This is a genomic window from Stenotrophomonas sp. YJH_SMC_43, assembly GCF_059372535.1.
Window position 1 is genome coordinate 1016981 of the sequence record NZ_JCAFVQ010000003.1, and the last position, 42850, is coordinate 1059830.

Consider the following 42850-nt stretch of genomic DNA (forward strand, 5'->3'; position numbering starts at 1 on the left):
CTGTCGACGTAGGCATGCGGGTTTTCCAGCGAATAGCGCACGCCGGCCTGCGCGGCCAGATGGATCACCGCGGTCGGCTTCACTTCGTCGAACAGTGCCGCCAAGCCCTGCTGGTCGGTCAGGTCCAGGGTGCGCAGGTCCAGCGCCGGGCACAGCGCTGCGACGCGGTCGCGCTTGATCTGCGGGTCGTAGTAGTCGTTGAAGTTGTCCAGGCCGACCACCGGCTGGCCCGCCTCCAGCAGCGCGCGGGCGGTGTAGGCACCGATGAAGCCGGCAGCGCCGGTGAGCAGGATGGTCATGGCAGTTGCCTGGAAATCAATGAGTACAGGTGCAGAGGATACGCTGCGGGCTCAGAACAGCCCGAAACGCTTCTTGGCCACATTGGCGCGGCCGGGTTCGATCACGTCCTGGATCTTCTTCGCATCGAAGCGGTCGAGCAGCGCCTCGGCGCCCTTCTTCAGCTTCAGATCCATCTCTTCCGGATACAGCGGAACCAGGGCCATGAAGCTGATGGTCTTGCCGTCGTCCAGTTCCAGCGTGGCGAAGTCCTCCGGGGTCGTCACCGGCGGCAGCACGATGGCACCGTCGAAGCCCACGCCCGGCGCGTAGGGCTCGCTGGGATGGCCGTTGGGAATGGTGTGGCCGAAGCCCAGCCAGGTGTCGTACTCGTGCGGCAGCCGCGCCATGCCCTTCAGCAGGCGCACCGGCCAGTAATTGCGTTCGTCCTCGAAGGCATCCTGCGAGATCGGCCAGTCAGCCGGCAGGGTCACCATCAGTTCCATGTAGCGGGGCACGTCCGCGTCCACCTCGGCGGGCACGGTCATCGGCAGGTCGCTCATGCCGGAGGTGACCAGTCGCAGGTACGGACACTGGTCAGTGGCCGGTACCACGTGCACGTCGATGTGCACCAGGTCGGAGATGATCTCGTGGAAGACACCGGACACCGGACCCAGATGGCGCTCGATGTGCGCGCCGATCGCCTCGACGTGTTCTTCGCCCTGTGGCGGGGTGAAGTCCTTCTGGCGGCTGTGCACCATGATCGGGCTGCCGCCCGGGCTGACGTCGTCGAATGTGTTGCTCATGTCCTGCTCCCTGGATGAGGCCACGGACCGGAGAGCGATGCATCCCCCGGCGCGCGCGGCGGTGCGTTCCCTGTCACCTGCAGGACGCGGCAGGAACAGGCCGCATCCCCTGGCGCTGCGCCGGGCTCAGCCCTGGCGCGTACGCAGCTTTTCCAGCACGCCGTCCAGGGTATCCAGGTCGGTGTAGTGGATGATCAGCTTGCCCTTGCCACCCCGGCCGTGGCTGATCGCCACCTTGGCGCCCAGCGTTTCGGACAGTTCGGTTTCCAGCGAGGCGATGTCGGCCTGCTGCACCTTCGGCGTGGCGACCGGGCGGTTGCTCGGCACCTTGCCGGCGGCGAAGGCCTGCGCACGGCGCTCGACCTCGCGCACCGACCAGCCTTCATCGGCCGCTTCCTGCGCCAGCTTGCCGGCCAGCTCGGGGGCCAGGGTCAGCAGCGCGCGGGCGTGGCCCATTTCCAGGCGGCGGGTTTCCAGCAGCAGGCGGATCGCCACCGGCAGCTCCAGCAGGCGCAACAGGTTGGACACCGCCGCGCGCGAGCGGCCGACGGCCTCGGCGGCCTCGGCATGGGTCAGGGTGAATTCGCTGATCAGGCGCTGCAGCGCCTCGGCTTCTTCCAGCGGGTTGAGGTCTTCGCGCTGGATGTTCTCGATCAGCGCCATCGCGATGACGGTGCGGTCTTCCAGCTCGCGCACCACCACCGGCACTTCGTCCAGGCCGGCCAGCTGCGATGCGCGCCAGCGGCGCTCACCGGCGACGATTTCGTAGTTGCCGGCGGGCAGCTGGCGCACCAGGATCGGCTGGATCACGCCCTGCGACTTGATCGAGTCGGCCAGCTCGGACAGCTTGCCCTCGTCCATCTCGCGGCGCGGCTGGTACTTGCCCGGCTGCAACTGGCCCACGGCCAGCTTGCGCAGCACTTCACCCGGCAGCGGCTCGATCACCGCGGTGGTGGCCTGCACCTGACTGACCGCGCCTTTCGGGCCCAGCAGCGCATCCAGGCCACGGCCGAGGCCTCGCTTCTTGGCTGCCGGCTTGCTGCTGGTCATCAGACGGTCTCCACGGCCTTGGTGGCCTTGTTGCGTTCGTTGTTGCGGCGGATGATCTCGCCGGCCAGGCCCAGGTAGGCCACGCCACCGCGCGAGGCGCGGTCGTAGCCGACGATGCTCTGGCCATGGCTGGGCGCCTCGGCCAGGCGCACGTTGCGCGGCACGATGGTGCGGAACACGCGGTCGCCGAAGTGCTCGGTGAGCTCGGCCGAGACCGCGTTGGCCAGGTTGTTGCGCACGTCGAACATGGTGCGCAGCACGCCTTCGATCTCCAGCGCCGGGTTAAGGTTGGCACGCAGCGCATCGATGGTTTCCACCAGCGCGCTCAGGCCTTCCAGCGCGTAGTACTCACACTGCATCGGCACGATCACCGAATCGGCGGCGGCCAGCGCGTTGAGCGTCAGCAGCGACAGCGCCGGCGGGCAGTCGATCAGGATGTAGTCGTACTCGTCGCGGATTGGTGCCAGCGCGCGCTTCAGCCGCTGCTCGCGCTCGCTCTGCGCCATCAGCTGGATCTCGGCGGCGGTCAGGTCGATGTTGCCGGGCAGCAGGTCGTAGCCTTCGGCGGTCTGCACGCGCACGTCGGCGGCGCTGGACTCGCCCAGCAGCAGATCGTAGGTGGAAGCGGCCAGCTCACGCTTGTCCACGCCACTGCCCATGGTCGCGTTGCCCTGCGAATCCAGGTCGACCAACAGCACGCGCTTGGGTGCGTTGGCCAGGGAAGCGGCCAGGTTGACGGCGGTCGTGGTCTTGCCGACGCCACCCTTCTGGTTGGCGATGGCGATGATGCGGGCCATGCGGGTGTGCCTCGTCGACGTGTGCTGGGACCGGTCATTATGCGTACAACCGGCCCCTTGCGGAAATCGTGAATCGCCAACCCGTTGTTCCACAAAGGGCTGGCGGCGGGAATCAGGGACCTGTAACAGTGACCAGGTGGCGTTCGCCGGCCAGGCCGGGCACGCTCAGCGGGGTCACCTCACGCACCTGCCAGCCAGCCGGCAGGTCCGCGATCTCGTCATGCGGGTAGACGCCCTTCATGGCCAGCAGTACGCCGCCGGGGCGCAGCAGGTGGCCACCAACGCGGACGATGCCGGCCAGGGTGTCCATCGCGCGCGCGGTCAGCTGGTCGTAGCGGCCGGCCTCGTCCAGCGCCTCGGCGCGCGATTCGGCCACGCGGGCATTGTCCAGGCCGAGCTGGCGCACGGCCTCGCGCATGAAGCGCGCCTTCTTGCCGTTGCTCTCGACCAGGGTGACCTGCAGGCCCGGGCAGGCGATCGCCAGCGGGATGCCGGGCAGCCCGGGGCCGGTGCCGAGATCAGCCAGGCTGCCATCGGCCACGAACGGCTGCATTGCCAGCGAGTCGAGCAGGTGGCGCGTGACCATCTCCTGCGGGTCGCGGATGGCGGTGAGGTTGTAGGTGCCGTTCCAGCGGTGCAGCAGGGCCAGGTAGCGCAGCAGCGGCGGCGCCAGCGCGGCGTCCAGGCCCATGCTGGCCAGGCCCTGTTCCAGCGTGGCAGCCACGCTGGCGGGAAGTGGGTGTTCGCTCATGCCGGCATTATCGCCGGTTTTGCGCGCTGATTCCCCGCTTCAGTGCGGATACCAGGCCAACGCCGCACGGAACTGGCCGCTGGCCTGCCATTCGTGCAGGTGCCAGCGCGCGGCCTCGCCCAGTTCCGGGTCGCACCAGCGCAGGTGCAGGGCACCATCGGCCCCCGGCGCCAGCTGCAGGCGGTGCAGGCCGAACGAGATGCCCTGGCCGTGCGCCTTCAGGATGGCTTCCTTGGCGCACCACACGCGGAAGAACCAGTGCTCGCGGCCGGCCTGGTCCAGGCTTTCCAGCCAGGCCACCTCCTCGGGGTGGAAGAAGCGCTGCACGATCTCCAGCAGGCGGGCCCGCGGCCGCAGCAGTTCCAGGTCCACACCCAGCCGCACGCCTTCGCCCAGCGCCACCAGCAGCACCTCGCCACTGTGGCTCCAGCCGGTGCCGTAGTGGGCCAGCGCGCCGCTCAGTTCCGGCCGGCCCTTGTCATCGCGGACCAGCGGCAGCGTCTCCGGGTCGGCACCCAATGCCTGTGCCAGCACCTGCCGCGCCTGCGGTTCACCGCGCTGGCCCGGCACGTGCGGACGCCGCCAGACCGTCACCGGACCGAAGCGCCACGGGCCATCGAGGGTGGCTGGCAGGCTCATCCGCACGCGCCCGTCACGCAATTCCACGACGGGTTCACAGCCCTGCGCGTCAACTGGTCACAGTTCCCCACCGGAGGTTCGATCATGGGCATCATCATCTGGCTGATCGTCGGCGGCATCGTAGGCTGGCTGGCCAGCATCATCATGAAGCGCGATGCCCAGCAGGGCATCATCCTCAACATCGTGGTCGGCATCGTCGGCGCGCTGATTTCCGGCTGGCTGTTCGGCGGTGGCATCAACGAAGCGATCACCATCCGCACCTTCCTGTTCTCGCTGATCGGTGCGGTGATCCTGCTGGCGATCGTCAACCTGTTCACCCGCAAGAGCATACGGTGATCTGGGGGGTAGCGCCGGGCCATGCCCGGCGTCACCCTGCCGCCGCTGCGCTCGCCGGGCATGGCCCGGCGCTACCTCAACTCAACCCAACTGTACCCACGCCGGCGCATGGTCGCTCGGACGTTCCCAGGTGCGCGGCTCGCGGTCGATGCCCGAAGCCACCGCACCGCTCTTCAGCGCATCGGAGACCAGGGTCAGGTCGATGCGCAGGCCCAGGTTGCGACGGAAACCAGCGGCGCGGTAATCCCACCAGCTGAAGGTACCCGCCTCGTCGTTGTGCAGGCGGAAGCCGTCGTGCAGGCCCAGCTGCAGCAGCTTGTTCAATGCGCCGCGCTCGGCGGTGGAGGTCAGGATGTGGTTGTCGTTCCACACCTCCGGGTCGTGCACGTCGCGCGCGTCCGGGGCGATGTTGAAGTCGCCCATCACGATCAGCTTCGGGTGGCGCTGCAGCTCTTCGGCCATCCAGGCATGCACCGCCTCAAGCCAGCGCAGCTTGTACTCGTATTTGTCGGTGCCGATGTCCTGGCCGTTGACCACGTACAGGTTGATCACCCGCAGGTCACCGAAGGTGCCGGCGATGACGCGCTTCTGCTCGTCCTCGAAGCCGGGAATGCCGATCTGCACGTCCTGTGCAGGCTCACGCGACAGCAGCGCCACGCCGTTGTAGGTCTTCTGGCCGGCGAACACGCTGCGGTAGCCGGCGGCGATCAGCGCAGAGTCGGGGAACTTGTGGTCCTCCAGCTTGGTTTCCTGGATACCGACGATGTCCGGGCCGAAATCCTTGAGCCACTGCTCCAGGTGCGGCAGGCGGACATTGAGCGAATTGACGTTCCACGAGGCGATCTTCATGCGGGCATTCTAACCGGGTGGCCGGGATGGGGGTCGGCCCGGATTCCCGTGTAGAGCCGAGCCCACGCTCGGCTGCATTGATCAGGCACCCAGCCAGGAGCAGCCGAGCGTGGGCTCGGCTCTACAGAAGAATCGGGCGCTGATTCCGTAGAGCAACGCCATGCGTGGCTTCACCGCAGCAACAGCCTCAACAACCCCGCAATCTTCGAGTACGGCGGGCGCAGCCGGTCACTGGCCGCCCAGCGCGCCTGCCACAGCACGGGCAGGCGCTTGCTCATCGCATCGAACCCCGCCCGCCCGTGGTAGGCACCCATGCCGCTTGCCCCGACCCCGCCAAACGGCAGGCCATCGGCGGCGAAGTGCAGCAGGGTGTCGTTGACCGTCACCCCGCCCGCCACCACCTGGCCGAGGATGCGCTCCACCGTGGCCGTGTCATGGCTGAAGGGGTACAGCGCCAGCGGCCGGTCACGGGACAGCACGTCGGCCAGCGCAGCATCCAGGTCCGGGTAGGCCCGCACGGGCAGGATTGGGCCGAATATCTCCTCGCGCATCAGGTCCAGGTCGTCGGGCGGGTCCAGCACCACGGTCGGCACCAGCAGGCGCTCGCGGTCGGCGCGCGCCTCATCCACCTGCGCCAGCGGGATGACCGGCACGCCGCGTTCGCGCGCCTGCGCCAGATAACCCTGCAGGCGCCGGTACTGGCCTTCATTGATGATGCGCGTGTAGTCGTCCGCATCACTGAAATCGCCATAGCGCTCGCGCACCTGCTGCTGCAGCGCCTGCACGAACTCGCGCTGGCGCGCGGTGTCGATCAGCACATAGTCCGGCGCAATGCAGGTCTGCCCGGCGTTGAACCACTTGCCGGTGGCCAGCCGCGCGGCGGCCTTGTCCAGCGGGAAATCGCGACAGACGATGGCCGGCGACTTGCCACCCAGCTCCAGCGTGACCGGCACCAGATGCTCGGCGGCCGCCGCCATCACCTTGCGGCCCACGGCGGTCGAGCCGGTGAACAGCAGATGGTCCAACGGCAGCGACGACACCGCCGCGGCCACGTCCGCCCGGCCCTGCACCACCGCCACCCGATCGGGCGGGAACACACTGGCCAGCAGATCGGCCAGGAACGCGCTGGTACGCGGCGTATGTTCCGAAGGCTTGAGCAGCACATGGTTGCCTGCGGCGATGGCGGTAGCCAACGGCACCAGTGCCAGCGTGACCGGGTAGTTCCAGGGCGAGATCACCCCGACCACACCCAACGGCGTCGGTCGCAGCTGCGCGCGCGCCGGCCACAGTCGCCAACCGGCACCGACCCGCTGCGGCTTCGACCAGCGTCGCAGGTGGCGGCGCAGGTGGTCAATGGCCGACAGCACGCTCATGCCATCGGCCAGTTTCGATTCAACGTGGGCGCGATGGCCGAAGTCTTCTGCGATGGCCGCAGCCATATCGTCCAGGCGTGCCTTCAGCGCTTCGCGGAGGCGGCGCAGGTCGGCCTCGCGCTGGTCCAGCGTGGGGCGCTGCGACTGCCAGGCGCTGCGCAGGGTGTGCAGGAGGGCGGGGAGCTCGGCCGGCGGAATGGTGGTCATGCCGCGACTATACGGCGTGCGGCACGTCTCGATGGGCACGAGATGGCGTGTGGCTTCGGATGCTTGTCAACCGCGATGATGGCATTGAACGCTGTCTGTTCGCATCTGCGGAATTTTGTGCCGCGCGTTGCGCGGTCGCCGAGCATGGCTCGGCGCTACAGGGAAACGAAAAGGCCGTGGTCTGCACCACGGCCCCTGAAACCCGGTGGGTGCCGACCGTTGGTCGGCACGCCGGTTATTGGGTGATATCCACGTCCTTGGTTTCGCGCAGGAACAGGCCACCGATCACCACCGACATCAGCGCGATGATGATGGGGTACCACAGGCCGTAGTACAGGTTGCCGGTACCGGCCACCAGCGCGAAGGAGATCGCCGGCAGGAAGCCACCGAACCAGCCGTTGCCGATGTGGTACGGCAGCGACATCGAGGTGTAGCGGATGCGGGTCGGGAACAGTTCCACCAGGTAGGCAGCGATCGGGCCGTAGACCATGGTCACGTACAGCACCAGCAGCCACAGCATGAACACCGTGCCGGCAATGTTGATGCGTGCACCATCGGCCTTGGCCGGGTAGCCGGCGGCGGTCAGGGCGGTCTTCAGTTCCGCACCGAACGCATCGGCCTTGGCCTTGCCGTCTTCCTTGGTCAGGCCGGCGGCCTCATACGAGGTGACACTGGCGCTGCCCACGTTCACCATCGCCAGCGAGCCGGCGGCGGCGGGCTGCACGTCGTACGGCACACCGGCCTTGGTCAGCGCGGCGGTGGCCACGTCGCAGGAGCTGGTGAACTTGCGCAGGCCCACCGGATCGAATTGGAACGAGCAGGTAGCCGGATCGGCCACGACCAGGGCCGGCGAGCTGCTGCGGGCTTCTTCGATGGCCGGGTTGGCGAAGTGGGTCAGGCCCTTGAAGATCGGGATGTAGGTGACGGCGGCCAGCAGGCAGCCGGCCAGGATGATCTTCTTGCGGCCGATACGGTCGGACAGCCAGCCGAAGAAGATGAAGAACGGTACGCCCAACGCCAGCGCGGCCGCGATCAGCAGGTAGGAGGTGGTGGCATCGACCTTCAGCATGCTGCTGAGGAAGAACAGCGCGTAGAACTGGCCGCCATACCAGACCACCGCCTGACCCGCCGCCGCACCGAGCAGGACCAGCAGCATCAGCTTCAGGTTGCCGCCCTTCAGGCTGTCACGGAACGGGGTCTTGGAACCCTTGCCCTCGGACTTCATCTGCTGGAACAGCGGCGACTCGCTCAGCTGCAGGCGGATCCACACTGAGACACCCAGCAGCAGGATCGAGACCAGGAACGGAATGCGCCAGCCCCAGGCTTCGAAGGCTTCATTGCCCAGGAAGTAACGGCAGGCCAGGATGATCAGCAGCGACATGAACAGGCCGAGCGTGGCCGTGCACTGGATGAAGCTGGTGTACAGGCCACGTTTGTCGTCCGGCGCGTGCTCGGCCACGTAGGTGGCGGCACCGCCGTACTCGCCGCCCATCGCCAGGCCCTGGGCCAGGCGCAGGATGATCAGGATCACCGGCGCGGCGAAACCGATCGAGGCGTAGTTGGGCAGCACGCCGACCAAGAAGGTCGAGATGCCCATGATCAGGATGGTGACCAGGAAGGTGTACTTGCGGCCGATGCGGTCGCCGAGGCTGCCGAAGAAGGCCGCGCCGAACGGACGCACGAAGAAGCCGGCGGCAAACGCCAACAGGGCGAAGATCATGCCTGTGGTTTCATTGACGCCACTGAAGAACTGCTTGGCGATGATGGCCGCGAGCGAGCCGTACAGGAAGAAGTCGTACCACTCGAACACCGTGCCGAGGCTCGAGGCGAAGATGACCTTCTTGTGACCCTTGGTCAGGGTGCCCGCTTTGTGTGCGGTACTGGGTGTGCTGGACATGGGGTGTTTTCCCTCGGTAGATGCCGACCTTGGTCGGTACTCAATTCGGTAGGTACCGGCCGCGGGCCGGCACGCAATCTCTATAGGTGCCGACCTTGGTCGGCACTCCTCTAGAAGCTGTACTTGGTGGTGAACTGCAATCGGGTGATGTCACCCTTGTTGCCGTTCTCCACTTCGCGACGGCCGTACATCAGCTCCGCACCGATATCGACCTTGGGCAGCGGCGAATAGAAGATGTTGCCGCGGATGCTCTGCACGCTCTTGGTTACCAGCGGGCCGAGGATGCTGTCGTTGTCGTAGTCGCTGCGCGCGTAGATCAGGTTGGTGCGCAACTTCGGCGAGAACGCATGCCGCCAGCCCACGTAGCCGGCAAGCACGCCGGTCGGGTTGAGTTCGTCGCGGGCCACGTCATAGGCACTGTCGGCGGTAATGCCCAGGCCGATGTAGCGGGCGATGCCTTCGCCGCCGGTCAGCTGGTAGTGCAGCGAATCGCTGTCACCCATCACCCATTTGCCGCCCAGGGTCAGGCCGCCAGCCACCTTGTCGGCCTTGGCGCCGGTGGCCTGGTTGTCGACCTTCAGCTGACGGACGATGCCGCCGACACCGAAGGTGCCCCAATCACCCTTCCAGCCATAGCGCATGGTCAGATCGGGCAGGCTGCCACGGTCGGAGTTGGCGCTGGCGTTGGTCCATGCCCCGGTGACCGGGTTGCGGGTACCGGTGAGGGTGGTGGTTTCCGGGTTTTCCAGCGCGACGCTGAAGCCACCCTGGGTGTAACGCACCTGGGCCTGGCGCACGAAGATCACGCCATCGGTGGGGCCGACGAAGTCGACCGCCTCGGGCAGTGCGGCCGCGTCCATGAAGTTGGACCAGGTCTGGCCGGCCATCCAGTTGTTCCAGTACATGTAGGCGTGGCGCAGGGTCACACCGTAGGTATTGGTGGCGGTCTGGTTGCCCAGTGAATTGCCGAAGAAGTCCATCTCGAAGAACGCACCGGCCTTGTTGCCCGATTCGCTCACGTTGTCGATGCCCAGGTTGAAGCGCGAGAACTTGGCGTGGGCATTGAAGTCGGTGCCCGAACGCTTGCCGCTGCCGCCAGCGCCTTCCACCGGGGTCTGGCCCGGCAGGTACAGCGAGCGGCCGGTGGCGTCGTCGGCCAGCTGGCCATCGCTGGTCTGGGTGGCCAGGAAGTCGGCCTTGATGAAGCCGCCGATCTTGACCGTGGTGCCCGGCGCCGCGCCCGGGGTGATGGTGGTGACCTGGATGGGCTGCTTGCCGGCCGGCACCTGTGCGACCGGCTTCTGCTCGGCCTGCACCGTGCGGACTTCGGTTACGGCCTGCTGGGTCTGGCTGATCTGGGTCTGTTGTTGTTGCTGCGAAGACAGCAGCAGCTGGACCTGGCGTTCCAGTTCGGCAACGCGTGCTTCCAGTGCCTTCTCTTTGGCGGTCTCTGCGAACGCCATGCCCGGTGCGACCAGGGCGACCAACAGGCAGGCCGCCAAAGGTGTGCGCACGGCTTTCAACGTACGGTGGCTCATGTTGCCCTCTCTCCCAAGTGGCAAGGTGATGCCGCGCGTGGGGCACGGTCGAGCCGAGACTGCGGGGCGATTATGTATAGCGGCTATTCGCCATTGGTCGAACCCGGCCCTGCTGGGCGCTCACTTTCGACCATGGTCTAACCAGAGTGGTGACGCGACCGGGGGTGGATGGGGCAAACTGAGGGGGATCGGTCGCTGCGATGCTGCGACCGCACACACAAAGTCAACGTGCAAGTGAGGGTGCCATGGCTGATATCTACCCCGTCGATCCGCAGTTCGCCGCCAAGGCACGCATCGACAAGACGTCGTACGAACAGCAGTACCAGGCTTCGGTGACCGACCCGGATGGTTTCTGGGGCAAGGCGGCAGAGCGCCTGCAGTGGATGCGCAAGCCGACGAAGATCAGGAACGTCAGCTACGACCTGTCCGACTTCCACATCAAGTGGTTCGAAGATGGCGAACTCAATGCCAGCGTGAACTGCCTGGATCGCCAGCTGGAAACGCGCGGCGACAAGACCGCCCTGCTGTTCGAGCCGGACGGCCCGGATGCACCGGCCCAGCACGTCACGTATCGCGAGCTGTACGAGCGCACCTGCCGCCTCGGCAACGCGCTGCGCAACCTCGGCGTCAAGAAGGGCGACCGGGTCACCATCTACCTGCCAATGATTGTCGACGCCGCGGTGGCCATGCTGGCCTGCGCCCGCATCGGTGCGATCCACTCGGTGGTATTCGGTGGCTTCGCGCCGAACTCGATTGCCGACCGCGTCAGTGACTGCCAGAGCAAGCTGATCATCACCGCCGACGAGGGCTTGCGCGGTGGCCGCAGGATTCCGCTGAAGGCCAACGTCGATGCCGCGCTGAAGCTGCCGGGCACGAACACGGTTGAAACCGTACTGGTGGTGCGCCACACCGGCGGCGCGGTGGACATGCAGGCCCCGCGCGACCGCTGGTTCCACGATGTGGTGGACAGCCAGCCGGCCACCTGCGAACCGGAACGCATGAACGCGGAAGACCCGCTGTTCATCCTCTACACCTCCGGTTCCACCGGCAAGCCGAAGGGCGTGCTGCACACCACCGGCGGTTACCTGCTGTACGCGGCCTACACCCATGAAGCGGTGTTCGACCTGCGCGAGGACGACATCTACTGGTGCACCGCCGACGTCGGCTGGGTCACCGGCCACAGCTACATCGTGTACGGTCCGCTGGCCAACGGCGCGACCTCGCTGATGTTCGAAGGCGTGCCGAACTACCCGGATACCTCACGCTTCTGGAACGTCATCGACAAGCACAAGGTGAGCATCTTCTACACCGCCCCGACCGCCATCCGTGCACTGATGCGCGAAGGCGAGGAACCGGTGAAGAAGACCTCGCGCGCGTCGCTGCGCCTGCTCGGCAGCGTGGGCGAACCCATCAACCCGGAGGCCTGGCGCTGGTACTACGAGGTGGTCGGCGACAGCCGCTGCCCAATCGTCGATACCTGGTGGCAGACCGAGACCGGCGGCATCCTGATCTCGCCGCTGGCCGGTGCGATGGATCTGAAGCCGGGTTCGGCCACCCTGCCCTTCTTCGGCGTGCAGCCGGCGCTGGTCAATGCCGATGGCGAGATCCAGGACGGCCCGACCGAGGGCAACCTGATCATCCGCGACTCCTGGCCGGGCCAGATGCGCACGGTGTACGGCGACCACCAGCGTTTCATCGATACGTATTTCCGCACCTACCCGGGCAGCTACTTCACCGGTGACGGGTGTCGCCGCGACGAAGACGGCTATTACTGGATCACCGGCCGCGTTGACGACGTGATCAATGTGTCCGGCCACCGCATCGGCACCGCCGAAGTGGAAAGCGCGCTGGTCTCGCACCCGAAGGTGGCCGAAGCGGCCGTGGTCGGCTTCCCGCACGACGTGAAGGGCCAGGGCATCTATGCCTACGTGACCCTGGTGGCCGAAGAAGCGCCGAGCGACGAACTGCAGAAGGAACTGGTCGCGTGGGTACGCAAGGAAATCGGCCCGATCGCCACGCCGGACCACCTGCAGTGGGCGCCGGGCCTGCCGAAGACCCGCTCGGGCAAGATCATGCGCCGCATCCTGCGCAAGATCGCCGAGAACGCGCCGGACCAGCTCGGCGACACCTCGACCCTGGCCGATCCGTCGGTGGTGGCGTCGCTGGTGGACGAGCGCAAGGTGCGCTGATGGCGTGACTGCAGGCGCAGGACGCGCCAGGGACGTGGCCGGGAGGAGGGACCCGGCGGCGTCCGACCCGTCCTGCACCTGCCATCACGTCGCTCTTTTTCCTGATCGATAAGCTCGACCCATGACCACCCTCCTGATTGCCGATGACCACCCGCTGTTCCGCGAAGCCCTGCGTGGGGCCGTGCAGCGGGTCATCCCGGGCGTACAACTGTTCGAGGCCGACAGCGTGGAAGCACTGTACGCGCTGGCCGATCAGCACAACGACGCCGACCTGGTCCTGATGGACCTCAACATGCCGGGTGCGCAGGGCTTCAACGCACTCGTGCACATGCGCTCACTGCATCCGCAGCTGCCGGTGGTGGTGGTGTCCGCGCGCGAAGAAGCCACGGTGATGCGTCGCGCGCTCGACCACGGTGCGCTCGGCTTCATTCCCAAATCGGCCGACTCGGACACCATCGGCCATGCACTCGGCACCATCCTCGATGGCGAGACCTGGGCACCGCCGGAGGCGCACAACGTGCCGCCCACCGGCAGCGAAGAACGCGAAGTCGGCCAGCGCCTGCGCGAGCTGACCCCGCAGCAGTTCCGCGTCCTGCAGATGCTCGGCGCCGGCCGCTTGAACAAGCAGATCGCCTACGACCTCAACGTCTCCGAAGCAACGATCAAGGCCCACGTCACCGCCATCCTGCGCAAGCTCGGCGTAACCAACCGCACCCAGGCCGTGCTGATGGCCGGCAAGCTGGCCATCGACGACGACGCCATCGTACTGCCGCCGGAAGAAGACTGATTGTGACCGACTATGGAGCCGAGCATGGGCTCGGCTCTACAGACGTCATGATGCCCCTGTAGAGCCGAGCCCACGCTCGGCTGCTCTTTGCCTCAATACCAATCACTCCTCAAGCGGCCATCGACTCCACACATAGGGGTATTCCCCGATGCGCGTGGCCAGCCCAGCACGCACCGGATTGGCCGCGATATACACCGCCTGCGTGTGCAGGCATTCATCGCTGCGCAGCGCGTGGTCGTAGTATCCCGGCTGCCAGATCGGCGCGTTGGCATCAGCGCGCCTGCCGATGGAACGCCCGCTCCGTGATTTGAGGATCTGCATGCAGCCGGCAAGCGTGCCGGTACGGAGTTCGAACAGCCAATGCAGATGATCCGGCATCACCACCCAGGCGAGGGAGGAGGTCCGCCCCGTTCGCTCTACGGTGCGCAGTGCTTCGATCAGCAGATCGACGTTGGCCTTGTCGTCGAACCAAGGACGGCGTGCGCGTGTCACAGCCGTGATCGCGTAGACATTGCCGGTCTGCGACCAGCGACCAAAGCGGAGTGCGGGACTGGCCACGCGAAGAGGCTATGGCACGCATGACAGCCCTTCCATCAGTGCAACACCGCAATGCTTGTCAGCCAACACCCTGAGGTTGAGCCGAGCCCATGCTCGGCTGGCGCGCGAAGCAGCCGAGCATGGGCTCGGCTCTACAGGAACAGGCGTTACCCCACGCCGTGCAGGTGTTCGTACAGGATCGTCGCGCCGATGATCACCAGGATCACGCCACCGATGATCTCGGCGCGCTTGCCGACCATGCTGCCCAGCACGCGGCCGAGCATGATGCCGACGGTGACCATGGTCAGCGTGCACAGGCCGATGACTGCGGCCATCACACCGATATGCACGTCCATGAAAGCCAGGCCGATACCCACCGCCATCGCATCGATGCTGGTGGCGAAACCGGTCAGCGCCAGCTTCCAGAAGCCGTGGTGCTGCGAAGGATCTTCGTCTTCCTCGGCGCTGTCCGGACGCAGGCCGTTGTAGATCATGTGGATGCCCAGCGCACCGAGCAGGCCGAAGGCGATCCAGTGGTCGAACGCTTCCACGTACTGCAGGGCGGCACGGCCGAGCAACCAGCCGATGATCGGTGTGATCGCCTCGATGACGCCGAAGATGATGCCGGCGCGCAGCGCATCGCGGAACACCGGCTTGCGCATGGCCGCACCCTTGCCGATCGCCGCGGCGAAGGCATCGGTGGACATGGCAAAGCCGATCAGGAGGATCGAAATGGGGGACATTGGCGGCTGCTGAGGTCGGGCTAGGACGGACGCACGGCTCGCGCTCGCGCCCAACCTGACGTTGCGCGCGCGGGCCGCTGGTCTCGCCAACCATCATGGTTGTCCACGCCACGGCGCACTGGCCGAGTGTGTTGACGTGGACGATTCCTGCGAAGGAATCCGGCTACTCCCCAAGGGGACGCGCAGCTTAGCACCGCGATTCGCGCATGGCGCATCTGCGGCGAAACGCGCAGGCAGGGCTGGTTTGTATAGCGATGGCTATATCAGCCCCGCACTGCGTGCCGGAGCCGAGCGTAGGCTCGGCTCTACAGTTGCACGTCAGGCATCGTTGTTGCCGGCATCGCGCAGCGCGCCCAGGAAGGCGCGCAGCGAGGCCGGCTTGATCGGCTTGGTCAGCACGCGGTAGCCGCGTTCGCGCGCCATCCGCTTCAACTCGTCGCGACCATCGGCGGTCAGCAGCGCGCCGGGCAACGGGTAGCCCGCAGCCTCGCGAAGTGCCACCAGCGCATCCAGGCCATCCATGCGGTCGTGCAGGTGGTAGTCCACCAGCATCACCTGCGGGCGCTCGGCGATCTTCTCCAGCGCCTGGTCGACGGTGGCGGCAGTGATCACCTGCACCTGCCAACGGCCAAGCAATGCACGCATGCCGTCGAGGATCTCCTCATCGTTGTCCACGCACAGCACGCGCAGGCCGGCCAGCGAATCGCTGCGCACCGGTGCGGCCACCGCCTGTACCGGCGTTGCCAGCTCGGCGTAGCCCGGCAACGGCGCCACACGCGGCAGGATGATCGAGAACATCGAGCCGCTGCCGACGCGGCTGCGCGCATTGAGGCGATGGTCAAGCAGGCGCGAGATGCGCTGGCAGATCGACAGGCCCAGCCCCAGACCCTGCTCGCCCCAGTCGAACGGCTGCTGGTAACGGTGGAACTCATCGAAGATCTGCCGCATGTGGTGCTCGGGAATGCCGGGACCGGTATCCCATACCTGCAGCTCCACTTCGTCGCCACGATGGCGCACCGCCAGCACGATGCGCCCCTGGCGGGTGTAGCGCAACGCGTTGGCCAGGAAATTCTGCAGCACGCGGCGCAGCAGGCGGCGATCACTGCGCACCCACGCCGGGCGCGCGAACAGGTCCAGGCGCAGGCCACGACCGGCGGCGACCGGCGTGTACTGCGCCGCCAGTTCGCGCATCAACGCACTCACGTCGAACTCGCCGATCACCGGGTGCAGGCCACCGGCATCCAGCCGCGACACGTCCAGCAGGCCATCCAGCAGTTCTTCGGCCGCGCGCAGCGACGCATCCACGCGTTCGGCCAGGTGCTTCTGCTCATCGCTCACGTGGTCGCTGTCGCGCAGCGCGGAAGCGAACAGGCGCGCGGCGTTCAACGGCTGTAGTACGTCATGGCTGATCGCTGCCAGGAACCGCGTCTTCGACTGCTGCGCGACCTCGGCCTCATGCGAGCGCTCGGCGACGCGCTGTTCCAGCGTCTCGTTGGCTTCCAGCAGTGCTTTTTCCGCATGCTTGTAGTCGGTGATGTCGTTGTAGCTGGTCACGTAACCGCCGCCGGGCAGCGCCTGCCCGCGCATCTCGATCACCTTGCCGTCGCTGCGGGTGCGCTCGAACACGTGCGGTGAACCGGCGCGCATGTAGCCGATGCGGCGGTTGATCTGCACTTCGATATCGCCCTCGCCCAGTTCGCCGCGCTCGGCGTTGTAACGGATCAGGTCGGCCACCGGGCGGCCCACGTAGAGCATCCCGTCGGGGTAGCCGAACATGTCCTGGTACCGGCGGTTCCATGCGGTCAGGCGCATGTCCGGATCGACCACGCTGACCCCGGCGCTGATGTTCTCCAGCGTGGTCGACAGGATCTCGCGGTTGAAGCGCAGCTCCTGCCCGGCTTCGTCCAGCACTGCCACCACTTCGCCCAGGTCCATGCCCGAGCCACGCAGCAGGCTGGTCAGCAACAGGCGTGCGGATGCCGCGCCGATCGACGCGGCCAGCAGGCGTTCGGTGAACTGCACCCACGGGCGGTCTGCAGGCGCGGAGGATTGCAGTTCACGGCCCAGCGACTGCGCCTGCTCGAAGAACGAACGCCGCGCATGGCGCTCGCCGACCACGCGCGAGGCCAGTGCCAGCAGATCGCCCACATGCACGTGGCCGGGCCAGCCGCCGGCCACCGACGGGCGTTCGGCATACGGGTCGAGGAACGGCGCGGCGCGCAGGCGCTCGTCGACACCGGGTCGCCAGCGTGCGGACACCAGCATCATCGTCGCCGCGTTGACCAGCAGCGACCAGAACGTGCCGTGGGTCAGCGGATCCCAGCCGGTCATGCCGAACAGCTGCTGCGGACGCAGCCACTCGATGCCGAACGGACCGTGCTGCACCCAGGCGGCATCAACCCAGCCGGCCATGGTCATCGCCGGCAGCAGCAGCGTGTACAGCCATGTCGCGAAGCCGAGCAGCATGCCCATCTCGACGCCACGCCGGCTGGCGCCACGCCAGTACAGGCCGCCGATCAGGCCCGGTGCGAACTGCGCCACTGCAGCGAACGCCATCAGGCCGTACGACGCCAGCGTGCTGTCGTTGCTGCTGGTGCGGTAGTAGCTGTAGGCCATCAGCGCCAGCAGCAGGATCGCCAGGCGGCGGATCCACAGCACGCGCGAGGCGACATCGGCCGCTTCCTGGTGGTCGCCACTGCGGCGCAGCAGCACCGGCATCACCAGGTCGTTGCTGACCATGGTGGCCAGCGCGATGGACGAGACGATGACCATCCCGGTGGCGGCAGAGAAACCGCCCACATAGGCGATCAGTGCCAGCGCGTTGCGGCCTTCGGCCAGCGGCAGCGCCAGCACCATCGAGTCATCGGCAACGCTGCCGCCGGTGCCGAACAGGGTCACGCCGGCGGTGGCGATTGGCAGCACCATGCCCGAGATCAGCACAAGATAGCCACCGAACATCCAGCGCGCGCGGCGCACATCGCGCACGTCACCACATTCGACCACGGCCACGTGGAACTGGCGCGGCAGGCAGATGATGGCCAGGAAACTCAGCAGCGTCTGCGAGATGAATCCCACCGGCGGCAGGCCGGTGAACAGCGTATGCACCGACTCGACCACCGCGTCGGTGCGGTTGCTCAGCCACAGGTAGGCGAACACGCCCACCGCCACCATCGCCAGCAGCTTGATCACCGATTCGAAGGCGATCGCCAGCATCATGCCGTGGTGGTGCTCGGTGGCATCGACCTGGCGGGTGCCGAACAGGGTGGCGAACAACGCCATCAGCAGCGCCACGTACAGCGCCGGATCGGTGAAGAAGCCGGTCGGGCCGGTGTTGCCGGTCAGTACCTGCAGGCTCATCGCCACTGCTTTGTACTGCAGGGCCAGGTACGGAATGATGCCAATCAGCGCGATGATCGCCACCAACGCCGCCAGCCGCCGCGAACGGCCGAAGCGCGAAGAGATGAAATCGGCGATGGAAACCACGTTCTGGCTGCGCGCGATCAGCGCCAGGCGCTCGATGATGCGCCAGCCGAACAGCAGCAGCAGCAGCGGGCCGATGTAGATGGGCAGGTAGCCCACGCCGTTGCGCACGGCGGTGCCGACCGCGCCGTAGAAGGTCCACGACGAGCAGTACACGGCCAGCGCCAGGCTGTAGACCACCGGCCGCAGCCACGGCCGGTCGGGGTACATCGGTCGACGGTCACCCCACCACGCCACGCCGAACAGCAGCGCGGCATAGGCAACCGAGACCAGCAGCAGGATCCAGCTGGAGACCACGCGTGCGTTTCCGTCAGGACAGGGGTCAGTAGATCACGACCGCTGGTCGTGCGGGTAGGTCATGGTGGTGGGTCACGACCATTGGTCCGTCTGGTGGGTCACGACCGTTGGTCGGTACGGGGACATCCGTGCCCACTGACAGTGGGCACCTACCGGGAATCAATGGGCACCCACCAGGAAGCGGTGGGCGCCTGCCAGGTACCGGTTTACTGGGCCGGTACGCCCATTTCCTTCAGCAGCTCGGGTGCCGGGTAGACCTTGGCCAGCAGCCAGCGCAGGTAGCGCATGTCCACGTGCACGGCGCGCTTGTAGCGCGGGTCGAACCACCAGCTGGCGCTGACCGATTCCCAGTTGCTGTCGAAGTTCAGGCCGATCAGTTCGCCCTTGGCGTTGAGCACCGGCGAGCCGGAGTTGCCGCCGGTGGTGTCCAGGTTGGTCAGGAAGTTGACAGTCTGGGTCTTCAGCGCCGGGTCGGCGGTGCTGCCGAAGTCACCCTTGGCGATCGCGGCCAGCAGCGGCTTGGGTGCGTCGAACGGATAGGCGTTGGTGTTCTTCTCGACGATGCCGGCCACGGTGGTCACCGGCGAGTAGGTCACGCCATCGCGCGGGTGCAGCGCCTCGACCTTGCCGTAGCTGATGCGCAGGGTGCGGTTGGCGTCCGGGTACACCGCACGGCCCTGCTTGGCACGCCAGGCGAACAGCGCCTGCATGTACGCCGGGCGCAGGCGCAGCTGCTCGCCTTCGCGGGTCTTGCTCTCGTTTTCGATGCGCAGCTGCGCGGCCACCAGCGGGCCGGCCACGGCGATCAGCGGATCGGCGGCAAGTGCCTTGCCCTCGCGTGCGGCAGTGAAGCGCGACAGGCGCTGCGCCTCGTCACCCAGCTGGGTGCCGGCATAGAGGGTGTCCAGCGCCTTGGCCAGCTGCTCCGGGGTACGGCCGAAGGCCGCGTCGAACTCGGCCACGCGCTGCGCGTCCGGCAGCTGCTGGTAGCGGGTCAGCAAGGTGGTCAGCAGGGCCTTCTCGACCTCCGGTGCGTAGCGGCGCTGGACCTGCTTGAGCACGCCTTCGATCATCGCCTGGTCGCGCTGCTGGTAACCGCTCTCGCGCTGCGCGTCCGGCTTCGCCGATTCGATGCGCAGGCGCTCCAGCAGCAGTGCCGAGCGCAGCAACTGGCTCTGCGCAGCCATCTGATCCAGCAGCAGGTCACGCTCGCCCACCGCCGCGCCCTGCGACAGGTTGGCCAGCAACGCCTTGATGTCGCCTTGGTACTTGCGGTCGGTCGCGGCCAGCATCGCGGTCTCGTCGGCGGCACGCTGGGCCTTGGCGTCGCTGCGCAGCAGGCCTTCCAGTTCGCCAGCGGCGCGCTTGCGGTTGTTCTTCAGCGACTGCAGCTGCGAGGCATAGCGGGTACGCGCCTGCGCGTCCTTGGCGGTGGCGGCCTCGATGGTGTCGATCATCTGCTGGAACACCGACACGCGGCGCGGCAGCACGGTATCGATCTGGCCGGCGAACTCGGCGGCGGTACGGTGGCGGTAGGTGATGCCCGGGTAACCGGCCAGCATCGCGTAGTCGCCTTCCTTCGGGCCTTCCACCGACATCTGCAGGTGTGCCGGTGCCTGGTAGGGCACGTTGTCCTTGCTGTAGGCGGCCGGCTTGCCGTCCTTGCCCACGTAGGCGCGCAGCAGGGTGAAGTCGCCGGTGTGGCGCGGCCACATGAAGTTGTCGATCTCATCGCCGTAGTTGCCGATCGCACGCGGCGGCGCATACACCAGGCGCACGTCGCTCAGTTCCAGCTGGGCGATGCGGTAGAAGTCGGTGCCGTAGTACATGTTGGCCACCGAGCAGCGCACGCTGCCGTCCTTCTCGCAATCGGCCACGATCTGCTTGCTGGCCGCATCGACGGCGTCGAAGTAGGCGCGACCGGTCTTGCCACGCGCCTGCGCCAGCACCTGGTCGGTCACCTTGTCGAAGCCGACGGTGACCAGCACGCGGAAGTCCGGGTTGGCCGGACGCTCGTCGGCACGGTCCTTGGCGATGAAGCCACCGTTGATCAGGTCGTGCTCGGGCGAGCTGTTGTACTGGATCACGCCCATCGCCACGTGGTGGTTGGTCAGCAGCAGGCCGTCGGCGGACACGAACGAACCGGTGCCGCCACCGGCACGCACCACCGCGCTCAGCGGCGGCGCAGTGACGTTGGCCAGGTCGGCCGGATTGCCCTTGAAACCGGCTGCCTGCAGCGGCTTGGCCAGTTCCGGCAGCTGGGTCGGCATCCACATGCCTTCGTCGGCGTGGGCACCTGCGGCGAGGGTCAGGCCCAGGGCCAGGGCGGTGGGAAGGGCTTTGCGTGGTGACATGAGGCAATCCGGTACGACAGAACAGCCCGGGACCATAGCCGCTGGGGCCGGATGGGGCAACGGCCGATGGTTGGGGGCACCGATGCTGGCTAGAATCAGGCACGGATACCAGGGAAGGACCGATGATCGCAGGAATCGATCTGGGCACCACGCATTCGACAGGGCCATCTGCCGCCGAGGCGCTTGCCGACCGCATCGTCCGCAACGGTCAGCAACGCGATCCGGCAGACTTCGCAGCCTGGCTGCAGCAGTCCCCGGAACTGCAGCCCCCTGCGGATGCTGGCGCGGTGAACCTGGCAACCTGGCAACGGCTGATGAAGGGCACTACGCCGTTCCCGCAAGCGAACTTCGAGCAGCTGGCCGACCGCTTCCAGTGGTATGACCGGGACAGTATCCGCGAGTGCTACGACATGGCCGCCCTCGGCCACAGCATGCACCTGTGCTGGTTGCTGGTGCCAGGCAACGAGACCGCGCTCGCCCGTTACATGCATCTCGAGAATGCGCCGGTTTCGGTGGTGCAGGCCCGCACCCGTGTCGCCCGGCTCAGTGGCCCCTGGCACCCACTGCGCGCGCACATCCAGGCGCTGTCCGCGCGCACGCGGCACGAAATGCGTGAAACGCTGCATTACCTTGTCGGCGTGCCTGTGATGGCGCACGTGGCGCTCCCACCGCCATTGCAGCGCAGGCAGGTCATGTTCTGGGCGGCCGCATGCGACGCCCTGCACCATTCCGTGCCGTCACGCAGACGCTTCACGCGGCGAACGGTCACTTTGGCACTGCTTCTGACGTGCGCCCTGCTGGCCACCATCGCAATCCTCCGCGGGGTATTTTCCAGCTCCCCCGGCAATGCAGACAGTGATCGTTCAAGCCTGCAGCCCCCACACGAGGCAAACCCATGAGCAACTGGATGGACCTGCTGGAGCGCGCCAAATCCACCGACCCGCAGCCTTTCGCGGTATACCTGCAGGGCCTGCGCAGCCAGTGGTCCCTGGACGAGCGCGCTGAAGCCAGTGCCAGGGTGCTGCAGGCGCTGCGCGCGCGGCAGGCGCCCATGAACCTGTCCGAAGCCGCGGCGCTTTACCAGGCCTTCGGCTGGGACGACGCGGGCTGCGGCCTGGCACCAGGCGAACTGCGCGAGCTGGCCGAACACGCCTGGCAGGACTGGCTGCAACTGCCCGCGCAGACCGATCTGCTGGCCCAGCAGATGGAGGCGCGTGGCGGGCGCTGGACCAGCCACGATGACGCTGCCAGCCGCCTTCAGCAGCTGCGCGAACCGCGTTCGCACCTGCGCAACCTGATGTCCGCGCTGCCGCTGCGCGTGCCGCGCCAGGCCGCAGCGTTGATGGACGTACTGGGCTGCCAGGAGGACCGTCCTCTGCCGCCCGGCATCGATGCGGGCCAAGCCCGTTTCTGGGCCGGCGCCAGCGATGTCACCCGCCTCACCGCGGCACAGTTGTCATTGCTGCGTGCACTGCTGGCAAGCGTGGCGCTGACGTTGATGGCCTTCATCGCGTTGGCCACCACCCAGATCGCCAGCACGCTGCTGCCCTACCAGTCGGAAGAGCAGCGCAGGGCGATCGTGCTGGGCACGGCAGCGCTGGCGCCACTGCTCGGCACGCTGCTGGCCATTGGCCTGCGTCATCTGTTCGTCTGGCAGAGCGCCCCTGAAGACCCGTCCGTGCCGCCTTCCCGGCTGCGTTGGCTGACCCTGCCGGTCGCCTGCGCAGCCATCGCAGCGGTCGGTACCGCCGTCTACCTGTGGGTGCCCTCGCCTTCGCTGTGGTTGGCACCGCTGTGCTGGCTGCTGGCCTGGACCGTGCTGGCCACGGCATGGATCCGCTACCAGCTGCGCCGGGGCAAGCCCGTCCGCATGGAATTGCCAGTGTCATTCCTGGTGATGCTGTCCGTGCTCAGCGTGCTGCCGGCGCTGCTGGGTGCGCTGCTGCTGTGGAGCATGGACCTGTCCGGGCACCGCCAGCGGCTGCGCCGCAGCTGAAGAAGCCGGGGGTCGGACCCTCTCAACGAAAGGGCACCGCCCCCGACCCGGTCATTTCTCCCGCCGCCAGTTGATCGACCCACGGTTTTCCACCGTGCTCGATTCCACTTCCACGTCGAAGCCGCGACGCAGCAGGTACTTCAGCGTGATCACCGAACCGGCACCGACCAGCGACACGCCGTAGCCGACGTACAGCTTGGGCGAGATGTACTTGCCGACACCGATCACCGAGCCGCCCAGCGCGCGCGACTGGCTCACACCGGCGTCGTCCAGGCCCAGCTTGGCGCCCAGCTGCGAAGCCAGCAGGCCGCTGCCGGCCGAGAGCGCCGCGGAAGCCGCGTTGACCTGCTGGGTCTGGTCGCTGCTGGCACCGGTCAGGCTGCGGCCCAGCACCAGGTAGGCCAGTGCTTCGGACTGCGACATCGCCGGCTCGGACCACACGTCCGCACGCGGCTGCTGCGCACGCCCGGTCACGTCGATGCCGGCGGTGACATCACCGATCCGGCGCTCGGCACGGATGTTGATGCGCGGGTCGGACACCGCGTTGTAGTTCCAGGTGAGGTTGCCACGGGTGATGGTCAGGTCCTGACCGTACGCCTTGTAGCGGCCACTGACTTCCAGCCCGCCATTGGCGGTCATTTCGCGGCCAGGCTTGGCCCAGACCTGCATCTTGCCGGTCAGCGCACCCTTCAGGCCGAAGCCGGTCATCTTCACCTTGTCGCCAAGGCTGACGGTCAGGTCCATGTCCAGCGGCGAGGTGCGCGACTCCTCCGGATCGGCCGGGTCCAGCACCACCACGTCTTCGGACACCGAGGTGCCACGGTCCAGGCGTTCGAGATCGATGTCGGCCTCGGGCACGTGCACGGTGCCACGCAGCTCCATCGCCGCCTTGGCCAGGGTGAAGTCGAGGTTGGGATTGGCGACGATGCGCAGCTCGCTGGTGTTGGACAGCAGCACGTTTTCGCCGTGGATCTTCAGCTGCAGCGGCTGTGCATCGCCAAACCAGGACAGGCCACCATCCACGTACAGCGTGCCCTGACCAGAGTTGGCCTGCGCGGTGATTTTGGCCGAACCGTCGGGCTGCGCCACGAAGCTGCCCTTGCCCTGGTCGAAGGTCAGGCCCAGCGCGGGGAATTCACCCTTGAAGTTGCTCAGCTGCGCGTCGCCACCCAGCGACGGCTGGCCACGCGTACCACGCAGGCTGACGTGGCCCTCGATCAGGCCGGTCGGTCGCACGATGTCCGGCGAGAACAGCTCCAGCCAGTACAGCCGCGACATATTGAGGTAGAGCTCGCCGTTCAGCGGTGCACTGGCTTCCCAGCCGGTCTGCATCCTGGCATCGACGAAGCCGTTGCCCTGGAAGCCCATGCCCAGATAGCCCTTGATGCTGGCCGGGGTCATGTCGAGCTTGAGCGAGAACTGGTCATAGCGCACCAGCTCGCCGCGGGTGGTGTCCCCCACGGTGTTGCGGTTCTCACCCAGGCGCACGCCGCCTTCCTTCGAGCGCACTTCCACATGGCCTTCCCATGCATTGCCGCGCGGGCGGATCTGCGCGTCCAGGCTGACATCGCCACGCAGGTAGATGCGACGGCCGGACTGCGGTGGCAACCACGGCTGCACCAGCGCAAGCGGCAGTGCATCACTGCGCACCACCAGGCCCTCGCGCGGCCAGTTGGCCTGTGCGCACAGCGTGCCGCTGCTGGTCGCGGCCAGGCAGGCTTCGCCCAGGGTGTAGGTGCTGCCGTTGATCGCGAACGCCGCCGGTGCACGCAGCGACCAGGCATCGCCCTTCACCGGTGCGATGCGCAGCGCGGCCAGCTCGCCACGCCACTGCGCGCCCTGCTGGCGGACGCTGCCCTGCAGCTCGATCGCGCCCATCTCGTTGCGGGTCTGCGCGGCCAGGCGCAGGTTGGAGACACTGCCCTGCGCATCCACGTTCAAGCGTTCCAGCAGCATGCCGGCATTGACCTGCTGGCCCTGGATCGCCAGCGTGCCGCTGTCGCCGCGCCACGGCAGGTGGCCCTTGATGCTCACGCTCTCGGCGCCGTAGCCGTCCCAGTTGAGGTTGTTGCCGACCAGGTCGGCGGTGATGTCCGGCGCATCGCGCGGGCCCTTCACCTGTACCTGGCCACGCAGGCCGCCATCGGCGCCCGGCAGCAGATCGCTCAGCTGCAGTGGCTCAAAGCGTGCATCGATGTCGAGGCGATCACCGACCTTGCCCGACGCGGTCACCCGGCTGCTGCCCAGCGACAGCTTCAGGTCACCCTGGCCCTGCGCGCCCTGCAGCGCGAACTTGCCCTGCGCGTCGAGGTTGCGCTGGCGCAACACGCCCTTCAACGACGGCAGATCGACCGTGGCTTCCAGCGTGCCGGCGGTACCCGGCGGTGCGTTTGCCGGCGGCGGCAGCTGGCGGCCCTTGGAGGCCAGGTTGCCGGACAGGCGGCCATTCCAGCCCGGCACGAAATAGCCGGGGTCGAAATCCTTCAGCGTGGCCTTGGCATCCCAGTCCAGCTGCGGTGCCCACGCCACCTGGCCTTCCACCTGCAGCTGGCCACCCGGCGTCTGCGCCTGCAACTGGTGGATCGACGCGGCCTGATCGTTGCCGCGCACGTCGAAGTGCAGCTGCGCCTTCTGCGCGTCGCGCTCGACCTCGGCGCGGCCGATCGCCGCCCAGGCCTTCAGGGTACCGGCCAGACCGAAGCGTGCTTCCTTCAGGGTGACCGGCACCGGTGCGCTGCCGGCGGTGTTCGGATCGGGCGCCGGTACGTAGGTCAGATCATGGGCGACCACCGAGAAGTTGAGCTTCTGCTGGTCTTCCTGGCTGAAATCGGCGGTGCCTTCCAGGCGCACCTCACCGCCAAGCCCCTTCACCAGCAGCGGTGAGACCTTCAGCACCTGGTCCTTCAGCGACACCACCGACGGTGCCAGTTCCAGTGCCTGATCGCCCTGCTTCACCTTGCCACGCAGGTTGGCGTTGCCACCCTTGCCGGCAGCGGTGAAGTCCAGTGCCAGTGGTGTGATCGCCGAACTGGCCAGTGCCGGCGACAGCAGCGCCAGATCCAGCTCGTCGCTGCGGATGCTGGCGCTCCAGCTCGGATCGGTGCGGCCATCGAACACCAGCATCGCGTGCAGCGGCTTCGGCGCGCGCCCAGCTACGGCCACTTCCATGTGCGACAGGTCGCCACGGGCGACCAGGCCGACGGTGGCGGCCGTGCGGCCACGCGGCGCCGGCAGCACGGCGGTGACGGTCACGTCGGTGTCGTAGTCCTTGGCCGGGATATAGCGGCCCTGGGCAGTGAAATTGCCCATGTCGCTGTCCACCACCAGTTTGTGCGCCTGGAACTCGCCGTTGGCGATCTCGATGCCGCCACGCACGCGGCTGATGTCGATCACCGGCTCGTTGGCCTGGCTGATGCGGAAGCCATCGATGGCGATGGCATCGGCCTGGATCGCCAACGGCATCTCGATCTGCGGCAGCGAATCCGGCCACGACGGCAGCTTGAACGGCTCGTCACTCTTGGCCAGGTTCAGCGTCGCGTTGGTCAGCTCCAGCTTGTCCAGCAGCAGCTTGCGGCCCAGCAGCGGGCGCAGGTCCGGCTCCAGGTGCGCGCGCTCGGCGTGGAAATGGATGTCGTCGTAGCGGAAGTCGACGTTGTACAGGGTCAGCGGGCCGGCCACCGGGCCGTCCACCTTGTCCCAGGTGAAGCTGGCGCCCACCGGCAGCCGCGCCACCACCTGTGCCAGCAGCACGTCACGGCCGGCTACGGTCTGCAGCAGCCAGTAGACCGCCAGCAGGGCCAGCAGCACCAGGCCCAGCACGCCCACACCCGACCAGGCCCAGAAGCGGCGGCGGCGGTAGAAGCGCACGCGCGGCGGCGTGGTCGGGTTCGGAGTGGGTGCGGGCGTACTCACAGGTCCGCTCCGATGTTGAGGTACAGCTGGAACTGCGAATCGGGGTTGTTCAAGCCATGCGCGATATCCACGCGCACCGGGCCCACCGGCGATTTCCAGCGCACGCCGAAGCCGACGCCGGTGTGCAGATCAATGGTGTTGTCGAAGGCGCTGCCGGTATCGACGAACACCGCCGCACCCCAGGGGCCACCATTGAAATAGTGCTCGTACTCGGCCGAGCCGATCACCAGGTTCTTGGCACCCAGCGCGTATTTGTCCGGTGCAGGGGTCCGCGGGCCCACCTCGCGGTAGGCATAGCCGCGGATGCTGCGGTCACCACCGGCGAAGTAGCGCAGGCTCGGCGGCATCGCCACCAGATCGCTGGTCCAAGTGGTGCCACCCTCGCCGCGCAGGATCAGGCGGTTGCTTTCGCCCACCGGGATATACCAGCGCAGCACCGCATTGGCCTGTACGAAGCTGGTGTCCGAACCCGCACCTTCCACACCGGCGCGCATCGTCGCAGTACCGCTGATGCCCTTGCGCGGGAACAGCTCGTCATCGACGTCGACGTAGTCGGCGACCAGCTGCGGGTAGACCAGCGTCGAGGTGTTGTAGACCGCGTCGGTGAATTCGGTGCCCGAGGCATAGCGCCAGCGCTCGCGCAGCGCGTTGATCGAGGCGATCGCGGTCCAGTGTTCGTTGATCTCGCCGCTGCGGCTGGCGATCAGCTTGAAGTTGCGCAGGTCGATGTAGTCGGTCTGCTCGTCATACGCACTGGCAGCGAAGGTGTACCAGCCATCAAGCCAGTTGAAGGCCGGAATGCGGTAGCTGGTGACCAGGCTCTTGCGCTTCTGCGCATAGTCCAGCTGCGTGTTCATCTTGTGGCCGCGGTTGTTCAGCCACCGCCGTTCGATGCCACCGCGCACACCCGGGCCACTCTCGCTGCCGTAGCTCAGACCCGCGGTGTAGATGGTGCGCTTGGCACGGGTCAACTTCACATCCACTGGCACTTCGCCATTCGCATCGGCCTGGTCGGGCCGCGGCTGGATGTCGATCACGCTGAAATAGTCCAGCTTGGTCAGCGACTCGCGCAGCCGGTCCAGCTTACCCTCGTGGAAGTAGCTGCCCTGGTCCCAGTACACCAGCGGGTCGAACAGCTTGTCGACGAAGTAGTCCTGCTCGAAACGCACCGGCCCCATGTTGTAGCGGCGACCGCTGTCCCAGGTCAGGTCGATGTCGGCGGCGTTGTCGGCACGGGTGATCTGCACCTGGCGCTGGGTGTAGTCGGCATCGAAATAACCACGCTCCGCCAGGCGACGGGTGACGGTGATCTTGCTGGCTTCGTACTGCGTGTGCTCGAAACGCTGGCCCTTGCGCGGCTTGAACGCGGCCAGGTCGTCCTGCAGGTACTGGTCGTACATCGCCGGTCCGGTGATGTCGATGTGCTCGCGGCGGACGGTCACCGGGGTGCCCTTGTCGACATGGATCAGCACGCGCACGTGCTCGTCCACGCGCGGCGCCTCGACCTTGATCACCGGGTTGTAGTACCCGAACGGTTCCAGTGCCTGGCGGGTCTGCCGCTCGGCCTGCGACAGCAGGTACTCCAGGCGCGATTCGCCCTGTTCCTTGCCGATCGTGTCGTACAGCGACAGCGATTCCTGGATGTTCTCGATGATTGCGGCGTCGTCGCCCTTGTCCAATCCCTTGATGTCCACCTTGTCGATGGTGCCGCGCGCGTGGACCACAGAGGTGGCGGCCAGCGACAGGACCATCAGCGGCAGGGCGTATTTCTTTGGCTGCATGCGGCACAGCATACCGACCGAAGGTGACGATGCGAAATGCATCACGTCATTGGGGATCGGTTGTTAAGTGGCGGTCAAAATACGCGCCTTTGTGGCGATCATCGTGATCGCAGGCGAGGATGCCGGCATCGTGCGCGATGCCGGCAATGACCCCGATGGACATCCACCGGCACTACCGGTGGGTGCCAAGCATGCTTGGCACTACATCTCAGCTCGACAGATGCTCGATTGCCGCGACCTTGCCCAGGCGCTCGCCCAGCATCGTCAGCAACGCCAGGCGGTTGCCACGCAGCGCCGGATCTTCCGCGTTGACCATCACGCCATCGAAGAACGCGTCGACCTGCGGGCGCAGGCGCGCCAGACGCGCCAGCACGGCCACGTAATCCTTCTGGTGGAGGCTGGCGCCGGTGTCGTCGATGGCGGCGGTGACCGCTTCGGCCAGCGCGCGCTCGGCGTCTTCCTGCAGCAGCGCCGGGTCGATCTGGCCGGGAATCTCGCCTTCGGCCTTGCGCAGGATGTTGCGGATGCGCTTGTTGGCCGCGGCCAGCGCTTCGGCTTCCGGCAGCGCGGCGAAGGTGCCGATCGCATCCAGGCGGCGGTCAAAGTCATACAGCGACGCGGGCTTCAGCTCGGCCACGGCGTTGAAGTGCGTGGCCGGCACGCCCTTGTCAGCGTAGTAGCCCTTCAGGCGGTCAAGGATGAAGTCGTACAGTTCGCCGATGTCGGCCTGCACGTTGCGCGCGGCCAGGCCGGCGTTGGCACTGGCCAGCAGCGCGCGCAGGTCCAGCTCGAAGCCGCTTTCGATGATCGTGCGGGCCAGGCCCAGCGCGTTGCGGCGCAGGGCGAACGGGTCCTTGTTGCCGGTCGGCTTCAGGCCTGCGGCGAAACCACCGGCCAGGGTGTCCACGCGTTCAGCAATCGCCAGCACCTTGCCCAGCGGCGACAGCGCGATGTCGTCACCGCCGAAGCGCGGCTGGTAGGCCTCGTCGATGGCCAGCGCCACCTCGGCCGATTCACCGCCGGCCACGGCGTAGTGGCGGCCGGCGATGCCCTGCAGTTCCGGGAATTCGTTGACCATGCGCGACTGCAGGTCGTTCTTGGCCAGCTGCGCGGCGCGCTTGGCCTGCGCGGCGTCAGCACCGACCTGCGGCGCGATCACTTCGGCCAGGGCGGCCACGCGCGCCACCTTGTCGGCCACGCTGCCCAGCTTGGCCTGGTAGGTCACCGTCTTCAGGCCGTCGCCCATCGATACCAGGCCCTGCTTCAGGTCCTCGTCGAAGAAGAACTTGGCATCGGCGAAACGCGGACGGATCACGCGCTCGTAGCCCTTGGCCACTTCGGCCACGTCCCTCGATTCGATGTTGGCGATGCCGATGAACTTCTCGGTCAGCGTGCCGCTGTCATCCAGCACCGGGAAGAACTTCTGGTTGATCTCCATCGTCTCGATCAGCGCTTCCTGCGGCACCGCCAGGAACGCGCGCTCGAAGCTGCACAGCACCGCCGACGGCCACTCGACCAGGTTCACCACCTGCTCCAGGTTGTCGTCGGTGATGCGGGCGCTGCCACCGGCCTTGGCCGCAGCGGCCTCGACCTCGGCGACGATGCGCGCACGGCGCTCGCTCGGATCGACCAGCACGAACGCAGCGCGCAGGGCTTCAACGTAGTCCTGCGGCTGCGCCAGCGACACGGTCTGGTCGTGGTGGAAGCGGTGGCCACGGCTGACGCGGCCAGCCTGCAGGCCGAACAGTTCGGCCTCGACCACGTTGGCGCCGTGCAACAGCACCAGCCAGTGCGCCGGGCGCGCGAAGCCCCAGGCGTGGTCGCCCCAGCGCATCGGCTTGGGAATCGGCATTGCCGCGATTGCCTCGCGCAGAATCTCCGGCAGCAGGCTGGCAGTGCTCGCGCCCGGGGTCACCGCGCGGTGCACGAAGCGCTCACCCTTGTTGTCGGTGGTCTTTTCCAGCGCGGTCCAGTCGATCCCGGCCTTGGCGGCGAAACCCTGCAGGGCCTTGGTCGGCTGGCCTTCGGCGTCCAGCGCGATGTTCAGGTACGGGCCCAGCACTTCGCTGTGCTGCTCAGGCTGTTCCAGGCCGACGCCCGGCAGCAGCACGGCCAGTCGGCGCGGGGTCGACAGCGGGCGCGCATCGCCCAGTTCCAGCGCGACGCCGCGCTTGCGCAGGCCTTCGACGACTCCGTCGAAGAACGCCTGGGCCAGGCCCGGAAGCGCCTTGACCGGCAACTCCTCGGTGCCCAGTTCGATCAGCAGGGGGGACAGTTGGCTCATCGGTTCGATCCTGTGATGGGGGCGCAGCGCGCAACGCGTCCGGCGCCCCGGAAGTTGAGAGAGGGAGGGAGCGGCCGTCAGGCCTTCTTCGCGCCCGGGAAGCCCAGCTTCTCGCGCTGCTCGTAGTACGCCTTGGCCACCGCCTGGGCCAGCGCGCGCACGCGCAGGATGTAGCGCTGGCGCTCGGTCACGCTGATCGCACGGCGTGCATCGAGCAGGTTGAAGGTGTGGCTGGCCTTCATCACCTGCTCGTAGGCCGGCAGCGGCAGGTTCACTTCCACCAGCTTCTGCGCTTCACGCTCGCAGGCGTCGAAACGGTGGAACAGCTCTTCCACGTCGGCGTATTCGAAGTTGTAGGTGCTCTGCTCCACCTCGTTCTGGTGGTAGACGTCACCGTAGGTCACCGGCTGGCCGTCCGGGCCGTAGGTCCAGACCAGGTCGTAGACGTTGTCGCAGTTCTGCAGGTACATGCACAGGCGCTCGAGACCGTAGGTGATCTCGCCCAGCACCGGGCGGCATTCCAGGCCACCGGCCTGCTGGAAGTAGGTGAACTGGGTCACTTCCATGCCATTGAGCCAGACTTCCCAGCCCAGGCCCCAGGCGCCCAGGGTCGGCGATTCCCAGTTGTCTTCCACGAAGCGCAGGTCGTGCACCAGCGGATCGATGCCCAGTGCCTTCAGCGAATCCAGGTACAGCTGCTGGATGTTGTCCGGCGCCGGCTTCATCGCCACCTGGTACTGGTAGTAGCGCTGCAGGCGGTTCGGGTTCTCGCCGTAACGGCCGTCGGTCGGGCGTCGCGACGGCTGCACGTAGGCCGCGTTCCAGCTTTCCGGCCCGATCGCACGCAGGAAGGTGGCCGGGTGGAAGGTACCGGCCCCCACCTCCAGGTCGAGCGGCTGGATGAGCACGCAGCCCTGCTGGGCCCAGAACTGGTTCAGGGTCTGGATCAAGCCCTGGAAGGTGATCGGAACGGTCGGGGTCGCGGACATGCGTACGAGTCTTGGCCGGCAAGGGGGTGCGCTAGTATAACGGCCGACCTGCGGGGCATTCCGTACCCGGGAGGAGCAGGCAGATGGAACATCGGCTGCCGGCAGGCACGCCCGGCGAGGCGGGCGGCGTCCCGCTGCCCTGGGGACGGCTGCATTTCGAGCAGATTGCCGCGGCCCTGGTCGCCGATGACCTTGTGGCCGAGCAGGACCGCGAGCGCATGCGGTTTTCCGCGCAGGGCGCACGCAACGCCAGTGAAGTGCATCCGCTGGTGCTGCTGTCCAACCTCAAGCTGGCCGCCACCGGCGGCGGCGAACTGACCCTGGAGCGCCTCACCGAGTGGCTGGCCCGGCGTACCGGCAGCCGCTACCTGCGCATCGACCCGACCCGGGTCGACGTCGCTGCGGTGACCGCGCTGGTCTCCCACGCCTACGCGCGCCGCCACCGTTTCCTGCCGCTGGCGGTGGATGCCGAGCGCGTGCTGGTGGCCACCAGTGAGCCACTGGTGCAGGAATGGCGCCGCGACCTGCAGCACCTGACCCGCCGCCGCATCGAACTGGCGGTGGTCAACCCGCTGGACCTGCACCGCTACACCATGGAGTTCTACGGGGTGACCCGCTCGGTGCGCGGCGCCCGTGGCGACGTGCGTGGCGAGGCCAACACCACCCTGCCCAGCTTCGAGCAGCTGGTGGAGCTGGGCCGCACCGGCGACGTCAATGCCGACGACCAGCACATCGTGCACATCGTCGACTGGCTGCTGCAGTACGCCTACGAACAGCGCGCCTCAGACATCCACCTGGAGCCACGCCGCGAGATGGGGCGCATGCGCTTCCGCATCGACGGCGTGCTGCACAAGGTGTTCGAGGTACCGCCGGCGGTGATGACCGCCGTGGTCAGCCGCATCAAGGTACTCGGCCGCATGGACCTGGCCGAGCGCCGGCGCCCGCAGGACGGCCGCATCAAGACCCGCTCGCCGGGCGGCCGCGAAGTCGAGATGCGCCTGTCGACCATGCCCACCGCCTTCGGCGAGAAGTGCGTGATGCGCATCTTCGACCCCGATGCTGCCTTCAAGAGCATCGACCAGCTCGGTTTCAGCCCGCAGGAAGCGGCCGGCTGGAATGCGCTGGTCGAGCGCCCGCACGGCATCGTGCTGGTGACCGGCCCGACCGGCTCGGGCAAGACCACCACCCTGTATTCCACGCTGAAGCGGCTGGCGACGCCGGACGTGAACGTCTGCACAGTAGAGGACCCGATCGAGATGATCGCGCCCGAATTCAACCAGATGCAGGTGCAGACCAACATCGACCTGGACTTCGCCAGCGGCGTGCGCACCCTGCTGCGGCAGGACCCGGACATCATCATGATCGGCGAGATCCGCGACCTGGAAACGGCGCAGATGGCGGTGCAGGCCTCGCTGACCGGCCACCTGGTGCTGTCCACCCTGCATACCAACGATGCGCCGTCGGCGGTCACCCGCCTGCTCGACCTGGGCGTGCCGCATTACCTGCTGGCCAGCACCCTCAACGGCATCCTCGCCCAGCGCCTGGTGCGCACGCTGTGCCCGCACTGCAAGCAGCCGCACAGCCTCGGCGCCGCCGATTGGGCGGTGCTGGCTGATAGCCATGCTGCATATCCAGATGCCGCCACGCCCTGTCGGCCGGTCGGTTGCCTGGAGTGCCGGCGCACCGGATTCCTTGGCCGCATCGGGCTGTATGAGTTGCTGCCATTGGGCTCGCGGCTGCGCGGGCAGATCCGTGCCGACATGGATCTGGCCGGTTTCAGCCGGGCCGCACGGGCTGAAGGGCTGCGAACCCTGCGCCAGGCCGGGCTTGAAAAGGTGGCGCAGGGGCTGACTACAATCGAGGAAGTCCTGTCAGTCCTGCCGCCCCCGGATGAACCCAGCCCCGTTCCTGATCCTTGAAACCGGCCGCCCGGTACCGTCGCTGCGCCGCTACGGGCGCTTTCCGCACTGGATCCGGGTCGCCGCCGGGCTGGAAGAACACGAAACGGTGGTGGTCGATGTCGAACACGGTGGCGCTCTGCCCGACCCACATGCGTTCGCTGGCGTGCTGGTGACCGGCTCGGCCGCCTTCGTCACCGACCACGCCGAATGGAGCGAGCGCAGCGCCGCATGGCTGCGCCAGACCGCCCACGACGATCTGCCGGTGTTCGGCATCTGCTACGGCCACCAGCTGCTGGCACACGCGCTGGGTGGGGAAGTGGCCTACAACCCGGCCGGGCGGGAATCGGGCACGATCGAGCTGGAACTGCAGCCGCAGGCGGCGCAGGACCCGCTGTTCCAGGGCCTGCCTCAGCATTTCGCCGCCCATGCCACCCATCTGCAGACCGTGCTGCGCGCACCTGATGGCGCCGAAGTGCTGGCACGCTCACCACTGGACGGCTGCCATGCCTTCCGCTGGGGCCGCCAGGCCTGGGGCGTGCAGTTCCATCCGGAATTCGCCACCCACCACATGCGCGGCTACGTGCGCGCCCGTGCCGACTGCATCGGTCGCCACGGCGGTTGTGCCCGCAGCATCGAGCGTGCGGTCAGCGCCGCGCCGCTGGCCCGCCAGCTGTTGCGCCGCTTCGTCCGCCAGGCGCGGCTGTCTTCAGCCCAGCCGGCGGCAAAACAGGGATAATCGGCGGCACGGGCAGCCGCCCGGCCCCCTCCTGTCCTTCCCGGATGTCCATGAAAGAGATTCGCAAGCTGCCGGCTTCGGCGGGCGCCCAGTGGTTGCTGGATACGTTCTCGCTGTACCGGCGTGCGCCGCTGCAGCTGGCCCGGATCGGCCTGACCTGGCTGCTGGTGAGCTGGGTGGTGACCTTGCTGTCGACGCTGATTCCCGGCGCCGCCGGCATGGCCGTACAGCTGATGACCCTGGCCATCTCGCCGATCATGTTCGGCGGCATGCTGTATGCCGTGGGCGAGATCGACGAAGGCCGCCCGGGCCTGGCCTCGCACCTGCTGCAGCCGATCCGCGACCACCGCGTCAGCCACCTGCTGGTGCCGCTGGCGATCCAGGTGCTGGCGGTGCTGCTGCTGGGCGCGCTGCTGTTCCTGATGATCGGCCGCGAGGGCTTCACCGCCTTCAGCGAGGTCATGACCAAGATGGAAGAGATCAGCCGCAGTGGCCAGCAGATCAAGCCGGACGATGCAGCGGCGCTGGTCGCCAACCTGCCGGCCAAGCGCATCGCGCTGTGGATGCTGCTGGTGTTCCTGAGCGCGGTGGCGCTGTCGCTGGCGATGTTCACCCAGCCGGCGCTGGTCGTGTTCGACAAGCAGAGCGGCATGCATGCGCTGCGCCTGAGCCTGCAGGGCTGCATCGAGAACATCGGCGCGATGTTCGTGTTCGCCGCACTCGGCCTGATCGCCGCGTTCTGCATGTACATCCTGTTCGTGATCGTGATCCAGATCGCGATGCTGATCGGTGGCCCGCTGGCCGCGGCCTTCATCGCCCAGCTGGTGCTGACCACGGTGCTGATGCCGCTGTATGTCGGCGCGGTCTACGCCGCGTGGAAGCAGATGTTCGTGCACCGCGGCAGCCGCGCGGCGCCGCCGATTCCGACCACGCCGACCTCGAGCGACGTGTTCCACGCCTGACCGGCCCCACCGGTAGCGCCGGGCCATGCCCGGCGGTGGCATCACATCGAACCCGGCACGCCGGGCATGGCCCGGCGCTACCGCATCAGGCGGCGGGTTTCTTCACTACCGACGACGGCACCAGCCAGCGTGCGGCGTGGATGCCCAGCTCGTACAGCAGGCACATCGGGATCGCCAGCATCAGCTGCGACACCACGTCCGGCGGGGTCAGCACCGCCGCCACCACGAAGATGCCGACGATCGCGTAACCGCGGCCTTCCTTGAACTGCTGCGGCGTCACCCAGCCGAGCAGCACCAGGATCACCATCGCCACCGGCAGTTCGAAACTGCCGCCGAAAGCGAAGAAGATCGCCAGCACGAAATCCAGGTAGGCATTCGCATCCGGAGTGATCGCAATCACGTCCGGGCTGAAGGTGGTCAAAAAATGGAACACCGCCGGCAGCACCAGGAAGTAGGCGAAGGCGCAGCCGGTGTAGAACAGCAGTACCGACGACACCAGCAACGGCACCGCCAGGCGCTTCTCACGCGCATACAGGCCCGGGGCAACGAACGCCCACAGCTGGTACAGCAGCCAAGGCACCGCCACGAACAGGGCCACGAAGAAGGTCAGCTTCAACGGTGCGAAGAAGGCACCGGCCGGGTTGGTGGCGATCATCGTCTGCCCGTTCGGCAGCTGCGACACCAGCGGTTCGGCCAGCGCGTTGTACAGCTTCTGGGTAAACGGCAGCAGGGCCAGCAGCACCACGCCCAGGCCCAGCAGTGCGCGCACCAGGCGGCCGCGCAGTTCCACCAGATGTTCGACCAGCGAGCTTTCGCCGAAATCCTGTTCACTCATGGCTGGCGCTCCGTGCTCTGCGGCGGCGGCGCACCGGCTTCAGGGGGTGTCGCCGGCGTCGGCTCGGGAGCAACGCTCTCCTGTGCCGGCGCACCGGCATCGGGCGCAGCGCTCATATGCGGCGGCAGATCCGCAGGCGCCGGTGCGCGAACCTCCTGCGCCAGCGTATCGCCCTGCTGCTGGGCCTCCTGCGCTTCGCGACGGATCGCTTCACCGCTGGCGCGCAGCTGGTTCTCGGTGTCCTGCATGCCCTGGCGCACGTCCTGCATCTGCCGCTTGATGTCCTCGGCCTGCAGTTCGCGCTCCAGTTCCTGTTTCACCGAATCCCACTGATTGCGGGCACGACGCACCCACAGGCCGGCGAAGCGGGCCGCCTTGGGCAGGCGCTCGGGACCGAGCACCACCAGGGCGACCACTGCAATCACCAGCAGTTCGCTGAAGCCGATATCGAACACCGCAACCGCTCCGGATCAGCGAGCGTTACGGTCGTGCTCGTCCTGCGCAGTGCGCGAGGCGTCCTGGCTGCGCGACTCATCGCCCAGCTGCGCGTTCGGCTTGTCTTCGTCGCGCATGCCCTTCTTGAATTCCTTGACCGCCGAACCGAGATCCTTGGCGCCGCTGGTCAGGCGCTTGGTGCCGAACACCAGCAGGACGATGGCCAGCACGACCAACCAATGCCAGATGCTGAAACTGCCCATAAAGACGCTCGTTACGTTAGTGATCAGGCTGTCGAGCATAGCGCACCGGGTGTTAGCCGGCGCGCGTGACGAAAGTCAGTTTCCGCCCAGCGTTTCCGTGCGGATTTCGCCGTCGTTGACCGGCTGGAAACCCTGCTGCTGCGGCGGCGGGTTCTGCGGCACGTTCTGCAGCGGCGCGGTGGTGGCCTCGGCTGGGGCGGCCGGCGCTGCCTGAACAGGCGCTGGAGCAACCCCCGGGGCCGCTGCCGGACGCGGGGCGCTGCCGCCGTTGCCGCTGCGGTTGTTGCGCGCGGCGTAGGTGGCCTCTTCCAGGCGATCGCGGAAGGCGACCACATCCATCGACGGCGAACCGGCGGCGCGGCCTTCGAAGATCATGCGCGGCGTGGTGTTGCTGCCGTATGCATCCAGATTGGCGGCATCATCGATCTGCAGCACCGCACCATCCAGCGCGACACCGGCGAACAGGCCGCGGGCGCGCGACCAGGACCAGATCTCGGCCTTCAGCTGGCCGTCGGTGGCAGCGGCGGCATTGCGGCCGACCGGGCCGGCGGCGACACCGGCATCGGCGCCCAGCGTGAACTTGCCGTTGACCAGATTGTCCAGGCTGCGGTCGTTGCGGAACACCAGCACCACATCGGAGGACTGCACACCGGCCTGGAAGCCGATGCTGCCGCCAGTGAGCTTCACGAACACCGGATTGGACCAGGCGCCATTGGGCATGCGCACCGACATCAGGCCGTGGCCACGACGACCGCCAATGACCAGACCGGCCTTGATCGTGTCGGGAATGACGATGACCGCGCGGCCTTCGTCGAGCAATTTGTCCGGAATGCCCTGTTCAGGGATTTCCTGGATTTCAGCCAGCACGCGCACGGCATTGCGGGCACGCTGGTCTTCCTGCGGTCCGGCCATGGCCTGGCTGGACAGCAGGCTGGCGGCGATCAGCAGGGCTTGGATCGGGCGACGCATGGCAGGCTCCAGAAGTCAGTCCATAGGAAGATATAGCAAGTGACTGAAATTAGTAGTGTTGTCATGAATCCCCAATGAGCGTTCCCTGCTCACATTGACGCGCGCTATGCCTGCAATCCGAACCCTGCATCCCGGCACGGCGCCGGATCGGCGACAATACCGCCCATGCTCGACGCACCCGATACCGCCGTGCTGGCGGTCAACCTAGGCACGCCCGAGACGCCGACGGCCCCCGCCGTACGCCGTTACCTGGCTGAATTCCTGTCCGACCGCCGCGTGGTCGCGATCCCGCCACTGCTGTGGCAGCCGCTGCTGCGCGGACTGATCCTGCCGCTGCGCAGCAGCCGTTCAGCGGCCAAGTACGCCCAGGTCTGGCTACCGGAAGGGTCTCCGCTGATGGTGCATACGCGCCAGCTGGCCCAGGCCATGCAAGCGCTGTTGCCGACCCTGAAGGTTCGCCATGCAATGCGCTATGGCGAACCGGCGCTGGCCAGCGAGCTCGACCGCCTGGCGGCCGACGGTGCGCGCCGCATCGTGGTACTGCCGCTGTATCCGCAGTACTCCACCACCACCACCGCCTCGGTCGAAGATCGCGTCGATGCCTGGCAGCGCCGCAACCCGGGCGTAACCGTCAGCCTGGTGCGCGACTACTCGGTCGATCCGGGCTGGGTCGAGGCCGTGGCCGGCTCGATCCGCCGCTACTGGGAACAGCACGGTCGCGGCCAGAAGCTGATGTTCTCCTTCCACGGCATCCCGCAGCGCCTGGCCGATGCAGGCGATCCGTATCCGCAGCGCTGCGAGGCCAGTGCGCAGGCCATCGCCAAGGCGTTGGAACTGGGCAGGGACGAGTGGCAGATGGGTTACCAGTCGCGGTTTGGCCGCGAGCGCTGGCTGCAGCCCTATGCCGAACCCAGCCTGTGGGCGCTGGCCGAATCCGGCGTGAAGCAGATCGACGTTGTCTGCCCGGGCTTTGCCACCGATTGCCTTGAAACGCTGGAGGAAGTGGCGCTGGGGTTCACCGAGACGCTGGCCGAGCGCGGCGCGACGATGCGCTACATCCCGTGCCTCAACGCCGATCCGGAACACGCTCGCGCCCTGGCGCGGTTGGCCGTGGCCTCGCTGGCATGAGTCTGCAGCCGTTTGAACTGGAGGTCGGTGGCGCGCGCGTCGCCGGCCTGCGCAACCACGGCGACGGCCCGCGCGTGTTGGCCCTGCATGGCTGGCTCGACAACGCGGCCAGCTTCGTGCCGCTGGCGCCGCATCTGTCGTCGCTGCAATTGGTGGCGATCGACCTGCCCGGTCACGGCCACAGCGCGCATCTGCCGGCGGGTGCCAGCTACACCACGGCCGCCGCGATCTGCCACGTACTCGATGTCGCCGATGCACTGGGCTGGGACCGCTTCAACCTGCTCGGCCATTCGATGGGCGCCGGCATCGCCAGCCTCACCGCCTCGGTCAGTGATCGGGTCGAACGGCTGGTGGCGATCGAAGCACTCGGCGGCCTGCGTGGTCCCGAGGAAGAAACCGCCAACCGCCTGCGCGAGCATGTGAATGCCACGCGTGGGCTGGCGCGAAAGCAGTTGCGCGTGTTTCCCGACCTCGCCGCGCCGATCCGCGCGCGGATGATGACCAACCAGCTCAGCGAACGCTGTGCACGGCTGCTGGTCGAGCGCGGCGTGGAGCCTGTCGAAGGCGGCTACCGCTGGTGCAGCGACCCGCGCCTGATGCTGCCCACTGCGATCCGCCTCAGCGAAGGCCAGATCGACAACCTGCTGCAGGCCATTGCCTGCCCGACGCAGGTGATCTACGCCACGCCGGCACAGTCCTACTATCCCGAGCCGATGCGCAGTGATCGCCTGCAGCACCTGCGCAATGGCCGTCTGGCGGTGTTTCCCGGCAACCATCACCTGCACATGGAAGATCCGGAACAGATCGCAGATGTGATCCTGCACTTCTTCAACAACGACAACGGCGGCTGAGCGCAGGCACCGACGCGCTTCACTCTGCGCGTCTGCGGCCGATACATCAGTTGCGGGCCCCTGCGTCCGCAGCACGCAGGTCCGGTCGGGCCTGCGGCGTGTGTCTGGTTCTGCAAGGAAGTCCGCATGCCCGCTCCATTGCACCGCCACCCACAGGATGTGGTCACGGTGTCCCGTCTCCGCGTCGCTGATCGCGTCGCATTCCCCGAATTCCCGGCTCGCGCCCTGGTCACGCACTCCTGCGTGCGCCGCGGCGTGGCCGTTGTCGTTTGCTGATCCAGGAGTCGCCGATGTCCGTTGCATCCTCCCGCCCCCCCGATACCGCCCGCCTGCCGCATCTGCAGCAGCTCGCCCGCCGCGCTGACCGCCGCCTGCTGATCGGCAGCGCGGTCCTGGCCCTGGCTGGCCTGGTGCTGGCCCTGCGGGGTCCGCAGCTGCAGGCCGCCGCGTTGGTGGCCGTCGCCGTGCTGCCAGCCGCGTGGTTCGGCGGACCGCAGGCGGGCCGGGCCGTCGCCCGCAACGGCTTGGCATTGCTGTTGTCGTTGCAGCTGGCCGTGTTGTGCGCGATCGCCGGCCTGTCACCGGCATTGCCGATTGCCCTGCTGCTGGGCGTGCTGCTGGGCCACCGCGATCGCCTTCCGGTGTGGCTGGCCGGTGGCGTCGGCACGCTCGCGCTGCTGGCACCGCTGCAGGCGGGCGCTGCCGCGTGGCCAACGCTGCTGCAGGCCGGCATGTTCGCGGGCCTGACCTTGTTCCTCGGCCAGGTCGCACTGCGCCTTCGGCAGCAGACCGAGGCCCTTGGCCATGGCCCGCATCGGCTTGCCGCGCTGGCACGTGACATCGCCACCGGTGCCGATCTTGGTGCACATGCCGACACCAGCGCCTATGCACCGGGTTCACTCGCCCACGCCCTGGCCGACACTGCACGCCACGTGCAGGCCCAGCGTGGACGCGAGGCGACGGCGCATGCGGAGAACGCGCAGATCCGCCAGGCGCTGGATGCCTCGCGCACCGCGATGATGATCGCTGACAACGACCACGTGATCCGCTATGTGAACCGCTCGGTGGTAGCCCTGCTGCGCAACCAGCAGGCGACGCTGCGACAGGCCTTCCCCGATTTCGACGCCGAACGCCTGGTCGGCAGCAGCATCCATCGTTTCCATGCCAACCCGGACCGTATCCGCGCCATCCTCAACGGCCTGCAGGTCACGCACAACGGCAAGGTGCAGATCGGACCGGTGCACTTCGCCCAGGTGGTCACCCCGGTGTTCGACGCGCAGGGCATGCGCCTGGGCTTCGCCGTGGAGTGGCATGACCGCACCCATGAGCTCGCGCTGGAGAACGCCGTGGCCGGCATCGTTGCAGCGGCAGCGGCCGGTGACCTCGACCAGCGCCTGCAGGCCACTGAAGGTGCCAGCTTCCTCGATGGCCTGACCGGTGGCATCAACCAGCTGCTCGATACGCTCGGCAGCACCGTCAACGAAGTGCGGCAGATGCTCTCGGCATTGGCCAACGGTGATCTGGATCGGCGCATGCACGGCGAGTATCACGGCGCTTTCGCTGCGATCCAGCGCGATGCCAATGCCACGGCCGGGCAGTTGGCACGCATGGTCGGTCGCATCCAGGAATGTGCGGCGTCGATCAGTACCGCCGCCAGCGAGATTGCCGCCGGCAACGGCGCATTGTCCGAGCGCAGTGAGCGCCAGGCCGCGCACCTGCAGGAGACTGCAGCATCGATGGAGGAACTCACCGCCACCGTGCGCCAGAACGCCGCCCATGCGCGTGAGGCCAGTGCGTTGGCCGCCTCCACGCAGAGCGCTGCCAGTGACGGCAACACGGCCATGCAGCGGGTGGTGGATACCATGCAGGCCATCGAAGGTGCCTCGAAGCGGATCGGCGACATCACCGGCGTCATCGACGGCATTGCCTTCCAGACCAATATCCTGGCGTTGAACGCAGCGGTGGAGGCGGCTCGCGCCGGCGAGCAGGGCCGAGGCTTTGCCGTGGTGGCCAGCGAGGTGCGCGTGCTGGCACAGCGTTCGGCGGCGGCCGCACAGGAGATCAAGAAGCTGATCGACGAAGCAGGCCGGCAGGTGGGCGAAGGTGCCCAGCTGGTGGCCGACGCCGGCCAACGCATGCAGGGCATTGTGGGCGGCGTGGAGGATGTCAGCCACCTGATGCGCGAGATTTCCGCAGCGTCGCAGGAGCAGTCGACCGGTATCGAGCAGATCAACCAGACCGTGGTGCAGATGGATCAGGCCACGCAGCAGAACGCGGCGCTGGTGGAAGAAGCCACCGCTGCCGCACGTGAGCTGCAATCGCAGGCGGGGACGCTGACTGAGGCGGTCTCGGTGTTCCGCCAGCAGGAAGCACATGAGGAGGCTCTGGTCGCCTGATCCCGTTTTTCAGGTGATCCCGATGAAGACGGCGCCCGCGGGGCGCCGTTTTTTTGCGTGTTGTGCGTGATGGGTCACGCCGGTAGCGGCCCGCACTGGTTGGCGCCGTGGTTTCTCGCGGAGAGCATCCACGCGCGGCGTGGACCTATTCGGCAAACGATTGCGGCGCGGGCCTGCTGTGGGTTAGTTGGCAACCTTGGTTGGCGCCTGGGTTCCTCGCGGAGAGCATCCACGCATGGCGTGGATCTACCGCTGATCCCTCTGCCATCGGCAGTCGCCAACCTTGGTTGGCGCCGCCGCTCGCGGCGGTTCCATCAACGCGTCTGCCGGCCAGTGGCCGGCATTACCCGGTCTTTCCTGCGCACAAGAAAAACCCCGCTGCGTGAGCAGCGGGGTTTTGGGTGTAAACCCTGGCGATGACCTACTCTCGCATGGCTTGAGCCACACTACCATCGGCGCAGCTGCGTTTCACTTCCGAGTTCGGGATGGGATCGGGTGGTTCCACA

Annotated in this window: 33 protein-coding genes and 1 rRNA gene (1 of these 34 only partly in view); 11 read left to right on the forward strand and 23 right to left on the reverse strand. The window is 67.3% G+C overall.

Annotation, left to right across the window (positions count from 1 at the left end; all coding sequences use genetic code 11):
- From AC5QAH_RS16840 to AC5QAH_RS16865, 6 genes are all read right to left on the reverse strand, one after another.
- Positions 1 to 299, reverse strand: partial view of an NAD-dependent epimerase/dehydratase family protein gene (locus AC5QAH_RS16840; RefSeq protein WP_005411650.1) — the 5' end (the start) only. The gene continues 667 nt to the left of window position 1, outside the view; 299 of the gene's 966 nt are visible here — the first part of the coding sequence; it begins with the start codon at positions 297 to 299; the stop codon falls past the left edge of the window.
- Positions 300 to 350: 51 nt separating this feature from the next.
- Positions 351 to 1082: a suppressor of fused domain protein gene (locus AC5QAH_RS16845; protein WP_197602382.1), complete on the reverse strand. Its 732-nt coding sequence runs from the start codon at positions 1080 to 1082 to the stop codon at positions 351 to 353.
- A 126-nt stretch (positions 1083 to 1208) separates the two neighbouring features.
- Positions 1209 to 2132, reverse strand: coding sequence for a ParB/RepB/Spo0J family partition protein (locus AC5QAH_RS16850; RefSeq protein WP_049413186.1), 924 nt, complete (start codon positions 2130 to 2132; stop codon positions 1209 to 1211).
- A complete protein-coding gene (locus tag AC5QAH_RS16855) occupies positions 2132 to 2929 on the reverse strand; it encodes a ParA family protein (RefSeq protein WP_010482381.1) in 798 nt (265 codons plus the stop codon). Before AC5QAH_RS16855 ends, AC5QAH_RS16850 begins: the two co-directional genes overlap by 1 nt.
- Positions 2930 to 3041: 112 nt before the next feature.
- A complete protein-coding gene (gene rsmG, locus AC5QAH_RS16860) occupies positions 3042 to 3680 on the reverse strand; it encodes a 16S rRNA (guanine(527)-N(7))-methyltransferase RsmG (RefSeq protein WP_100447099.1) in 639 nt (212 codons plus the stop codon).
- A 39-nt stretch (positions 3681 to 3719) separates the two neighbouring features.
- Positions 3720 to 4319, reverse strand: coding sequence for a 4'-phosphopantetheinyl transferase family protein (locus AC5QAH_RS16865; RefSeq protein WP_049454213.1), 600 nt, complete (start codon positions 4317 to 4319; stop codon positions 3720 to 3722).
- An 84-nt stretch (positions 4320 to 4403) separates the two neighbouring features.
- Here AC5QAH_RS16865 and AC5QAH_RS16870 point away from each other — a divergent pair, with 84 nt between their 5' ends.
- Complete coding sequence (locus AC5QAH_RS16870; RefSeq protein WP_005411656.1) at positions 4404 to 4655, forward strand: GlsB/YeaQ/YmgE family stress response membrane protein; 252 nt, start codon at positions 4404 to 4406, stop codon at positions 4653 to 4655.
- An 81-nt stretch (positions 4656 to 4736) separates the two neighbouring features.
- Here AC5QAH_RS16870 and xth read toward each other — a convergent pair whose 3' ends face one another.
- The 4 genes from xth to AC5QAH_RS16890 form a co-directional block, all read right to left on the reverse strand.
- Positions 4737 to 5504, reverse strand: coding sequence for an exodeoxyribonuclease III (gene xth, locus AC5QAH_RS16875; RefSeq protein ID WP_197602380.1), 768 nt, complete (start codon positions 5502 to 5504; stop codon positions 4737 to 4739).
- Positions 5505 to 5674: 170 nt separating this feature from the next.
- Positions 5675 to 7084: a coniferyl aldehyde dehydrogenase gene (locus tag AC5QAH_RS16880; protein ID WP_159360752.1), complete on the reverse strand. Its 1410-nt coding sequence runs from the start codon at positions 7082 to 7084 to the stop codon at positions 5675 to 5677.
- Positions 7085 to 7319: 235 nt separating this feature from the next.
- On the reverse strand, positions 7320 to 8981 hold the full coding sequence (locus tag AC5QAH_RS16885; protein ID WP_043399645.1) for an MFS transporter: 1662 nt from the start codon (positions 8979 to 8981) through the stop codon (positions 7320 to 7322).
- A 110-nt stretch (positions 8982 to 9091) separates the two neighbouring features.
- Positions 9092 to 10519: a DcaP family trimeric outer membrane transporter gene (locus AC5QAH_RS16890; RefSeq protein ID WP_019337935.1), complete on the reverse strand. Its 1428-nt coding sequence runs from the start codon at positions 10517 to 10519 to the stop codon at positions 9092 to 9094.
- Positions 10520 to 10764: 245 nt separating this feature from the next.
- Here AC5QAH_RS16890 and acs point away from each other — a divergent pair, with 245 nt between their 5' ends.
- Positions 10765 to 12708, forward strand: a complete 1944-nt coding sequence (gene acs, locus AC5QAH_RS16895; protein ID WP_049413195.1) for an acetate--CoA ligase — start codon at positions 10765 to 10767, stop codon at positions 12706 to 12708.
- Between the two features lie 121 nt (positions 12709 to 12829).
- Complete coding sequence (locus tag AC5QAH_RS16900; RefSeq protein WP_005420420.1) at positions 12830 to 13495, forward strand: response regulator transcription factor; 666 nt, start codon at positions 12830 to 12832, stop codon at positions 13493 to 13495.
- Positions 13496 to 13597: 102 nt separating this feature from the next.
- Here the strand turns inward: AC5QAH_RS16900 and AC5QAH_RS16905 are convergent, their stop codons facing one another.
- The 4 genes from AC5QAH_RS16905 to AC5QAH_RS16920 all read right to left on the reverse strand — a co-directional run bounded on the left by AC5QAH_RS16905 (position 13598) and on the right by AC5QAH_RS16920 (position 20906).
- Complete coding sequence (locus AC5QAH_RS16905; protein ID WP_049413198.1) at positions 13598 to 14053, reverse strand: REP-associated tyrosine transposase; 456 nt, start codon at positions 14051 to 14053, stop codon at positions 13598 to 13600.
- 146 nt (positions 14054 to 14199) lie between these two features.
- Positions 14200 to 14775 (reverse strand): manganese efflux pump MntP, encoded by a 576-nt coding sequence (locus tag AC5QAH_RS16910; protein WP_010482394.1) that lies wholly within the window; start codon positions 14773 to 14775, stop codon positions 14200 to 14202.
- A 318-nt stretch (positions 14776 to 15093) separates the two neighbouring features.
- Positions 15094 to 18552, reverse strand: coding sequence for a hybrid sensor histidine kinase/response regulator (locus AC5QAH_RS16915; RefSeq protein ID WP_049454222.1), 3459 nt, complete (start codon positions 18550 to 18552; stop codon positions 15094 to 15096).
- A 206-nt stretch (positions 18553 to 18758) separates the two neighbouring features.
- A complete protein-coding gene (locus AC5QAH_RS16920; protein ID WP_049454223.1) occupies positions 18759 to 20906 on the reverse strand; it encodes a S46 family peptidase in 2148 nt (715 codons plus the stop codon).
- A 122-nt stretch (positions 20907 to 21028) separates the two neighbouring features.
- On the opposite strand from AC5QAH_RS16920, the gene AC5QAH_RS16925 reads away from it, so the two are divergent.
- Both AC5QAH_RS16925 and AC5QAH_RS16930 read left to right on the forward strand, forming a co-directional pair.
- Positions 21029 to 21805: a hypothetical protein gene (locus AC5QAH_RS16925; protein ID WP_019337941.1), complete on the forward strand. Its 777-nt coding sequence runs from the start codon at positions 21029 to 21031 to the stop codon at positions 21803 to 21805.
- Entirely contained in the window at positions 21802 to 22902 is a 1101-nt protein-coding gene (locus AC5QAH_RS16930; RefSeq protein ID WP_049454225.1) for a hypothetical protein, read from the forward strand. The genes AC5QAH_RS16925 and AC5QAH_RS16930 overlap by 4 nt, the downstream gene beginning before the upstream one ends.
- Before the next feature lie 51 nt (positions 22903 to 22953).
- Here AC5QAH_RS16930 and AC5QAH_RS16935 read toward each other — a convergent pair whose 3' ends face one another.
- The 4 genes from AC5QAH_RS16935 to glyQ all read right to left on the reverse strand — a co-directional run bounded on the left by AC5QAH_RS16935 (position 22954) and on the right by glyQ (position 31868).
- Positions 22954 to 26814, reverse strand: a complete 3861-nt coding sequence (locus AC5QAH_RS16935) for a translocation/assembly module TamB domain-containing protein (protein WP_171955262.1) — start codon at positions 26812 to 26814, stop codon at positions 22954 to 22956.
- Positions 26811 to 28607, reverse strand: a complete 1797-nt coding sequence (locus AC5QAH_RS16940) for a BamA/TamA family outer membrane protein (RefSeq protein WP_100050037.1) — start codon at positions 28605 to 28607, stop codon at positions 26811 to 26813. Before AC5QAH_RS16940 ends, AC5QAH_RS16935 begins: the two co-directional genes overlap by 4 nt.
- Positions 28608 to 28803: 196 nt before the next feature.
- The gene (gene glyS, locus AC5QAH_RS16945) at positions 28804 to 30879 is read right to left on the reverse strand and encodes a glycine--tRNA ligase subunit beta (RefSeq protein ID WP_049454228.1); all 2076 of its coding nucleotides are present in this window, start codon (positions 30877 to 30879) and stop codon (positions 28804 to 28806) included.
- 77 nt (positions 30880 to 30956) lie between these two features.
- On the reverse strand, positions 30957 to 31868 hold the full coding sequence (gene glyQ, locus AC5QAH_RS16950) for a glycine--tRNA ligase subunit alpha (RefSeq protein ID WP_019337946.1): 912 nt from the start codon (positions 31866 to 31868) through the stop codon (positions 30957 to 30959).
- Between the two features lie 83 nt (positions 31869 to 31951).
- Between glyQ and AC5QAH_RS16955 the strand changes: the two genes are divergently transcribed.
- The 3 genes from AC5QAH_RS16955 to AC5QAH_RS16965 are packed head-to-tail and all read left to right on the forward strand — an operon-like array spanning position 31952 to position 35467.
- Positions 31952 to 33787, forward strand: coding sequence for a GspE/PulE family protein (locus tag AC5QAH_RS16955; RefSeq protein ID WP_049413208.1), 1836 nt, complete (start codon positions 31952 to 31954; stop codon positions 33785 to 33787).
- Positions 33759 to 34505, forward strand: a complete 747-nt coding sequence (locus AC5QAH_RS16960) for a glutamine amidotransferase (RefSeq protein ID WP_010482408.1) — start codon at positions 33759 to 33761, stop codon at positions 34503 to 34505. Before AC5QAH_RS16955 ends, AC5QAH_RS16960 begins: the two co-directional genes overlap by 29 nt.
- 50 nt (positions 34506 to 34555) lie before the next feature.
- The gene (locus AC5QAH_RS16965) at positions 34556 to 35467 is read left to right on the forward strand and encodes a BPSS1780 family membrane protein (RefSeq protein WP_010482409.1); all 912 of its coding nucleotides are present in this window, start codon (positions 34556 to 34558) and stop codon (positions 35465 to 35467) included.
- 85 nt (positions 35468 to 35552) lie between these two features.
- Here AC5QAH_RS16965 and tatC read toward each other — a convergent pair whose 3' ends face one another.
- The 4 genes from tatC to AC5QAH_RS16985 form a co-directional block, all read right to left on the reverse strand.
- Positions 35553 to 36302 (reverse strand): twin-arginine translocase subunit TatC, encoded by a 750-nt coding sequence (gene tatC, locus AC5QAH_RS16970; protein WP_010482410.1) that lies wholly within the window; start codon positions 36300 to 36302, stop codon positions 35553 to 35555.
- Positions 36299 to 36757 carry a Sec-independent protein translocase protein TatB gene (gene tatB / locus AC5QAH_RS16975; protein WP_049454230.1) on the reverse strand — a complete coding sequence of 153 codons (459 nt, stop codon included), beginning with the start codon at positions 36755 to 36757 and terminating at the stop codon, positions 36299 to 36301. The genes tatC and tatB overlap by 4 nt, the downstream gene beginning before the upstream one ends.
- A 15-nt stretch (positions 36758 to 36772) precedes the next feature.
- Positions 36773 to 37000, reverse strand: coding sequence for a Sec-independent protein translocase subunit TatA (gene tatA / locus AC5QAH_RS16980; protein ID WP_005420453.1), 228 nt, complete (start codon positions 36998 to 37000; stop codon positions 36773 to 36775).
- A 75-nt stretch (positions 37001 to 37075) separates the two neighbouring features.
- The gene (locus AC5QAH_RS16985) at positions 37076 to 37969 is read right to left on the reverse strand and encodes a YSC84-related protein (RefSeq protein ID WP_049454232.1); all 894 of its coding nucleotides are present in this window, start codon (positions 37967 to 37969) and stop codon (positions 37076 to 37078) included.
- A 165-nt stretch (positions 37970 to 38134) separates the two neighbouring features.
- Between AC5QAH_RS16985 and hemH the strand changes: the two genes are divergently transcribed.
- The 3 genes from hemH to AC5QAH_RS17000 all read left to right on the forward strand — a co-directional run bounded on the left by hemH (position 38135) and on the right by AC5QAH_RS17000 (position 42344).
- Positions 38135 to 39097, forward strand: a complete 963-nt coding sequence (gene hemH, locus AC5QAH_RS16990; protein WP_043399679.1) for a ferrochelatase — start codon at positions 38135 to 38137, stop codon at positions 39095 to 39097.
- Positions 39094 to 39948 (forward strand): alpha/beta fold hydrolase, encoded by an 855-nt coding sequence (locus AC5QAH_RS16995; RefSeq protein WP_049454234.1) that lies wholly within the window; start codon positions 39094 to 39096, stop codon positions 39946 to 39948. The genes hemH and AC5QAH_RS16995 overlap by 4 nt, the downstream gene beginning before the upstream one ends.
- A gap of 290 nt (positions 39949 to 40238) precedes the next feature.
- Positions 40239 to 42344 (forward strand): methyl-accepting chemotaxis protein, encoded by a 2106-nt coding sequence (locus AC5QAH_RS17000; RefSeq protein WP_049454236.1) that lies wholly within the window; start codon positions 40239 to 40241, stop codon positions 42342 to 42344.
- Positions 42345 to 42752: 408 nt separating this feature from the next.
- On the opposite strand, the gene rrf is transcribed toward AC5QAH_RS17000, so the two are convergent.
- Positions 42753 to 42850 (reverse strand): 5S ribosomal RNA (gene rrf / locus AC5QAH_RS17005); the annotation flags it as partial.

Excerpts from the sequence above, each read along its gene's own strand:
- AC5QAH_RS16985 (WP_049454232.1), bottom strand. The coding sequence starts at position 37,969 with ATGCGTCGCCCGATCCAAGCCCTGCTGATCGCCGCCAGCCTGCTGTCC.
- tatA (WP_005420453.1), bottom strand. The coding sequence starts at position 37,000 with ATGGGCAGTTTCAGCATCTGGCATTGGTTGGTCGTGCTGGCCATCGTC.
- AC5QAH_RS16865 (WP_049454213.1), bottom strand. The coding sequence starts at position 4,319 with ATGAGCCTGCCAGCCACCCTCGATGGCCCGTGGCGCTTCGGTCCGGTG.
- AC5QAH_RS16850 (WP_049413186.1), bottom strand. The coding sequence starts at position 2,132 with ATGACCAGCAGCAAGCCGGCAGCCAAGAAGCGAGGCCTCGGCCGTGGC.
- AC5QAH_RS16965 (WP_010482409.1), top strand. The coding sequence starts at position 34,556 with ATGAAAGAGATTCGCAAGCTGCCGGCTTCGGCGGGCGCCCAGTGGTTG.
- AC5QAH_RS16910 (WP_010482394.1), bottom strand. The coding sequence starts at position 14,775 with ATGTCCCCCATTTCGATCCTCCTGATCGGCTTTGCCATGTCCACCGAT.
- AC5QAH_RS16955 (WP_049413208.1), top strand. The coding sequence starts at position 31,952 with ATGGAACATCGGCTGCCGGCAGGCACGCCCGGCGAGGCGGGCGGCGTC.
- glyS (WP_049454228.1), bottom strand. The coding sequence starts at position 30,879 with ATGAGCCAACTGTCCCCCCTGCTGATCGAACTGGGCACCGAGGAGTTG.
- AC5QAH_RS16845 (WP_197602382.1), bottom strand. The coding sequence starts at position 1,082 with ATGAGCAACACATTCGACGACGTCAGCCCGGGCGGCAGCCCGATCATG.
- AC5QAH_RS16870 (WP_005411656.1), top strand. The coding sequence starts at position 4,404 with ATGGGCATCATCATCTGGCTGATCGTCGGCGGCATCGTAGGCTGGCTG.
- AC5QAH_RS16900 (WP_005420420.1), top strand. The coding sequence starts at position 12,830 with ATGACCACCCTCCTGATTGCCGATGACCACCCGCTGTTCCGCGAAGCC.
- xth (WP_197602380.1), bottom strand. The coding sequence starts at position 5,504 with ATGAAGATCGCCTCGTGGAACGTCAATTCGCTCAATGTCCGCCTGCCG.
- AC5QAH_RS16960 (WP_010482408.1), top strand. The coding sequence starts at position 33,759 with ATGAACCCAGCCCCGTTCCTGATCCTTGAAACCGGCCGCCCGGTACCG.
- tatC (WP_010482410.1), bottom strand. The coding sequence starts at position 36,302 with ATGAGTGAACAGGATTTCGGCGAAAGCTCGCTGGTCGAACATCTGGTG.
- AC5QAH_RS16855 (WP_010482381.1), bottom strand. The coding sequence starts at position 2,929 with ATGGCCCGCATCATCGCCATCGCCAACCAGAAGGGTGGCGTCGGCAAG.
- AC5QAH_RS16925 (WP_019337941.1), top strand. The coding sequence starts at position 21,029 with ATGATCGCAGGAATCGATCTGGGCACCACGCATTCGACAGGGCCATCT.
- AC5QAH_RS16930 (WP_049454225.1), top strand. The coding sequence starts at position 21,802 with ATGAGCAACTGGATGGACCTGCTGGAGCGCGCCAAATCCACCGACCCG.
- AC5QAH_RS16995 (WP_049454234.1), top strand. The coding sequence starts at position 39,094 with ATGAGTCTGCAGCCGTTTGAACTGGAGGTCGGTGGCGCGCGCGTCGCC.
- AC5QAH_RS16885 (WP_043399645.1), bottom strand. The coding sequence starts at position 8,981 with ATGTCCAGCACACCCAGTACCGCACACAAAGCGGGCACCCTGACCAAG.
- AC5QAH_RS16890 (WP_019337935.1), bottom strand. The coding sequence starts at position 10,519 with ATGAGCCACCGTACGTTGAAAGCCGTGCGCACACCTTTGGCGGCCTGC.
- AC5QAH_RS16940 (WP_100050037.1), bottom strand. The coding sequence starts at position 28,607 with ATGCTGTGCCGCATGCAGCCAAAGAAATACGCCCTGCCGCTGATGGTC.
- glyQ (WP_019337946.1), bottom strand. The coding sequence starts at position 31,868 with ATGTCCGCGACCCCGACCGTTCCGATCACCTTCCAGGGCTTGATCCAG.
- AC5QAH_RS17000 (WP_049454236.1), top strand. The coding sequence starts at position 40,239 with ATGTCCGTTGCATCCTCCCGCCCCCCCGATACCGCCCGCCTGCCGCAT.
- AC5QAH_RS16880 (WP_159360752.1), bottom strand. The coding sequence starts at position 7,084 with ATGACCACCATTCCGCCGGCCGAGCTCCCCGCCCTCCTGCACACCCTG.
- hemH (WP_043399679.1), top strand. The coding sequence starts at position 38,135 with ATGCTCGACGCACCCGATACCGCCGTGCTGGCGGTCAACCTAGGCACG.
- acs (WP_049413195.1), top strand. The coding sequence starts at position 10,765 with ATGGCTGATATCTACCCCGTCGATCCGCAGTTCGCCGCCAAGGCACGC.
- rsmG (WP_100447099.1), bottom strand. The coding sequence starts at position 3,680 with ATGAGCGAACACCCACTTCCCGCCAGCGTGGCTGCCACGCTGGAACAG.
- AC5QAH_RS16920 (WP_049454223.1), bottom strand. The coding sequence starts at position 20,906 with ATGTCACCACGCAAAGCCCTTCCCACCGCCCTGGCCCTGGGCCTGACC.